60 protein-coding genes, 1 pseudogene and 1 riboswitch (2 of these 62 cut by a window edge) are annotated in these 56870 nt (G+C 52.3%); of the genes and pseudogenes, 26 read left to right on the forward strand and 35 right to left on the reverse strand.

All coding sequences use genetic code 11. From position 1 onward, the window contains the following. Positions 1-226, reverse strand: partial view of an MFS transporter gene (locus ABVM99_RS15900; RefSeq protein ID WP_000416139.1) — the start only. The gene continues 1148 nt to the left of window position 1, outside the view; the window shows 226 of its 1374 coding nt (coding positions 1-226); the start codon lies at positions 224-226; its stop codon lies beyond the left edge, outside the window. A 175-nt stretch (positions 227-401) separates the two neighbouring features. Here ABVM99_RS15900 and kdgR point away from each other — a divergent pair, with 175 nt between their 5' ends. Then, the gene (gene kdgR, locus ABVM99_RS15905) at positions 402-1193 is read left to right on the forward strand and encodes a DNA-binding transcriptional regulator KdgR (protein WP_023194740.1); all 792 of its coding nucleotides are present in this window, start codon (positions 402-404) and stop codon (positions 1191-1193) included. A gap of 211 nt (positions 1194-1404) precedes the next feature. Here the strand turns inward: kdgR and yobH are convergent, their stop codons facing one another. Then, a complete protein-coding gene (yobH, locus tag ABVM99_RS15910; protein ID WP_052938256.1) occupies positions 1405-1644 on the reverse strand; it encodes an invasion protein YobH in 240 nt (79 codons plus the stop codon). Positions 1645-1801: 157 nt separating this feature from the next. Here yobH and mgrB point away from each other — a divergent pair, with 157 nt between their 5' ends. The 6 genes from mgrB (at position 1802) to rlmA (ending at position 6157) form a co-directional block, all read left to right on the forward strand. Beyond that, the gene (gene mgrB, locus ABVM99_RS15915) at positions 1802-1945 is read left to right on the forward strand and encodes a PhoP/PhoQ regulator MgrB (RefSeq protein WP_000714547.1); all 144 of its coding nucleotides are present in this window, start codon (positions 1802-1804) and stop codon (positions 1943-1945) included. Positions 1946-2015: 70 nt separating this feature from the next. Further along, the gene (locus ABVM99_RS15920) at positions 2016-2303 is read left to right on the forward strand and encodes a YebO family protein (RefSeq protein ID WP_001667129.1); all 288 of its coding nucleotides are present in this window, start codon (positions 2016-2018) and stop codon (positions 2301-2303) included. Between the two features lie 648 nt (positions 2304-2951). Beyond that, entirely contained in the window at positions 2952-3095 is a 144-nt protein-coding gene (locus tag ABVM99_RS15925; RefSeq protein WP_001537930.1) for a DUF2627 domain-containing protein, read from the forward strand. 12 nt (positions 3096-3107) lie between these two features. Further along, complete coding sequence (gene cspE / locus ABVM99_RS15930; RefSeq protein WP_001062678.1) at positions 3108-3317, forward strand: transcription antiterminator/RNA stability regulator CspE; 210 nt, start codon at positions 3108-3110, stop codon at positions 3315-3317. Positions 3318-3536: 219 nt separating this feature from the next. Continuing rightward, positions 3537-5282 (forward strand): peptidoglycan glycosyltransferase FtsI, encoded by a 1746-nt coding sequence (gene ftsI / locus ABVM99_RS15935; RefSeq protein ID WP_052938257.1) that lies wholly within the window; start codon positions 3537-3539, stop codon positions 5280-5282. Between the two features lie 65 nt (positions 5283-5347). Next, positions 5348-6157: a 23S rRNA (guanine(745)-N(1))-methyltransferase gene (gene rlmA / locus ABVM99_RS15940; protein ID WP_000010924.1), complete on the forward strand. Its 810-nt coding sequence runs from the start codon at positions 5348-5350 to the stop codon at positions 6155-6157. On the opposite strand, the gene mntP is transcribed toward rlmA, so the two are convergent. The 5 genes from mntP to manX all read right to left on the reverse strand — a co-directional run bounded on the left by mntP (position 6154) and on the right by manX (position 10333). Further along, a complete protein-coding gene (mntP, locus tag ABVM99_RS15945) occupies positions 6154-6720 on the reverse strand; it encodes a manganese efflux pump MntP (RefSeq protein ID WP_001518359.1) in 567 nt (188 codons plus the stop codon). The two genes, rlmA and mntP, sit on opposite strands and share 4 nt — an antisense overlap. A gap of 111 nt (positions 6721-6831) precedes the next feature. Further along, a riboswitch (yybP-ykoY riboswitch) is annotated at positions 6832-6933 on the reverse strand. Positions 6934-7130: 197 nt separating this feature from the next. After that, on the reverse strand, positions 7131-7589 hold the full coding sequence (locus ABVM99_RS15950) for a DUF986 family protein (protein WP_000156280.1): 459 nt from the start codon (positions 7587-7589) through the stop codon (positions 7131-7133). Positions 7590-7647: 58 nt separating this feature from the next. After that, positions 7648-8499, reverse strand: a complete 852-nt coding sequence (locus tag ABVM99_RS15955) for a PTS mannose transporter subunit IID (RefSeq protein WP_001518647.1) — start codon at positions 8497-8499, stop codon at positions 7648-7650. Positions 8500-8511: 12 nt separating this feature from the next. Next, positions 8512-9312 carry a PTS mannose transporter subunit IIC gene (manY, locus tag ABVM99_RS15960; RefSeq protein ID WP_000406920.1) on the reverse strand — a complete coding sequence of 267 codons (801 nt, stop codon included), beginning with the start codon at positions 9310-9312 and terminating at the stop codon, positions 8512-8514. Positions 9313-9364: 52 nt separating this feature from the next. Next, on the reverse strand, positions 9365-10333 hold the full coding sequence (gene manX / locus ABVM99_RS15965) for a PTS mannose transporter subunit IIAB (protein WP_000150523.1): 969 nt from the start codon (positions 10331-10333) through the stop codon (positions 9365-9367). Positions 10334-10650: 317 nt separating this feature from the next. Between manX and ABVM99_RS15970 the strand changes: the two genes are divergently transcribed. Both ABVM99_RS15970 and yoaE read left to right on the forward strand, forming a co-directional pair. Next, positions 10651-10818: a protein YoaL gene (locus ABVM99_RS15970; RefSeq protein WP_370739650.1), complete on the forward strand. Its 168-nt coding sequence runs from the start codon at positions 10651-10653 to the stop codon at positions 10816-10818. Beyond that, positions 10806-12365: a CNNM family cation transport protein YoaE gene (yoaE, locus tag ABVM99_RS15975; RefSeq protein ID WP_000421815.1), complete on the forward strand. Its 1560-nt coding sequence runs from the start codon at positions 10806-10808 to the stop codon at positions 12363-12365. The genes ABVM99_RS15970 and yoaE overlap by 13 nt, the downstream gene beginning before the upstream one ends. Before the next feature lie 21 nt (positions 12366-12386). On the opposite strand, the gene ABVM99_RS15980 is transcribed toward yoaE, so the two are convergent. The 4 genes from ABVM99_RS15980 to pabB form a co-directional block, all read right to left on the reverse strand. Continuing rightward, positions 12387-13988: an EAL domain-containing protein gene (locus tag ABVM99_RS15980; protein WP_001192519.1), complete on the reverse strand. Its 1602-nt coding sequence runs from the start codon at positions 13986-13988 to the stop codon at positions 12387-12389. Positions 13989-14125: 137 nt separating this feature from the next. Then, a complete protein-coding gene (gene sdaA, locus ABVM99_RS15985; RefSeq protein ID WP_000624274.1) occupies positions 14126-15490 on the reverse strand; it encodes an L-serine ammonia-lyase in 1365 nt (454 codons plus the stop codon). A gap of 263 nt (positions 15491-15753) precedes the next feature. Further along, positions 15754-16332 carry a CoA pyrophosphatase gene (locus tag ABVM99_RS15990; RefSeq protein WP_023194739.1) on the reverse strand — a complete coding sequence of 193 codons (579 nt, stop codon included), beginning with the start codon at positions 16330-16332 and terminating at the stop codon, positions 15754-15756. A 3-nt stretch (positions 16333-16335) separates the two neighbouring features. Then, positions 16336-17700 (reverse strand): aminodeoxychorismate synthase component 1, encoded by a 1365-nt coding sequence (gene pabB / locus ABVM99_RS15995; protein WP_072101851.1) that lies wholly within the window; start codon positions 17698-17700, stop codon positions 16336-16338. A gap of 80 nt (positions 17701-17780) precedes the next feature. Between pabB and ABVM99_RS16000 the strand changes: the two genes are divergently transcribed. Next, the gene (locus tag ABVM99_RS16000) at positions 17781-17960 is read left to right on the forward strand and encodes a YoaH family protein (RefSeq protein ID WP_000457328.1); all 180 of its coding nucleotides are present in this window, start codon (positions 17781-17783) and stop codon (positions 17958-17960) included. Positions 17961-17965: 5 nt separating this feature from the next. Here ABVM99_RS16000 and ABVM99_RS16005 read toward each other — a convergent pair whose 3' ends face one another. Then, entirely contained in the window at positions 17966-18310 is a 345-nt protein-coding gene (locus ABVM99_RS16005) for a RidA family protein (RefSeq protein WP_000029550.1), read from the reverse strand. A gap of 131 nt (positions 18311-18441) precedes the next feature. On the opposite strand from ABVM99_RS16005, the gene ABVM99_RS16010 reads away from it, so the two are divergent. The 5 genes from ABVM99_RS16010 (at position 18442) to rnd (ending at position 24848) form a co-directional block, all read left to right on the forward strand. Further along, positions 18442-20352, forward strand: a complete 1911-nt coding sequence (locus ABVM99_RS16010) for an ATP-dependent DNA helicase (RefSeq protein ID WP_000128801.1) — start codon at positions 18442-18444, stop codon at positions 20350-20352. A gap of 57 nt (positions 20353-20409) precedes the next feature. Continuing rightward, a complete protein-coding gene (gene tsaB, locus ABVM99_RS16015; RefSeq protein WP_023195827.1) occupies positions 20410-21105 on the forward strand; it encodes a tRNA (adenosine(37)-N6)-threonylcarbamoyltransferase complex dimerization subunit type 1 TsaB in 696 nt (231 codons plus the stop codon). Positions 21106-21176: 71 nt separating this feature from the next. Then, positions 21177-21758: a Slp family lipoprotein gene (locus ABVM99_RS16020; protein ID WP_000290594.1), complete on the forward strand. Its 582-nt coding sequence runs from the start codon at positions 21177-21179 to the stop codon at positions 21756-21758. 204 nt (positions 21759-21962) lie between these two features. Beyond that, positions 21963-23648: a long-chain-fatty-acid--CoA ligase FadD gene (fadD, locus tag ABVM99_RS16025; protein ID WP_000758418.1), complete on the forward strand. Its 1686-nt coding sequence runs from the start codon at positions 21963-21965 to the stop codon at positions 23646-23648. A gap of 72 nt (positions 23649-23720) precedes the next feature. Continuing rightward, positions 23721-24848: a ribonuclease D gene (gene rnd, locus ABVM99_RS16030; protein ID WP_001109124.1), complete on the forward strand. Its 1128-nt coding sequence runs from the start codon at positions 23721-23723 to the stop codon at positions 24846-24848. Positions 24849-24969: 121 nt separating this feature from the next. On the opposite strand, the gene minE is transcribed toward rnd, so the two are convergent. Genes minE through minC form a run of 3 tightly spaced genes read right to left on the reverse strand, consistent with a single transcriptional unit; the run spans position 24970 to position 26783 of the window. After that, a complete protein-coding gene (gene minE / locus ABVM99_RS16035) occupies positions 24970-25236 on the reverse strand; it encodes a cell division topological specificity factor MinE (protein WP_001185666.1) in 267 nt (88 codons plus the stop codon). A gap of 3 nt (positions 25237-25239) precedes the next feature. After that, positions 25240-26052: a septum site-determining protein MinD gene (gene minD / locus ABVM99_RS16040; RefSeq protein ID WP_000101047.1), complete on the reverse strand. Its 813-nt coding sequence runs from the start codon at positions 26050-26052 to the stop codon at positions 25240-25242. A 23-nt stretch (positions 26053-26075) separates the two neighbouring features. Then, the gene (minC, locus tag ABVM99_RS16045) at positions 26076-26783 is read right to left on the reverse strand and encodes a septum site-determining protein MinC (protein WP_020438154.1); all 708 of its coding nucleotides are present in this window, start codon (positions 26781-26783) and stop codon (positions 26076-26078) included. Positions 26784-26908: 125 nt separating this feature from the next. Between minC and ABVM99_RS16050 the strand changes: the two genes are divergently transcribed. The 5 genes from ABVM99_RS16050 (at position 26909) to ABVM99_RS16070 (ending at position 29305) form a co-directional block, all read left to right on the forward strand. After that, positions 26909-27202 (forward strand): YcgL domain-containing protein, encoded by a 294-nt coding sequence (locus ABVM99_RS16050; protein ID WP_001525604.1) that lies wholly within the window; start codon positions 26909-26911, stop codon positions 27200-27202. Positions 27203-27251: 49 nt separating this feature from the next. After that, on the forward strand, positions 27252-27911 hold the full coding sequence (locus ABVM99_RS16055) for a fumarylacetoacetate hydrolase family protein (RefSeq protein ID WP_001519895.1): 660 nt from the start codon (positions 27252-27254) through the stop codon (positions 27909-27911). A 92-nt stretch (positions 27912-28003) separates the two neighbouring features. Continuing rightward, on the forward strand, positions 28004-28450 hold the full coding sequence (locus ABVM99_RS16060) for a YcgN family cysteine cluster protein (protein WP_001285703.1): 447 nt from the start codon (positions 28004-28006) through the stop codon (positions 28448-28450). Between the two features lie 351 nt (positions 28451-28801). Beyond that, positions 28802-28939, forward strand: coding sequence for a hypothetical protein (locus ABVM99_RS16065; protein WP_001519337.1), 138 nt, complete (start codon positions 28802-28804; stop codon positions 28937-28939). Between the two features lie 192 nt (positions 28940-29131). Next, positions 29132-29305 carry a GnsA/GnsB family addiction module toxin gene (locus ABVM99_RS16070; protein ID WP_001083583.1) on the forward strand — a complete coding sequence of 58 codons (174 nt, stop codon included), beginning with the start codon at positions 29132-29134 and terminating at the stop codon, positions 29303-29305. A gap of 70 nt (positions 29306-29375) precedes the next feature. Here the strand turns inward: ABVM99_RS16070 and ABVM99_RS16075 are convergent, their stop codons facing one another. The 3 genes from ABVM99_RS16075 to nhaB all read right to left on the reverse strand — a co-directional run bounded on the left by ABVM99_RS16075 (position 29376) and on the right by nhaB (position 32042). Continuing rightward, the gene (locus ABVM99_RS16075) at positions 29376-29717 is read right to left on the reverse strand and encodes a DUF1971 domain-containing protein (protein ID WP_000018967.1); all 342 of its coding nucleotides are present in this window, start codon (positions 29715-29717) and stop codon (positions 29376-29378) included. A gap of 108 nt (positions 29718-29825) precedes the next feature. After that, positions 29826-30356: a disulfide bond formation protein DsbB gene (gene dsbB / locus ABVM99_RS16080; protein WP_000943475.1), complete on the reverse strand. Its 531-nt coding sequence runs from the start codon at positions 30354-30356 to the stop codon at positions 29826-29828. Positions 30357-30497: 141 nt separating this feature from the next. Then, positions 30498-32042, reverse strand: coding sequence for a Na(+)/H(+) antiporter NhaB (nhaB, locus tag ABVM99_RS16085; RefSeq protein ID WP_000406438.1), 1545 nt, complete (start codon positions 32040-32042; stop codon positions 30498-30500). Between the two features lie 219 nt (positions 32043-32261). Here nhaB and fadR point away from each other — a divergent pair, with 219 nt between their 5' ends. Beyond that, positions 32262-32981: a fatty acid metabolism transcriptional regulator FadR gene (gene fadR, locus ABVM99_RS16090; protein WP_000234826.1), complete on the forward strand. Its 720-nt coding sequence runs from the start codon at positions 32262-32264 to the stop codon at positions 32979-32981. Between the two features lie 46 nt (positions 32982-33027). Here fadR and ABVM99_RS16095 read toward each other — a convergent pair whose 3' ends face one another. Then, on the reverse strand, positions 33028-34560 hold the full coding sequence (locus ABVM99_RS16095) for a SpoVR family protein (RefSeq protein ID WP_000190832.1): 1533 nt from the start codon (positions 34558-34560) through the stop codon (positions 33028-33030). A 322-nt stretch (positions 34561-34882) separates the two neighbouring features. Here ABVM99_RS16095 and ABVM99_RS16100 point away from each other — a divergent pair, with 322 nt between their 5' ends. Together ABVM99_RS16100 and dadX are read left to right on the forward strand one after the other, a co-directional pair. Then, on the forward strand, positions 34883-36181 hold the full coding sequence (locus tag ABVM99_RS16100) for a D-amino acid dehydrogenase (RefSeq protein WP_001266938.1): 1299 nt from the start codon (positions 34883-34885) through the stop codon (positions 36179-36181). A gap of 13 nt (positions 36182-36194) precedes the next feature. Next, a complete protein-coding gene (dadX, locus tag ABVM99_RS16105) occupies positions 36195-37265 on the forward strand; it encodes a catabolic alanine racemase DadX (protein ID WP_023194583.1) in 1071 nt (356 codons plus the stop codon). A 61-nt stretch (positions 37266-37326) separates the two neighbouring features. On the opposite strand, the gene ABVM99_RS16110 is transcribed toward dadX, so the two are convergent. Beyond that, on the reverse strand, positions 37327-39060 hold the full coding sequence (locus ABVM99_RS16110) for a potassium/proton antiporter (protein ID WP_000338376.1): 1734 nt from the start codon (positions 39058-39060) through the stop codon (positions 37327-37329). Positions 39061-39156: 96 nt separating this feature from the next. Next, positions 39157-40071, reverse strand: coding sequence for a muramoyltetrapeptide carboxypeptidase (gene ldcA, locus ABVM99_RS16115; RefSeq protein WP_023194584.1), 915 nt, complete (start codon positions 40069-40071; stop codon positions 39157-39159). A 170-nt stretch (positions 40072-40241) separates the two neighbouring features. On the opposite strand from ldcA, the gene emtA reads away from it, so the two are divergent. After that, complete coding sequence (gene emtA, locus ABVM99_RS16120; RefSeq protein ID WP_000776974.1) at positions 40242-40853, forward strand: membrane-bound lytic murein transglycosylase EmtA; 612 nt, start codon at positions 40242-40244, stop codon at positions 40851-40853. A 13-nt stretch (positions 40854-40866) separates the two neighbouring features. Here emtA and ycgR read toward each other — a convergent pair whose 3' ends face one another. After that, on the reverse strand, positions 40867-41601 hold the full coding sequence (gene ycgR, locus ABVM99_RS16125; RefSeq protein ID WP_000017420.1) for a flagellar brake protein YcgR: 735 nt from the start codon (positions 41599-41601) through the stop codon (positions 40867-40869). 168 nt (positions 41602-41769) lie between these two features. Here ycgR and ABVM99_RS16130 point away from each other — a divergent pair, with 168 nt between their 5' ends. Next, positions 41770-42024: a GlsB/YeaQ/YmgE family stress response membrane protein gene (locus ABVM99_RS16130; RefSeq protein ID WP_000511323.1), complete on the forward strand. Its 255-nt coding sequence runs from the start codon at positions 41770-41772 to the stop codon at positions 42022-42024. 62 nt (positions 42025-42086) lie between these two features. On the opposite strand, the gene ABVM99_RS16135 is transcribed toward ABVM99_RS16130, so the two are convergent. From ABVM99_RS16135 to hyaA, 11 genes are all read right to left on the reverse strand, one after another. Further along, complete coding sequence (locus tag ABVM99_RS16135; RefSeq protein ID WP_052938258.1) at positions 42087-43799, reverse strand: alpha,alpha-trehalase; 1713 nt, start codon at positions 43797-43799, stop codon at positions 42087-42089. A 213-nt stretch (positions 43800-44012) separates the two neighbouring features. Beyond that, a complete protein-coding gene (locus ABVM99_RS16140) occupies positions 44013-45287 on the reverse strand; it encodes a Glu/Leu/Phe/Val dehydrogenase (RefSeq protein WP_001526439.1) in 1275 nt (424 codons plus the stop codon). Positions 45288-45681: 394 nt separating this feature from the next. Next, positions 45682-45771, reverse strand: coding sequence for a cytochrome bd-II oxidase subunit CbdX (gene cbdX, locus ABVM99_RS16145; RefSeq protein ID WP_000270301.1), 90 nt, complete (start codon positions 45769-45771; stop codon positions 45682-45684). Positions 45772-45783: 12 nt separating this feature from the next. Next, entirely contained in the window at positions 45784-46920 is a 1137-nt protein-coding gene (gene appB, locus ABVM99_RS16150) for a cytochrome d ubiquinol oxidase subunit II (RefSeq protein WP_023195195.1), read from the reverse strand. A gap of 11 nt (positions 46921-46931) precedes the next feature. Next, on the reverse strand, positions 46932-48476 hold the full coding sequence (appC, locus tag ABVM99_RS16155; protein WP_000263601.1) for a cytochrome bd-II oxidase subunit 1: 1545 nt from the start codon (positions 48474-48476) through the stop codon (positions 46932-46934). Positions 48477-48550: 74 nt separating this feature from the next. After that, positions 48551-49399 (reverse strand): hydrogenase expression/formation protein, encoded by an 849-nt coding sequence (locus tag ABVM99_RS16160; RefSeq protein WP_023195196.1) that lies wholly within the window; start codon positions 49397-49399, stop codon positions 48551-48553. Next, positions 49396-49800 carry a hydrogenase-1 operon protein HyaE gene (gene hyaE, locus ABVM99_RS16165; protein WP_023195197.1) on the reverse strand — a complete coding sequence of 135 codons (405 nt, stop codon included), beginning with the start codon at positions 49798-49800 and terminating at the stop codon, positions 49396-49398. Before hyaE ends, ABVM99_RS16160 begins: the two co-directional genes overlap by 4 nt. Continuing rightward, positions 49790-50386 carry a hydrogenase 1 maturation protease gene (hyaD, locus tag ABVM99_RS16170; RefSeq protein ID WP_000993806.1) on the reverse strand — a complete coding sequence of 199 codons (597 nt, stop codon included), beginning with the start codon at positions 50384-50386 and terminating at the stop codon, positions 49790-49792. The genes hyaE and hyaD overlap by 11 nt, the downstream gene beginning before the upstream one ends. Beyond that, positions 50383-51114, reverse strand: a complete 732-nt coding sequence (hyaC, locus tag ABVM99_RS16175) for a Ni/Fe-hydrogenase b-type cytochrome subunit (protein ID WP_000147031.1) — start codon at positions 51112-51114, stop codon at positions 50383-50385. Before hyaC ends, hyaD begins: the two co-directional genes overlap by 4 nt. A gap of 18 nt (positions 51115-51132) precedes the next feature. After that, a complete protein-coding gene (gene hyaB / locus ABVM99_RS16180) occupies positions 51133-52926 on the reverse strand; it encodes a Ni/Fe-hydrogenase large subunit (RefSeq protein ID WP_000070982.1) in 1794 nt (597 codons plus the stop codon). Then, a complete protein-coding gene (gene hyaA, locus ABVM99_RS16185) occupies positions 52923-54041 on the reverse strand; it encodes a hydrogenase 1 small subunit (RefSeq protein ID WP_001058312.1) in 1119 nt (372 codons plus the stop codon). The genes hyaB and hyaA overlap by 4 nt, the downstream gene beginning before the upstream one ends. Before the next feature lie 494 nt (positions 54042-54535). Here hyaA and ABVM99_RS16190 point away from each other — a divergent pair. Further along, positions 54536-55801: pseudogene (locus tag ABVM99_RS16190) on the forward strand (DUF4427 domain-containing protein). A gap of 475 nt (positions 55802-56276) precedes the next feature. On the opposite strand, the gene ABVM99_RS16195 reads toward ABVM99_RS16190, so the two are convergent. After that, positions 56277-56732 (reverse strand): hypothetical protein, encoded by a 456-nt coding sequence (locus tag ABVM99_RS16195; protein ID WP_023194867.1) that lies wholly within the window; start codon positions 56730-56732, stop codon positions 56277-56279. A gap of 38 nt (positions 56733-56770) precedes the next feature. Further along, a protein-coding gene (locus ABVM99_RS16200; RefSeq protein ID WP_024145449.1) for a hypothetical protein crosses the window boundary here: on the reverse strand, positions 56771-56870 show its 3' end. The gene runs 521 nt beyond the window's last position; only the last 100 of its 621 coding nucleotides appear in the window; its start codon lies beyond the right edge, outside the window — the gene reads right to left on this strand; the stop codon is at positions 56771-56773.

The raw sequence follows: 56870 nt of genomic DNA on the forward strand, positions 1-56870 counted from the left end.
CGCCTAAAAAAGACAGGGAAAGCAGTGAGACGACAATGGCAATTTGGTACGCATTGACAATCCAGATAGAGCTGGCAGGGGAGGCATGTAAATCAGTCGCAATGGTTGGCAGCGCGACATTAGCGATTGCGCCATCCAGAACCGCCATCGAAATACCGATAATAATCGTCAGGATAGCGCCATATCTCTGCGGGAGGGGCAGGCCATCGGCCCGTGTTTTTTCCATAAGTATTTTGTAATAAGGGGAATTATGAGCTGAATAATAATGTTAGCATTAATACTGAGTTGTTATGTCGCAGATTTGTAACGAAGTAAGCAAAGATGGATTGCGGGCGACCTGGCGTGAAATTATAATAAAAACTCGTTCTGAATTTTATAAAACGCTCGTAATGAGGTGATAAATGGCAAACGCAGATCTGGATAAGCAGCCTGATTCTGTATCTTCTGTGCTGAAAGTTTTCGGCATTCTGCAGGCGCTGGGTGAAGAGCGTGAAATAGGGATTACCGAGCTATCGCAGCGCGTCATGATGTCGAAAAGCACCGTTTATCGCTTTTTGCAAACCATGAAAACGCTGGGCTACGTGGCTCAGGAGGGGGAGTCTGAAAAATACTCTCTGACGCTAAAGCTGTTTGAGCTGGGCGCGCGAGCTTTGCAAAATGTTGATCTCATCCGCAGTGCGGACATTCAGATGCGCGAACTGTCTCGTCTGACAAAAGAAACTATCCATCTTGGCGCGCTGGATGAAGACAGCATTGTCTATATCCATAAAATTGACTCTATGTACAATCTGCGGATGTACTCACGTATTGGGCGTCGTAATCCGCTGTACAGTACGGCCATCGGTAAAGTGCTTCTGGCCTGGCGCGACCGTGATGAGGTTAAGCAGGTTCTCGACGGCGTAGAGTATAAGCAAAGCACTGGGCGCACGATTACCAGCACTGAAGCGTTGCTGCCGCTGTTGGATGAAGTGCGTGCGCAAGGCTACGGTGAAGATAACGAAGAACAGGAAGAAGGGTTACGTTGTATCGGCGTACCGGTATTTGACCGTTTTGGCGTAGTCATCGCAGGGTTAAGCATTTCGTTCCCGACGCTGCGCTTTTCAGAAGAACGCCTACAGGAATATGTGGCTATGTTACACGCCGCCGCGCGTAAAATTTCTGAACAAATGGGTTACAACGATTATCCCTTCTAAGCAACGTTATTAGCATGACGTTAAAAAAAAGCAGCTACGAAAAATGTAGCTGCTTTTTTTATAACATCGGGTGGGATGAAATCGTAAAAGTAGATAATATCTGTCGGCTTATTTAACGGTTATTAAAATATTATTTAACAGTACTTATGAACAACAGCCAATATAGGGGAATTATTGGCGATAGTTTCACTGTGAAATTATTTATTGCCGCTTAGCCATTATCCACCACGGTGGCGATTTTTCTGAAAATGGGACAGTCGGAAAAGCCAATAATGCCGCTGTTGGTATGGAGATATTGCGCCGTGCTGGTGCCGCGTGCGGTCAGGTAATGGCACTGTAAACCCAGCCCCGCAGTGTTCACTTTACTTCCCACCAGGACGCCATAGCCGCTCATCAGCAGGCCTATCCACACCAGGGCAAACAATACAATTGCGCGAATGATCAAACGCATTACTACCTCTTTTCTTTTTTAGTTAGAATAAGAGTAGCGTGTACATTGATTGAAACAAGTGAATCATTCCTAAAAACATATAATGCCGCTACAGTTACTCCTGGTTTAAGTAACTCATGATAATTTAGCGACATAAGATGTAAGATCGGAGAGTGGAGTGAAAAAATTTCGATGGGTCGTTCTCGGCATCGTGGTGGTAGTATGCCTGTTGCTGTGGGCGCAGGTGTTTAATATCATGTGCGATCAGGATGTACAATTTTTCAGCGGTATTTGCGCCATCAATAAATTTATTCCCTGGTAAACGTTTTACACCAGAGATTTCCTTCCCGTGTAGCAGTGGTAGAATGACGTCTCTACATTGAGGTGGTGAAATGAACGACGTTTTAAACTCTGGTGCGTTTTCTCTTGCATCTTTAATAGTATCAATGGTGGTTCTGGTGGTGGGGCTGGTGCTCTGGTTCTTTGTCAACCGGGCAAGTTCCCGTGCCAACGAGCAGATAGAACTGCTCGAAGCGTTATTGGATCAACAGAAGCGGCAAAACGCGTTGTTACGTCGCCTTTGCGAAGCAAACGAACCAGAAAAAGAAGCGGAACCCGCAACAGCGGCAAGCGAACCAAAAGAGGATGAGGACATCATTCGTCTGGTTGCAGAACGATAATGCTTACCGGGGCGCAAATGGCGCCAGTGCCATACGCCCCATTTCCCCGTCGGATCTCTCCGCGTTGCCGTTTGCAACTGATACTACAGCATCAACACCTTACATAATATATGGCTTTATATGCAACATAGTTTTATATGTATAACAAATGGACATATGGCATTTTTGTGATACCGCTCATTCTCTATTAAAAGCGAAACGTTTCTCTCTCTTTATGGATTGTCATTGTTTGTTCATTATTTTAAGGCATTCTGTAAAGACGCAGAACATCACAAAAAGCGGTGTCGAAAATCGCTTTTCTTTTCTATTATTTTGATTAAAAGGTGTTTTTTATCATTGTGACAATTTATGCATAACTTAGCATAAAAAGTGATATGAAAAATACAGCTTTTAAATGTGATTTGATGCACTGGAAGAAGCGAAGTTATTGAGCTATGGTAGAAAAATGGCTTTTCAGCAGTGACGTTGTCAGGAGTCCGTCAGCGCGTGAGGATATATCTTTCGCAATTTTGTTGCATAAACGTGCTGTCAATTTGTGAAGGTTCTCGTAATTTGTGCGACGGATCGAGACACGTTTAAAAATGGCTTGCCATAATTAACGTTGTATGTGATAACAGGCTTTGGGTTAAACGAGGTACAGTTCTGTTTATGTGTGGCATTTTCAGTAAAGAAGTCCTGAGTAAACACGTTGACGTTGAATACCGCTTCTCTGCCGAACCTTATATTAGTGCCTCAAGCAGTAATGTCTCAGTTTTATCTATGTTATGCCTACGGGCAAAGAAAACACTCTAAGGAATTTTGCAAATGGCAAAGATTAAAGGTCAAGTTAAGTGGTTCAACGAATCCAAAGGTTTTGGCTTCATTACTCCGGCTGACGGCAGCAAAGATGTGTTCGTACACTTCTCCGCTATCCAGGGCAATGGTTTCAAAACTCTGGCTGAAGGCCAGAACGTTGAGTTCGAAATTCAGGACGGCCAGAAAGGTCCGGCTGCTGTTAACGTAACAGCTATCTGATCGACACCACTGATTTGATGCGTTTGTCGCGTCAGCCTCAGATATAAAGCCTCGCTAAAAGCGGGGCTTTTTAATTCAATATCCTTCAAAATGTGTCTGGATGCGCTCTCGTTAGCGATTTGTTGCAAAGGCGCGAGGTTATTAGCATTGTTTTTTCTGGTTTTTCCGGCCGTTTCCCGTTAAATCAATCACCTGAAAAATGATTCGGCTGGAGATCAGGTGAAAAAGAAAAGCGACGGCGATACCCGTAATTTTACGCCCATACGTTTTGCACTACTTTGCACTGCCATTCTGCTCAGTATGGCATTGTTGTTAGGGCGGGTGGCATGGCTGCAAATTGTTACGCCGTCGAAACTGGTGAAACAAGAAGATATGCGCTCGCTTCGTGAAGTGACCACGGCCTCTCCACGCGGCATGATCACCGACAGAGAAGGGCGGCCCTTAGCGGTGAGCGTTCCGGTTAATGCTGTCTGGGCCGATCCGAAGACTATCATAAGCAAAGGCGGCGTTGGCTACAATGAGCGCTGGCAGGCGCTGGCCAGCGCCTTACATCTGTCGCTCAGTACGCTTGCGGAACGGGTAAACAGTAACCCGGCTGGCCGTTTTATCTACCTCGCGCGCCAGGTTTCACCCCAGCAAGCCGAATGGATAGATAAACTGAATCTACCGGGTATTAACCTGCGGGAAGAGTCGCGCCGTTTTTACCCTGCCGGACACGTAGCGGCCAATTTGATCGGCTTTACCAATATCGACGGGCAGGGAATAGAAGGTATTGAAAAGAGCTTTAACGCGCAACTGACGGGAAAACCGGGCTCCCGACTGGTGCGTAAAGATAAATTTGGTCACGTTATTGAGAACATTACGGAAGTGAATCCGGTTCCTGCTCATGAACTTCAGCTTAGCATTGATGAACGTCTGCAAACGGTTACCGAAGATGCGCTGGATAACGCCGTCATCTGGAACAAAGCGGAATCCGGCGCTGCCGTATTGATTAACATCCCAACGGGTGAAATTCTCTCGATGGCGAGCTACCCGGATTTCAACCCGAACAACCGTGAAGGCGCGCAGTTGGACGATTTTCGTAACCGCGCGATTAGCGACACTTTCGAACCCGGTTCTACTGTGAAGCCATTGGTCATTATGACTGCGTTACAGCAGGGTATCGTGCAGCCGGACAGCGTTATCGATACCCATCCTTTTACTCTCGATGGACACCGTATCCGCGACGTCGGTTACTATCCGGAACTGACATTAACCGGCATTTTGCAAAAATCCAGCGATACCGGCGTTTCTCACCTTTCTCTGGCGATGCCGGTGCAGAAATTAATGGATACTTATAAAAGCTTTGGTTTCGGCGTGCCTACCGGACTGGGTCTCACCGGAGAGAGCAGCGGGTTATTACCGAAACGCCGTTACTGGAGTGATTTAGATCGCGCTACCTTCGCTTTTGGCTATGGATTAATGGTGACGCCGCTGCAACTGGCGCATGTTTATGCCACGATTGGCAGCTTTGGTATCTACCGTCCGTTATCGATCACCAAAGTTGATCCGCCCGTGATCGGCACGCGGGTAATGCCGGAAGAACTGGTGCACGAGGTGGAACATATGATGGAGAGCGTCGCGTTGCCTGGCGGCGGCGGAACAAAAGCCGCAGTAAGAGACTACCGTATTGCGGTCAAAACCGGGACGGCGAAAAAAATTGGCGATGATGGTAAATACGTCGATAAGTATGTGGCATATACCGCAGGCGTCGCGCCGGCAAGTAACCCCAGGTTTGCGCTGGTGGTGGTGATTAATAATCCGCAAAACGGGGCTTATTATGGCGGCGCGGTATCTGCGCCCGTATTCAGCCAGCTCATGGGCGATGTGCTGCGGCTGGAAAATGTTGAGCCAGACGGTATGCCAGCCGATTCAGATCACCTTCTGGTGATGCATGGCAGCCACGTTGCGGTTCCGGGCTCGTAAAGGATTTTCCCGGGGCGCAATTCGCGTTACACTTGCGCCCTTTAGCGCCCCAGTCCGGAGTTGTCATGTCGTTTACCTGTCCGCTTTGCCATCAGCCGCTTACGCAGATTAATAACAGCGTTATATGTCCACAGCGCCATCAGTTTGATGTGGCGAAAGAGGGCTACATCAATCTGCTGCCGGTACAGCATAAACGTTCGCGCGATCCGGGCGACAGCGCCGAAATGATGCAGGCGAGGAGAGCGTTTCTTGATGCGGGCCATTATCAGCCGCTGCGCGATGCGGTGATTAACCTGTTGCGCGAGCGGCTGGATCAGTCGGCCACGGCGATTCTGGATATTGGCTGCGGCGAGGGGTATTACACTCATGCTTTTGCCGAGGCGTTGCCGGGAGTCACCACGTTTGGACTGGACGTTGCTAAAACGGCGATCAAAGCGGCGGCGAAGCGCTATTCGCAGGTGAAGTTTTGTGTGGCGTCAAGCCATCGACTGCCCTTTGCCGATGCGTCAATGGATGCGGTGATCAGAATCTACGCCCCGTGTAAGGCGCAGGAATTGGCGCGCGTGGTGAAACCTGGTGGTTGGGTCGTTACCGCCACGCCTGGACCGCATCATCTGATGGAACTAAAAGGGCTCATTTATGATGAGGTGCGTTTACATGCGCCGTATACCGAGCAGCTCGACGGATTCACATTGCAGCAGAGTACCCGCCTTGCTTATCACATGCAGCTCACCGCCGAAGCGGCTGTAGCACTGTTGCAAATGACGCCATTTGCCTGGCGCGCCAGACCAGAAGTGTGGGAACAACTGGCCGCCAGCGCCGGACTTAGCTGCCAGACGGATTTCAACCTTCATCTCTGGCAGCGTAACCGTTAACCGTGAAAATGCGTCCAGAGGATCTGGACGCCAATTCCTATCAGTACGACCCCGCCGAGAATTTCAGCACGCTTACCCAGCATTGGGCCGATAAAGCGACCGATCATCATTCCGAGGGTGGACATGATAAGCGTGGCGCAACCGATAGCTAATGCGGTAGCGATGATGTTTACCTGCAAAAACGCCAGACCGACGCCAACCGCCATCGCATCGAGGCTGGTCGCGATAGCCGTCGTGACTAATAGCCAAAAGCTGTGGCGGCGTAACGGTGTTTCATCTTCATCGCTACCGCCGCGGATACCTTCGATGATCATGCGTCCGCCCAGAAAGATCAGCAGAACAAAGGCTATCCAGTGGTTCCATTCCAGAACGAATTTACTCGCCAATATCCCCAGCCCCCAGCCGATTAACGGGGTCAGCGTTTCAACCGCGCCAAAGATAAGACCGGTACGCAACGCTTCTGAGAATTTGGGTTTATGTAGGGTGGCGCCTTTGCCAATTGATGCCGCGAAAGCATCCATCGACATGCCGAAAGCGAGAAGAACAGTAGCAGTAAAGTGCATGACAGCGTCCTGACCGGGGTATCCATTAAACACATCACTGCCCCCAGCAAACATGCATGTCGCCATTCTGTGACGAAATACACAGCAGTTGATGCGCCTATGGTCTCGCCTGACCAGCGGCGGCTGGTCCGTACGCGCCACGTTTTGCAACGAGTATGTTGACGCGTACATTTCCGGAGTCTGGAAATCGGCTACTCCCCAATTGACGGCGCAACATTAACATATTTTTAGAATATAAAACAACAGCGATAAAATATTATTTGTCTTCTAATTGAAAACGATTTTCATTTAGATTTGTTCATCAATAAAACGTTAAATTAAATAACAATTGGTCAATAGGAAATATAGCCTTAGCTATATTATGATTCGAAATAAAATTCGAAAAAACATAGTTGAGGCTATATCTTAGCTTATTGATTTTCAATAAGAAGTTTATATATTTTTTCCAGATCGTCGATATTGCGTACACGGATAAGCAAGCGTCGTTGTTCTAATTGCATCACCAGTACGCCGTCTTCCGATAAATTCATCTCTTTAATACGGTTATATTCTATCCAGACATTGGCGAAGAAAAAGCCACGTTGTTTAAAGATGATCCGTGGCGTGCGGATCCAGAATATATAAAACCCCATTAACGCCAGCGCACTTAATAACCATGTGGTCATCTGCGCTCCGTGGCTGGTTACGTTGTTATAAATAAGGATGGCGACCAGCCCAACGAAGATAACGCTGTCTACGCGACCACGGCGAAGCAGGGCTATAGAAAGCAGAGTGGGGCCATTGCGACGGGGCATGATGAACTGATCGTAGAGAGCGTAAGCCAATAATGCGGCAATAAAGAGAATCAGCACCAGGTCCGTGATAGTCATTTATCCTCCAGAGAAATAAAAAAACGGGGCCGTTTGGCCCCGGTAGTGTACAACAGCCTTACTGGCCCAGCAGTCCTACGGAGTAGCCGGCGATACCAATGACGAAGAAGCCCACGATAATCCACAGCGGGTTAACTTTCTTACGCAGCAGCCACATACAGGCAAAGGTCAACAGTAGCGGAACCAGACCCGGCATCAGCTGGTCGAGAATGGTTTGCACGGTGGTAACGCGTGTCTGACCATCCTGACCGGTGATGGTGGAGACCACCAGCGGGATATTCACATGCGTCCACTTGTTAACCAATGCCCCCATGACAAACAGGCCGAGGATTGACGCCCCCTCAGTCAGTTTTTGCAGGAAGCCGCCGCCCATATCTTTAACGATATCGACGCCTTTGCGGTAGCCATAAGCCACGCCATAATAACGGGTCGCCAGACGCACCAGGTTAAACAGGATGAAAAACAGCAGCGGACCAAGCAGGCTGCCGCTCATTGCAATACCTGCGCCCAGCGCCGCGAATACCGGACGGACGGTACCCCAGAAGATAGGGTCGCCGACGCCTGCCAGCGGTCCCATCAGACCGACTTTGATACCGTTGATAGCGCCATCGTCAATCTCTGCGCCGTTCGCACGCTTTTCTTCCATTGCCAGGGTCACGCCCAGTACCGGCGCCGCAACGTAAGGATGAGTGTTAAAGAACTCCAGGTGACGTTTAATCGCCTGTTTACGCGCGTCATTATTCTCCGGATACAGGCGACGAATCGCCGGCACCATAGAGAAGCAGAAGCCCAGCGCTTGCATACGTTCGAAGTTCCATGACCCCTGGAACAGGTTAGAACGAAGAAATACGCCGCGAATATCGCTCGGAGTGAGTTTTTTCTCGGTGGTAGTTTTAGTCATATCAACCATTTCGCTCACCTGTTAGTCCAGTTCGTTGTCGAGATCGTTATTGCCAGCAGCCGTTGCAGGCGCGCCCGCTACACGGTTGTATTTCGGGCTCAGCTGGATGTAAAGAATAGCCATCACTGCGCCGATGACACCCAGTGCGACCAGGTTGAAGTTTGTGAAAGCCGCGGTGACGAAACCGAGGTAGAAGAACGGCATCAGGTAGCCTGCGCGCATCATGTTGATAACCATCGCATAACCAACCACGACGATCATGCCGCCGGCGATGTTCAGACCGCCTGTGACGACTTCAGGAATCGCATTCAGCATTCCCTGTACTTCGCTGGTGCCTACGGAGATGGCAACGATAACCGCCGGGATGGCGATACGCATTGCCTGCAGGAACAGAGAAGAAACGTGCAGCCAGGAGAGCGCCGTCAGGTTGCCGTTTTCAGCCGCCTTGTCCGCCGCGTGCTGGAATGCCACGGTGATGGTACGAACGATAATGGTCAGTACCTGGCCTGCCGCCGCCAGCGGAATCGCCAGCGCGATACCGGCGCCAATGCTTTGATGCCCGGCGATGACCAGAACGGTAGAGATGATGGACGCCAGTGCGGCATCAGGCGCAACGGCAGCACCGATGTTCATCCAGCCCAGAGCGATCATTTCCAGAGTACCGCCGATGATAATACCGGTTTTCATGTCCCCCAGAACGGCGCCGATTAAGGTACAGGCGATCAGCGGACGGTGGAACTGAAATTCATCAAGTACCGACTCCATACCTGCGATACATGCGACGATGAACACCAGCACAATCTGAAGAGTGGTAATCTCCATTGTACTTCTCCTATTGCTATCTTAAGTGTGAAAGCTAATTAAATGCCGGCGGTTATTTCGCCACTTTGGCAATTAAATCCATCATTTTCAGTTTCGGATCGGTGGAAACTTTACGCACCTCAAGCTCGATGCCGCGCTCGTTGAGCTTTTTAAAGGCTTCGATATCCTTTTCATCAACGGAAACGGCGTTGTTCACCTGCGTTTTACCTTGACGATAGGCCATACCGCCAATGTTCACGGAGGTGACTTTCACGCCGCCCTCAACGATGCGCTCGACGTCGGTAGGATTGGTAAACAGAAGCATCACGCGTTCGCCAGCGTATTTCGGGTTATTGTAGACGCGAATCATCTTCGCGACGTCAACCACATGCGCCGTAACGCCCGGCGGCGCAACTTGCGTCAGCAGCGTTTTACGTACGGTATCAGCCGCCACTTCATCGCTCACAACAATAATACGGCTGACATTGGTCTCTTTGGTCCAGCGGGTAGCGACCTGACCGTGAATGAGACGGTCATCAATACGGGCAAGCCCGATAACCATATAATCATTCGGGCCCATCGGTTTTGCCGGCGTGGCCGCTTTTGGCGCGGCGGCGACTGGCGCTGGCGCGGCTTTTTCTACCGGTTTCGCTTTCAGCGCTTTTACGCCTTCACGACCGGTTTCTACCGCCAGTGCGACCAGCTCGTCAAAGCTCGGATCGTCGTCACGAGCCATAAACGTTTCGACCAGCATCGGGATGTTGACGCCGGCAATAACTTCATAGCGCTCTTTATCGACGACAATGCGGCTGGCAGCATTAAACGGACTGCCTCCCCATGTATCAACGAGAAATAGCACGCCTTTACTGGTATCGAGTTTAGCCAACTGAGCGTTGTACTTTTCGATCAGCGTTTCGGCATTTTCGCCTGGAACGAAATCGATCCAGCCGACGTTTTCCTGCTCGCCTAACAGCATTTCGGCTGTTTTAAGTAACTGCTCTGCAGCCCAACCATGTGTGCCTATAACAATAGCAATGGTCACTTGCTACCTCCTTTATTATTGTCAACACATCAACTTGACAGATGTATTTTTTGAATCGCCGTCCGCAAGCGAATCGATTCAGATGAGGGTTACAACGAAAAACGCATGATTTTCGTGAATTATTTTAGATATCGAAAAAAATATTTTGTGTGATGGAGATCCGTAATTTTGTTTTCGATAATGAGAAATTTCGAAGTGTAAAATATCCCGGTTACATCTCTTTGCAAAGGAAGGTAAATCTTTGCCAAAAACCAGTTGTCTCTGTTATGTTTAGCTTCCGTTTAATTAGAATGGGGTATAGGGCAGCAGCCCGTTGTATGGATCGTCACCGACGTCATTTCACTCTTTGGCCGTTTTGCGCCTGTCAATCTGGCATATCTTGCCATAGCCTTACTTTGTTTATTGCGTTACCGCCTGCATCCTTTGAGATGTTGTGGGCGCCGTTTAGTCATTCCTTAAGCAGGAGCTTGTCATGGAATTATTAATGGATCCCTCAATTTGGGTGGGTTTACTCACGCTCGTCGTCCTGGAAATTGTCCTGGGTATCGATAACCTGGTCTTTATCGCGATCCTCGCCGATAAATTGCCGCCAAAGCAGCGTGACAAAGCGCGTCTTATCGGGCTCTCGCTGGCGCTGATTATGCGTCTGGCGCTGCTGTCCATTATTTCGTGGCTGGTGACCTTAACAAAGCCGCTCTTTACCGTCTGGGATTTTACCTTCTCCGGCCGCGATTTAATTATGCTGCTGGGCGGTATATTCCTGCTGTTTAAAGCGACCACCGAGCTGCATGAACGTCTGGAAAACCGCGAGCATGACACCGGACACGGTAAAGGCTATGCGAGCTTCTGGGTGGTAGTCACGCAGATTGTCATCCTGGATGCGGTCTTCTCGCTGGACGCCGTGATTACGGCGGTAGGTATGGTAAACCATCTGCCGGTTATGATGGCGGCGGTGGTGATTGCGATGGCGGTGATGCTACTGGCGTCAAAACCGCTGACCCGTTTTGTCAACCAGCATCCGACGGTGGTGGTGCTCTGTCTGAGTTTCCTGCTGATGATCGGCTTGAGCCTGGTGGCGGAAGGGTTCGGTTTCCATATTCCGAAAGGCTACCTGTACGCGGCAATTGGTTTCTCGATCGTTATCGAGGTGTTTAACCAGATTGCGCGCCGTAACTTTATTCGTCATCAGTCCACGTTGCCGCTGCGCGCGCGTACTGCGGACGCTATCCTGCGTCTGATGGGCGGTAAACGTCAGGCGAGTACGCAACATGAGACGGATAGCCCGGCCGCGATATCGGTGTCGGAAGGCGCCTTCGCCGAAGAAGAACGCTACATGATTAACGGCGTACTGACTCTGGCGTCGCGCTCCCTGCGCGGCATTATGACGCCGCGAGGCGAAATTAGTTGGGTGGATGCGAATCTCAGCGTAGCTGAAATCCGTCAGCAGTTACTCTCTTCTCCGCATAGCCTGTTCCCGGTATGTCGGGGCGAGCTGGATGAAATTATCGGTATCGTTCGGGCGAAAGAGTTGCTGGTGGCGCTGGAAGAGGGCGCGGACGTTGCGGCTATCGCCGCCTCTTCCCCGGCGATAGTAGTGCCGGAAACGCTTGATCCTATCAATCTGTTAGGCGTTTTGCGTCGCGCGCGCGGCAGTTTCGTTATCGTCACGAACGAGTTCGGCGTAGTGCAGGGGCTGGTTACGCCGCTGGATGTGCTGGAAGCGATTGCCGGTGAGTTCCCGGATGCCGATGAAACGCCGGAAATCGTTGCCGATGCCGAGGGCTGGATAGTGAAGGGCGGCACCGATCTCCATGCGCTACAGCAGGCGCTGGAAGTTGACCATCTGGTGAACGAAGAGGGCGATATTGCGACGGTCGCGGGGTTAGTGATCGCCGCTAATGGCCATATTCCTCGTGTAGGCGATGTCATTGATGTTCCGCCACTGCGGATCACCATTGTCGAGGCCAACGACTACCGTGTCGATCTGGTTCGGATTGTTAAAGAACAGCCTGCCCACGACGAAGAGGAATAACGTCACACGCAGGAATCAAGTCTATAGATGCGGCATCGCGGACATAATCTGTCCGTTATGTCGGGCGGGCGGCGGCGCGCTGCCCGCCAGCCACTGTGGAAATTCGCTAATGGGCATCGGCTTCGCATAGAGATAGCCCTGTAACATTTGCACGCCATGCTGGCGCAAATGCTGTGCCTGCGTCTGGTTTTCGACCCCTTCCGCCACCAGTTCAATATTCAGTCTTTGCCCCAGCGCGATAATAATATCGGTCACCGTTGAATTGACCGCATCGGTACCGATGGCGGCGGTGAAGGATTTATCGATTTTCAAAATATCCGGCCGCAGTTTTTCCAGCCAGGAGAGCGAGCTGTTTCCTGTGCCAAAATCATCGATGGCTAACTTCACGCCTTTACGATGCAGCTCGCGCATCAGGCGGTAATCAACGTCAAGCAACGCGTCGCGTTCCGTGAGCTCCAGCACCAGTTGCTGAACAGGTTCCGCACTAAACCAGTACTGATTAAGATCTTTGAGAAGCACGCCGTGTCGGAAATGGCTTGCCGCCACATTGATGCCGATATGAAACTGATGGTTGATGGGGAAGTAGTGCCGCTGCCGAATGGTTTCCGCAATCACATAGCGGGTCAGCGGCGCTATCAGGTTATGCTCCTCGGCGATAGGAATAAAAACATCCGGTGAGATCCAGCCCTGGCGAGGGTTGTTCCAGCGTAACAGGATCTCAACGCCGGTACACTGTTGCGTGCGGGCATTAAGCAACGGCTGACAAAATAGCTCAAACTCCCGTTCGGCAAGGGCCAGATTAATCTCCCAGGAAAAGCTCATTCTGCTGGCCGTCGCCAGCCAGGCGATATAACCGATCAACAGGCTAAGCAATACGGCCAGCGGTAACTGTGTCGGGAGATGTTTGAACGCCAGTACGCCTGCCGACGGCCCGCTGACGCTGATAGTAAAAGGGAAATGCCGCGATGAAAGCTGGTAACGCTCTTCATCTTTTTTTAATTCCGGAAGAGTATCGACCACGCCCCGACCATATAACAGGTGCCGTTTGCCGACCGTCAGGCTGGCGCTGGTAATTTGCGGCTGCTGCGGCTCAAGTAGCATAGTCGCCAGCAAGTCAATATTCACAATTTCCATCACGCCATCCTGGCCATCGGCAGAGGCGGGATACCACTGAATGAGGATCGGGCTTCCCTTGAGTAACGATTGGTCCGTGGAAAGTAGCAGCAGATCGCCAGCTGCGGGAAGATCGGGCTGAAGCTGGCGTATGGGAGTGTTACGGGCGCCAAAAATGCTTGAGCAGTAGAGAATTCCCTCTTTTACCAGCCCGATAGAACGAATGGTTTGCAGGCGGGCGGCTTGCTTACGCAACGGCAAATGCGCGGTCGCGCACGGAAGCTCAAGCAAGGGTAGCAGTATGTTTCGTCCGACCAGGAGAGGATGCAGCACATTATCCAGCGCATCAACGGCATGATTCGCGAATGCAACCGTGCGATGGTGATTTAAGTTCCGCTCCGAAATAAATCGGATGCTCAGCGTAAGAATGAGCGTGACCAGTGCACAAATCGTGCAAACAATGAAACGATTACGGCGATAATGATTGATGATCCGTTGTGCTGTTTGCATGCGGGCCGCCCAATAAGCGTTGGCGACAAAAGCCAACCGCGACACAGCAAGTGTAGTGGGGAAACGTGGAGTCGACGAGGAAGAGATAAAAATTTCGCCCATCCGTAGCAGATGGGCGAAGGGAGGGGAAACGGCGTTTAATCACACTGGACTTTAATAGCCAACCCGCCGCGCGACGTTTCGCGGTATTTGGCGTTCATGTCTTTTCCGGTCTCGTACATCGTTTCGATGACTTTATCCAGCGAGACGCGCGGCGCGCTGGTTCGACGCATGGCCATACGCGCAGCGTTGATCGCTTTAACCGAAGCAATGGCGTTACGCTCGATACACGGCACCTGCACCTGACCGGCAACCGGGTCGCAGGTCAGCCCCAGGTTATGCTCCATGCCGATTTCAGCGGCAACGCAAACCTGTTCCGGGCTGGCGCCCAACAGTTCAGCAAGGCCTGCCGCCGCCATCGAACAGGCGACCCCGACTTCGCCCTGACAGCCGACTTCCGCGCCGGAAATAGACGCGTTCATCTTATACAGCGCGCCAATAGCGCCTGCCGCCAGGAAGTAGCGGGTGTAAATATCCGGGCTGACAGACTCAATAAAATGGTCGTAGTAAGCCAGTACCGCAGGCACGATGCCGCACGCGCCATTGGTTGGCGCCGTCACGACGCGGCCGCCTGCGGCGTTCTCTTCGTTCACCGCCAGAGCAAACATATTCACCCAGTCAATGACGTTCATCGGATCGCTGGAAAGCTTATCGCTGGAAACCAGCATACGACGCAGCGCGGAGGCGCGACGCGGTACGCGCAGCGGCCCCGGCAGCACGCCTTCGGTATTCATACCGCGATCAATACAGGCCTGCATGGTCTGCCAGACGTGACCGAAATACTCTTCAATCTCTTTCTTGCTATGCAGCGCCAGTTCGTTTTGCATCACCATGCCGGAGAGTGAAAGGCCGGTACTGTTGCAATACTCCAGCATTTCTTTCGCCGATTTAAACGGATAAGGTACAGTAACCTCATTCGTCGCTTCCTGGCCGAAATGCGCTTCATCAACGATAAAGCCGCCGCCGATGGAATAGTACGTCTTGCTATAAATGACCGTGTCGTCATGCCAGGCGTGGATCTGCATCCCGTTTTCATGCAGCGGCAAATTGCCGTTGTGAAAACGCATTCCGTCATCTTTCGGGAAGTCGACTTCGTGACGTCCCTGGGCCAGTAACAGACGCTCGCGCGTTTCGACGTCGCGAATAAAACCGGGGATACTATCAATATCCACGGTAGCGGGTTCATTACCCGCCAGACCCATAATAATGGCGATATCGGTATGGTGACCTTTCCCCGTCAGCGACAGCGAGCCGTAGACATCGACAGCGACGCGGGTAACGTTATCCAGTAATCCTTTTTCGACCAGGTCATCGACGAACTGTTTACCGGCCTTCATCGGGCCAACAGTGTGGGAAGAGGAGGGACCAATCCCTACCTTAAACATGTCGAATAGGCTAATCACGATAATACTCCTGACAGGGCAACCGGGGCTTCCGGTTACGATGTTATAACTGCGCATAGTGTAAGAGGGAACGCTGGCATCAGCTTAACTATTCACATGAATTAAACTAATGAATAACCGCGTTTTTACTAATATTGCGACAGTAATCTCAAGTCGTGTCTTGCGCGCGTAAAGTTAAGTATATACACGTTGCCCTTCAGGCTGCCTCTTTGGGGGAGGCGATTGTTACCGCCTTGAGGCAACGTGAATGGCGTTGTGTACAGTCAGGGCTTTACGCCGATTTGCAGCGCCAGCTCACGAAGAATGTTTGCGGTCATGCCCCAAACGAAATAATGCTCATACCAGGAGAGCCATACGCGGTGCGAATTGCCGCGACGGTAAACATCAAGCGGATGATATCGACCCAGTTGCAACGCTTGCGCCAGCGGCATTTCAAACACCGCAGACACTTCGTCTTCACTGGCGCGCCAGGGGAGATTTGGCGGAATAATGCCGACCACCGGGGTGACCTGAAAACCGGTCACGCTGTCTACTGGCGGTAAAACGCCAATCACTTCCACGGCTTGCGGCGGGATGGCGACTTCCTCCTGCGCTTCGCGAAGCGCTGCGGCGATAAGCGAAGCATCGGTATTGTCCACGGCCCCGCCGGGAAAGGCGACCTGTCCGGCGTGTTTGCGCAAATGAATAGCCCGCTGGGTCAACAGCAGCCCCGGTTGGGGGCGGCGAACCACAGGGATCAGTACGGCGGCCTGACGTTGATTCAACGTTTCATGGGGCATCTGCGGGCGCAAAAGCTGAAAGCGCGATAAGAAATGATCGAGCGTCAGACGGCTGGTATCCACGTATTAGTTCTCCAGTGGGTGCAGGATACGATTAACTTTATCAAAAGTTTCCTGATATTCCGCTTCTTCGTTGCTATCGGCCACGATACCGCCGCCGGCTGAGCAATAGAGTTGGCCCTGCGTTGCCGTGACGGTGCGGATAGTAATACTGGTATCCATCTTGCCGCAGAAACTCAGATAACCGATGCTACCGCACCAGGCGTTGCGTCGCTGCGGCTCCAGTTCGTCGATAATTTCCATTGCCCGCACTTTAGGCGCGCCGGTAATGGAGCCGCCGGGGAAAGCCGCGCGCAGCAGGTCGGTAGCATGAAGCGAGTCCGGTAAACGGGCGGTAATGGTGCTAACCAGATGGTGAACGGCAGGAAATGGTTCGACGACGAACAGTTCCGGCACTTTCACCGAACCTGGTACGGCGACCCGGCCAATATCGTTACGCATCAAATCGACGATCATCAAATTTTCAGCGCGATCTTTCATTGAGTTGGCCAGTTTCTGCGCCTGCTGACGATCCGCCTGCGGATCGTTAAGCCGTGGAAGCGTACCTTTGATCGGGCGCGTCTGAATATGACCGTTCTCCAGTTGGATAAAACGCTCGGGAGAAAGGCTCAATATGGCGCCGTCATGTAAACGAAGAAAGGCGCTGAACGGGGCGCGATTGGCGCGGTTAAGGTGTTCGAAAGCCTGCCATTCATCACCCTCGTAGCTCGCCTGAAAACGCTGGGAAAGATTGACCTGATAGCAGTCCCCGCTGTGCAGCCAGGCCTGCACCTGACGAAACTTCTCGCCATACTCGCAACGCGTCATATTGGATTGCCAGGCCGAGGTAAGCCTGAAGGACGTTCGGGTCGGCGCGCGCTGGCCGGTGAGCCAGCGATATCGGGCGTCTGCATCGTGATAGCTTATCAGCGACACTACCTGTTTATGGTGATCGACAATCAGCGCCCAGTCGTAAAGGCCAATCGCCATATCGGGTAAAGCGATATCGCGCGCGGCAGTATCGGGCAGAATTTCGAAACGCCGCCCTAAATCATAACCAAACAGACCCAGCGCGCCGCCCTGAAAGGGTAAGTCAGGGTCAGACTGAGGATGAAAAGGCAGCGCCTCCAGTTGAGTCTGCAAAACGTGTAACGGATCGTCGAGAGTGACGGTAGTCGTGCGCGCAGTACATACCGTGGTTTCCTGCGCGCGCGTGGTCAGTGTGGTGACAGGATCGGCGACCAGAATATCAAAACGGTTATAGGGATGAATAGCATCACCTGAATGCAGCAGCATCGCCCAGGGCAAATGGTTTACGGGCGCAAAATAGTGTTCAGCGGCGTCCGGACGCCAGGGTAAGGTGATAACAGTGGGAGATAACGTCTTCATCATTCCTGACTCGTTACAACACTACTGGCTTACCGCCGGGTAGCGTGAAATAATTAGCGCTAACAATTTAGCAGGAGTTAATCATGTTTGCAGGTTTACCTTCACTCAGTCATGAACAACAGCAAAAAGCCGTAGAACGTATCCAGGAATTGATGTCGCAAGGTATGAGCAGCGGAGAAGCGATTGCCCAGGTGGCGGGCGAACTTCGCGCCAACCATACCGGCGAACGGATAGTGGCGCGTTTTGAGGATGAAGACGAATAACCGGCTTATACCGCCGCGACAATCTTAATCTCAACTTTATATTTCGGATTCATTAACCCGGCCTGTACGGTACAGCGTACCGGCGCATGGCCTGCGACGACCCACGCATCCCACGCCTTATTCATGGCGGCAAAATCCGCTTTATCGCTCAGGAAAATAGTGGCATCCAGAATACGTGACTTACTGGAGCCCTGTTTTTCCAGCACCGCATCAATTTGCGCCAGAGTATTCGCCGTTTGCTCAAAAGCGTCGGCGTCGAGGTTTTCCGGCACGCCGGTATACCACAGCGTATTATTGTAGATCACCACGTCTGACCAACGATCTTCGGCATCAATACGCACGATAGACATCACTTATTCCTCATTTGCTTTCCATTTGAATGGTTCAAGACTGCCACAATGTGGCGCCGCCGTCACCTCTGTAACTGGCGTAAGCCTTTCTACCCTGACATAATCCCCTGTGCAAATTAACAGGGGGCAGTGTGACGGACGATTTTGCAGCAGATGGCCAACTGGCCAAAGCGATAACCGGTTTTAAACCGCGCGAACCACAGCGACAAATGGCGGTTGCCGTAACACAAGCGATTGAAAATGCGCAGCCTCTGGTTGTTGAAGCCGGCACCGGAACCGGGAAGACCTATGCTTACCTCGCTCCGGCGTTGCGCGCCGGGAAAAAAGTTATTATTTCGACCGGGTCGAAAGCGTTGCAGGATCAACTCTACAGCCGCGATCTGCCGACGGTAGCAAAAGCGTTGGCGTTTACCGGTAAGACGGCCCTGTTGAAAGGACGTTCAAACTACCTCTGCCTGGAGCGTCTGGAACAACAAGCGCTGGCGGGCGGCGATTTACCGGTACAAACGTTAAGCGACGTGATATTGCTGCGCTCCTGGTCAAATCAGACGCGGGATGGCGATATCAGCACCTGCGTCAGCGTGGCGGAAGATTCCCAGGCCTGGCCGCTGGTCACCAGTACCAACGACAACTGCCTTGGCAGCGATTGCCCGCTCTACAAAGAGTGCTTTGTGGTGAAAGCGCGTAAAAAGGCGATGGACGCGGATGTGGTGATTGTAAACCACCACCTTTTTCTTGCGGATATGGTAGTTAAAGAGAGCGGATTTGGCGAACTTATCCCTCAGGCTGAAGTAATGATCTTCGATGAAGCCCACCAACTGCCTGACATCGCCAGCCAGTATTTCGGCCAATCGCTCTCCAGCCGTCAGTTGCTGGATTTAGCAAAAGACATCACCATCGCCTACCGGACGGAACTGAAAGACACTCAACAGTTGCAAAAATGCGCCGATCGCCTTGCCCAGAGCGCCCAGGATTTTCGTCTGCAACTGGGGGAGCCCGGCTACCGGGGAAATTTGCGTGAACTGTTAGCCGACCCACGTATCCAACGGGCATTTTTACTGCTGGATGATACGCTGGAGCTTTGTTATGACGTGGCGAAACTGTCGCTGGGCCGTTCGGCGCTGCTGGATGCGGCTTTTGAACGCGCCACGCTATACCGTTCACGGCTGAAACGCTTAAAAGAGATCAATCAGCCGGGATACAGCTACTGGTATGAGTGCACCTCGCGCCATTTCACCCTGGCGCTGACGCCGCTCACCGTGGCGGACAAATTCAAAGAGGTGATGGAACAGAAGCCCGGTAGCTGGATTTTTACCTCGGCCACGTTGTCGGTAAATGATGATCTTCACCACTTTACCGCCCGTCTGGGAATTGAACAGGCAGAATCCATGCTACTGCCCAGCCCATTCGACTATACGCGCCAGGCGTTACTCTGCGTACCACGTAACCTACCGCAAACCAACCAGCCCGGCGCGGCGCGACAGTTGGCGGCTATGCTCAGGCCGATTATCGAAGCCAATAACGGGCGATGTTTTATGCTGTGCACCTCGCACGCCATGATGCGCGATTTGGCAGAGCAGTTTCGCGCCACCATGACGCTGCCGGTATTGTTGCAAGGGGAAACCAGTAAAGGCCAACTGTTACAGCAATTTGTTAGCGCCGGCAACGCGCTGCTCGTCGCCACCAGCAGCTTCTGGGAAGGGGTGGACGTGCGCGGCGATACGTTATCGTTGGTGATTATCGACAAATTGCCGTTTACTTCCCCGGACGACCCGTTGTTAAAAGCGCGAATGGAAGACTGTCGTTTGCGCGGTGGCGATCCGTTTGATGAGGTTCAACTGCCCGACGCGGTGATTACGCTGAAGCAGGGGGTGGGGCGGCTGATTCGCGATGCGGACGATCGCGGGGTGTTAGTGATTTGTGATAACCGGCTGGTGATGCGGCCCTATGGCGCCACGTTTCTCGCCAGCCTGCCTCCTGCGCCGCGCACGCGTGATATCGCCCGTGCCGTTCGCTTTCTTGCGATTCCATCCGCCGAGTAATTTGTTACGGAGTATGGTAAGATGCGCGCTATTTTATTGATCTAAGCACGAAACCTCATGCGAATTCTGGCTATCGATACCGCCACAGAGGCCTGTTCTGTCGCCCTGTGGAACAACGGTACTATCAATGCTCACTTTGAGCTTTGTCCACGAGAACACACTCAACGTATCCTGCCCATGGTGCAGGAGATTCTGGCCGCCAGCGGCGTCTCGCTCAATGAGATAGATGCGCTGGCGTTTGGGCGCGGTCCGGGCAGCTTTACCGGCGTGCGTATCGGCATTGGTATTGCGCAAGGGCTGGCGTTAGGGGCAAATCTGCCGATGATCGGTGTTTCGACGCTTGCCACGATGGCGCAGGGCGCGTGGCGTAAAACCGGCGCGACCCGCGTACTCGCCGCGATTGACGCGCGGATGGGCGAAGTGTACTGGGCGGAATACCAGCGTGATGCGCAGGGCGTCTGGCAGGGCGAAGAGACGGAAGCGGTGCTGAAACCGGAACGGGTCGGTGAGCGGTTGAAACAGCTTTCCGGCGAGTGGGCGACCGTAGGAACGGGTTGGTCCGCATGGCCCGATCTGGCGAAGGAGTGCGGCCTGAAGCTTCATGATGGGGAGGTGTCGCTCCCGGCAGCGGAAGATATGTTGCCCATCGCCAGTCAAAAGCTGGCGGCAGGAGAGACCGTTGCCGTGGAACATGCCGAGCCGGTTTATTTGCGTAACGAAGTGGCGTGGAAGAAACTTCCCGGCAAAGAATGACTCTCACTACTATTACCCCCCATACTTTATGCTGTGGGGTGGAATAGAGGTCGAGAAAAAGGAGTCGCATCATGGCGGTTCAAAAACGGTTAATAAAAGGGGCGCTGGCGTGCGCTTTTGCGCTTATGCTGAGCGGTTGCGTGACTATCCCGGATGCCATTAAAGGTTCGAGTCCGACGCCGCAGCAGGATTTGGTGCGGGTGATGAATGCGCCACAGCTCTATATCGGGCAAGAGGCGCGTTTCGGCGGTAAAGTTGTGGCGGTACAAAATCAGCAGGGAAAAACCCGGCTTGAAATCGCGACCGTACCGCTCGACAGCGGCGCGCGTCCTGTTCTGGGCGAAGCCTCGCGCGGCAGAATTTTTGCCGATGTGAACGGTTTTCTGGACCCGGTGGACTTCCGTGGCCAGTTAGTTACCGTTGTCGGCCCGATAACCGGCACGGTTGACGGTAAAATCGGCAATACGCCGTATAAATTTATGCTGATGCAGGCTACCGGCTATAAACGCTGGCATCTTGTTCAGCAGGTCGTCATGCCTCCACAGCCGATCGATCCGTGGTTTTACGGCGGACGCGCCTGGCCTTATGGCTATGGCGGTTGGGGATGGTATAACCCTGGACCCGCAGAGGTTCAGACGATAGTAACAGAGTAACTCTTTGTTTTATCAATAAAAGAAACAGCGGCTGGTCCGCTGTTTCTGCATTCATAGAGACATAATAAAAATAAATAGTGACGCGCTTCGCAACCTTTCAGTTGCGTAATTAATAAACTGGTACGCTGAGTTAATATAATGTTAACGACTTGTTTATTAACTGGGGTTGTGATGACGACGAACACTCATTTTAGAGGTGATGCATTGAAGAAGGTTTGGCTTAACCGTTATCCTGCTGATGTTCCGGCGGAGATCAACCCTGACCGTTATCAATCCCTGGTTGAACTGTTTGAACATGCGGCGACGCGCTATGCCGATCAGCCTGCGTTCGTCAATATGGGGGAGGTAATGACCTTCCGCAAATTAGAAGAACGTAGTCGGGCATTTGCGGCTTATTTACAACAAGGGCTGGGACTCAAAAAAGGCGACCGTGTGGCGCTGATGATGCCAAACCTGTTGCAGTATCCCGTCGCGCTATTTGGTATTTTACGCGCCGGCATGATTGTGGTGAACGTTAACCCGCTGTACACGCCGCGCGAACTTGAGCATCAGCTTAACGATAGCGGCGCGGCGGCAATCATTATTGTTTCTAACTTTGCCCATACGCTGGAAAAAGTGGTCGAGAAAACGTCGGTACAGCACGTTATTCTGACGCGGATGGGCGACCAGCTTTCTACCGCCAAAGGTACGGTTGTTAACTTTGTCGTGAAATACATCAAGCGTCTGGTGCCAAAATACCACTTGCCAGATGCGATCTCGTTTCGCAGCGCGCTACAGCATGGCTACCGTATGCAGTATGTAAAACCCGAGGTTGTCGCTGAAGATCTGGCTTTCCTGCAATATACCGGCGGTACGACGGGCGTGGCGAAAGGCGCGATGTTGACCCACCGCAATATGCTGGCGAACCTGGAGCAGGTGAAAGCGACCTATGGGCCGCTGCTGCACCCGGGGAAAGAGCTGGTAGTGACCGCGCTGCCGCTGTATCACATTTTTGCCTTAACCATGAACTGTCTGCTTTTTATCGAGCTGGGTGGGCAAAACCTGCTGATTACCAATCCGCGTGATATCCCCGGCCTGGTCAAGGAGCTGGCGAAATATCCATTTACGGCGATGACTGGCGTTAATACGCTATTCAACGCTCTGCTCAATAATAAAGAGTTTCAACAGCTGGATTTTTCTTCGCTGCATCTGTCAGCCGGCGGCGGGATGCCGGTGCAAAACGTCGTTGCGGAACGTTGGGTAAAGCTGACCGGGCAATACCTGCTGGAAGGCTACGGGCTGACCGAGTGCGCCCCGCTGGTGAGCGTCAACCCGCATGATATTGATTATCACAGCGGCAGTATCGGCCTGCCAGTACCGTCAACAGAAGCCAAACTGGTGGATGACGATGACAACGAAGTCGCGCCGGGTGAGGCCGGAGAGCTTTGCGTGAAAGGCCCGCAGGTTATGCTGGGATACTGGCAGCGTCCTGACGCGACGGATGAAATCATTAAAGATGGCTGGCTGCATACGGGCGATATTGCGGTTATGGATGAAGACGGCTTTCTGCGGATTGTCGATCGTAAGAAAGATATGATTCTGGTTTCTGGTTTTAACGTTTATCCAAACGAAATTGAAGATGTGGTGATGCAGCATTCTGGCGTGCAGGAAGTCGCGGCGGTTGGCGTGCCTTCCGGTAGTAGCGGCGAAGCGGTGAAGCTTTTTGTGGTTAAGAAAGATCCGGCATTGACTGACGATGCGTTGATCACCTTCTGCCGTCGCCATCTGACCGGATATAAGGTGCCCAAACAGGTAGAGTTTCGCGAGGAATTACCAAAATCTAACGTTGGGAAAATTTTACGACGAGAACTGCGTGACGAAGCCCGTGGCAAAGTAGACAATAAAGCCTGAGCGTTAAGTCAGCTAACGAGAGACGCCGGTTAAGCCGGCGTTTTTTTTGGCGCGAACCAAAGAGAACACGATTTGAATTACCAAATGATTGAAACGGACGATGCGCTGGCGAGCCTGTGTGAGGCTGTCCGCGCATGTCCGGCTATTGCTTTAGATACGGAATTTGTCCGTACCCGCACCTATTACCCGCAGTTAGGATTGATACAGTTATTTGACGGGGCAAATGTCGCCCTGATCGATCCGCTCGGCATCAGCGACTGGTCGCCGTTAAAAGCGGTGCTGCGCGATACGGGAATCACCAAATTTCTGCACGCGGGTAGCGAAGATCTGGAAGTATTTCTGAATGCGTTTGGCGAACTGCCGGAACCCCTGATTGATACGCAAATCCTGGCGGCGTTTTGCGGGCGCCCGCTGTCGTGGGGGTTTGCGGCGATGGTAGAAGAGTATACGGGCGTGGCGCTGGATAAAAGCGAGTCTCGTACCGACTGGTTAGCCCGGCCTTTAAGCGAACGTCAGTGTGAATACGCGGCGGCGGATGTCTGGTATCTGTTACCGATCGCCAAAAAGCTGATGATTGAAACTGAAGCCGCAGGATGGCTGCCTGCCGCGCTTGATGAATGCCGATTGATGCAGCAGCGTCGTCAGGAGATTCAGGCGCCGGAAGAAGCATGGCGGGATATCACCAATGCCTGGCAACTGCGTACCCGCCAGTTAGCCTGTCTGCAACTTTTAGCTGACTGGCGGCTGCGTAAGGCGCGTGAGCGCGATATGGCGGTGAACTTTGTTGTGCGTGAAGAAAACCTGTGGGCGGTCGCGCGTTATATGCCGGGCAGTCTCGGTGAGCTGGATAGCCTGGGGCTTTCCGGCAGCGAGATTCGTTTTCACGGCAAGACGTTGATATCGCTGGTGGCGAAAGCACAGGCGCTACCGGAAGAGGCATTGCCGGAACCCCTGTTGAATCTGATGGACATGCCGGGCTATCGCAAAGCGTTTAAGGCCATCAAAGCGCTGGTGGCGGAGGTGAGCGCGTCGCATCACGTCAGCGGCGAGCTACTGGCATCGCGTCGGCAGATTAATCAGTTGCTTAACTGGCACTGGAAATTAAAACCGCAAAATGGGCAACCGGAATTGATTTCCGGCTGGCGCGCCGAACTGATGGCGGAGAAGTTAACTCTTCTGTTGCAGGAGTATCCGCGTTAACGACGGTAATTGCCGGGAAAACGGCCAGTGAAATAAATGTCCGTATTCGGAATAATGTAAAAAAATAAAAAAGGCAGATTCTTCTGCCTTTTTTAATCCAGGAATTTTCCCATAAAAGAGCTTATTTTGACTCTTCGGCTTCCGGCAACGTTACGTTAAGTTCAAGGATGGAGATATCACCATCTTTTTGCTCAAGCTGGACGGTAACCATTTCCGGATCGATTTGTACGTATTTACAAATGACCTCAAGAATATCTTTACGTAACTGCGGTAAATAATGCGGTTCGGCATCGCTACGGCGACGTTCCGCGACAATGATTTGCAACCGCTCTTTTGCAATATTAGCGGTACTCTTTTTCCGCGAGAGAAAAAAATCCAGTAATGCCATAATTTATCCTCCGAACAGGCGTTTGAGGAAACCTTTCTTCTCTTCTTCAATGAAGCGGAAAGGACGTTCTTCTCCCAACAGACGATCTACGGTATCTGCATAGGCTTTACCCGCATCCGCAGTGGCGTCAAGAATCACCGGTTCGCCCTGGTTAGATGCGCGCAGTACGGATTGATCTTCCGGGATCACCCCGACGAGTTTAATACGCAGAATCTCCAGTACATCTTCCATGCTGAGCATGTCGCCTTTATTGACGCGGCCTGGATTGTAGCGCGTCAACAGGAGATGTTCTTTAATCGGTTCTTCGCCATTTTCTGCGCGACGAGATTTCGATGCCAGAATACCCAGAATACGGTCCGAGTCACGGACAGAAGAGACTTCCGGGTTGGTCGTAATGATCGCTTCATCGGCAAAATAGAGCGCCATCAGCGCCCCGGTTTCGATACCCGCCGGCGAGTCGCAAACGATGAACTCAAAGTCCATTGCTTTCAGTGAGTCCAGTACCTTAGCGACGCCTTCGCGCGTCAGCGCGTCTTTATCCCGGGTCTGCGACGCCGGAAGAATGAAGAGATTTTCAGTACGCTTATCTTTGATCAGCGCCTGATTCAGTGTCGCATCGCCCTGAATGACGTTTACAAAATCGTAAACGACACGACGTTCGCACCCCATAATCAGATCGAGGTTACGCAGTCCGATATCAAAATCAATGACGACAGTTTTCTTTCCCTTCTGGGCCAAACCTGTAGCGATGGCCGCGCTGGAGGTGGTCTTGCCAACGCCCCCTTTACCCGAAGTAACAACAATAATGCGTGCCATAAAAATTCCTTGTTAAAAAGGGATCAATTCAACGGTTGAACTGTCAAAGCGTTGTCTGCTAAACGCAGGCGCGCCGCTTTGCCATAAAATTCTGCCGGGATTTTATCACTCAGCCAGTAAACACCTGCGATAGAGACCAGTTCTGCCGTCAGATGGGTACAAAAAATTTGCGCTTCCCGATCGCCGCTCGCCCCTGCCAGCGCGCGACCTCTCATCATGCCATAGACATGGATATTGCCGTCAGCGATAAGTTCTGCGCCAGCGCTGACGTGACTTGTAACAATCAGATCACATTGTGGAGCATAAATGCGCTGACCGGAACGAACCGGAACATCAATTAATCGCGTTTTTGTGATGGGATTAGCGTTTTGCGGCGGTTCGCTGGGCGTTGCCGGCTCAGCGGGCGCAGGCCGAACCGCTTTCTCTTTACCTTCAGTCAGTAAAGGAAGACCCATCCGATCGATTTCTACTTTCAGGCTGGCGTCTTTACAGCCGCTCACGCCGATAATGCGTAAGCCGGTTGAGGTCACGATCTTATGCAGTTCCGGCCAGTTTACCGGGCTTTCAAGACCGCTAACGTTAATAACGACAGGGGCGTGTTTTAAAAACGCAGGAGCCTGCGCTATTTTGTCTTCTAACGCCTGACGAATAACCTCTGGTTCCGCTTCATGCAAATGAACCACTGATAAGGTGAAGCTACTGCCTTTAAGCTCGATTGGCGTGTTTGACATCCTGGCCTTACTCAATTTGCTATTTATCATCTCCGATACGGAGTGATATTCCGAAGTCCAGAAGGCATGTTATAGTCAGTATTATATTGAGGCAAGTCACCATCCCGTTAATTCAGAGTAAAAGTATGTTTTGTGTGATCTATCGAAGTAGCAAGCGCGATCAAACCTATTTGTATGTCGAAAAAAAAGACGATTTTTCGCGAGTGCCTGAAGCGTTGATGAAAGGATTCGGTCAGCCGCAGTTAGCGATGATGCTGCCGCTTGATGGACGTAAAAAATTAGTCAATGCCGAGCTCGAAAAAGTAAAACAGGCGTTAAGCGAGCAGGGCTATTATTTACAATTGCCGCCGCCGCCGGAAGATTTGCTGAAACAACATCTTTCTTCGGTAGGACAAAATACGTCGCCCGCTGACCGTTAAACGGTATTCGGCGCCGCGCCTGAATTCCATCATGATCTTAGGGGAAAATATGTATCAACATCGTAACTGGCAAGGCGCCTTGCTTGATTACCCGGTAAGTAAAGTGGTCTGCGTGGGCAGTAATTACGCAAATCACATCAAGGAGATGGGCAGCGCGACGCCGGAAGAACCCGTGCTTTTTATCAAGCCGGAAACCGCATTGTGTGATATTCGCCAGCCGCTGGCGATTCCGGCGGATATGGGCGCTGTTCATCATGAAGTTGAGCTTGCCGTGCTGATTGGCGCAACGCTCCGCCAGGCGACCGAAGATCATGTACGTAAAGCGATAGCCGGTTATGGCGTGGCGCTTGATTTAACCCTGCGCGATATTCAAGGGAAAATGAAAAAGGCCGGACAGCCCTGGGAAAAAGCCAAAGGTTTTGATAACGCATGTCCGATTTCAGGCTTCATCCCTGTCGCGGCCTTCTGCGGCGATCCGCAAAATACGGTTATCGGACTTAACGTTAATGGCGAGGTTCGCCAGCAAGGGTCGACCGCGGATATGATTCATCCTATTGTGCCTCTTATCGCCTATATGAGCCGCTATTTTACGCTCAAAGCCGGGGACGTGGTGCTAACCGGCACGCCGGCAGGCGTGGGGCCATTATTAAGCGGCGATGAGCTGGACATTCGTTTTAATGGCGAAACGTTGTCTACCCGCGTTCTGTAAAATCTGCTTGCCGCCTTCAGCGGCGGTAAAACTTGCATCTGCAGGCCAGACTGGTTATAAGGTGCAGCTTTAGTGCAATGGCGGATACTTTAATGAGCGATACACCTTTCTGGCAACGTAAAACCCTGGATGAAATGACCGATGCCGAGTGGGAGTCGCTGTGCGATGGCTGCGGTCAATGCTGCCTGCATAAGCTGATGGATGAAGATACAGATGAAATCTACTTCACCAACGTGGCGTGCAGGCAATTAAATATTAAAACGTGCCAGTGCCGTCATTATGAGCGCCGTTTTGAATTTGAACCCGACTGTATCAAACTCACTCGCGAAAACTTGCCAGACTTTGAATGGTTGCCGATGACCTGCGCCTACCGTTTGTTAGCGGAAGGTAAGCCCTTGCCGACGTGGCATCCGCTGCTGACTGGATCGAAAGCCGCTATGCATGGCGAGCGAATTTCTGTCCGTCATATCGCGGTTAAAGAATCTGAAGTACGGGACTGGCAGGATCATATTTTAAATAAACCGTCGTGGGCAGAATAAGTCTTCGGCAAAACGGCTGATTGTTTACAATTCTTTAATTTACGCCGGGCGACCCCTGAAATCAGGAATTGCGTGCAAATTCCGTCACCTGGCGTTATCACCGCCTTCTATTCTTCCCTGACGCGCCTTGTCGCTGCGCTCGCGCACGTATGGCGGCGACTCTATACTTTCAAAGCAGTATATCGCTGCCTATCCTGAGGAGTTACCCCATGAATAACCAACCGTTGCGCGTTTCAAAGGATCAGCCCAGGAAGCCTGATAAGACACCCGAAGACGAAGGAAAAAATCCAAAGAAAAACCAAAAGTAGTGCTGTAGGGTATCTTTAATAACTATGGTTCGTTGGAGGCTTTATGTCTGAACGTCCTGATTTAGTCGATCCATTACCAGAGGATGAGCCGCTTCCTGGTGAAAATATTCCGGATACGCCAGAGGGAGACGATCCTCTCGACCCGGATACCCAGAATGAGGTTGAAGATCCTCGTAGATAGCGACTTGTGCTATTAACCAACCGCCTGATGCAGCTCCTGTGCCAGGCGGTTTTTTTGCATCTTTCAAAGTGAAACATCCTGATAACTCTCAGAAAGATAGCCTATAATTTTTTGTACCTTAAAATAGTAGCGCGTCCATGACGACACTGTCTTATTGCGCTTAGCCGTTTGCGAGTTCAAAGGAGGAAATCAATGAACAGCGAAGAGTTGACACATAAAGCAGAAGAGGAAATCGCGGCACTCATTAGCAAAAAGGTCGCCGAACTACGGAAGAAAACCGGGCAAGAGGTTTCCGAAATAGAGTTCGTGCCGCGAGAAACGATGAAAGGGCTTGAGGGATACCACGTTAAAATTAAACTACTCTAGCGTTTAATTAGCGCCATTAATCACCTGGCTACTGGGCGGGACCCGCCCAGTGGTGACTGGTTTACCGATGTCAGGCTTTTTTCTGTTGATACATTTCCTCGCCCTGATGGTCTTCCTCTACCCAAAAATGAATGTTGAACCGCGCATCATCGCTCAGCTCTACCCGATGCCAGTATTGCGGCGGACTGGTGGCGAATTGCCCGGCATTAATCACCACTTTCACTTCTGGTTCTGTCGCGGTTTCATTCGCAAAGCCATAGTAGGTCACGGTGCCTTCCATCACGCAGAGTTGTCCGAAAACGCCTGCCGCTGTGTTGTGATGAGAGAGCAGTGCCGCCGGAACATTCTCTTTGGTGAAAAAGGGGGTAGAGCGTTTAACTTTCCAGTTTGCCGGGATGCGTAAGTGGGACATAAGACATCTCCCTGATGTGGTGATTAAAAGATGTATTTAATATACACTTTTTAATCACTGGCAAACAACGCTTCGGGCAAAAAAAACGCTCCCGAAGGAGCGTGTGTATCAACGACCGAACAGGTCGCGTTTTTTAGGCTTAAATGCCTGGGCTATGACGACGGCTATCGCCACCACAAGGTAAGCGGCAAAGATCCCCAACAGCCATTGCGGCATCTCCAGCGTTAAAAACGACCACTGGCGCTCGGCGCAATCACCGGATGCCACAAACACCTGCGGCAGCCATTTACCCAACGGCAACCAGTCTGGAAAGCGCGCCATAAAGTCACAGGTCATGAACGGCGAGGGATGCAACTGAATCATCGTATGTTCATACGCCAGTTGTAGACCCCGCCAGGCGCTGTAAATCCAGATAACCATTGCCACGTATCGCAGCGGCGTTTTCGGCGCTATAGCGCCGACCAGACCCGCGCCCATCACGCCAAACAGGGCGCAACGTTCGTAAATACATAGCACGCAAGGTTTAAGTAACATGACGTGCTGGAACCACAGCGCCACCATTTCCAGCGCCAGGGCGGTAAACGCCATCAGTAACCATGCGCCCCGACCCCGTGAGCACTGGTTTAAAAATCGCAACATAATAATTTCCCTGCAACATGCGTAGAGACCGCAGTGTAAACCAATTCAATTCGTGCGCCACTAGCGGGAAATGAAATAATGTGTAATTGGATAATTATCAGGCAAAAATCGGAGCCGGGCGGTGTATTGCCCGGCCAAACGTTACGAAAGCGTTGCTAACCATCCTGCCTGAGTCATCCATTCGGTGGCCGGCGCAAGAGTGAATTCGACGCACAGTAGCCCTATCAGGGTCAGTACGATAGTGTACGGTAACGCCATCCAGACCATACGGCCATAGGAGAGACGGATTAACGGCGCCAGCGCGGAGGTCAGCAGGAATAAGAATGCCGCCTGACCATTTGGCGTCGCTACCGATGGCAGGTTAGTACCGGTATTGATGGCCACGGCTAAAAGCTCAAACTGTTTTAAGCTGATAGCGCCGTTTTCCATTGCCGCCTTCGCTTCGTTGATATAAATGGTGCCGACAAAGACGTTATCTGAGATGGAGGACAACAGGCCGTTAAAGAGATAGAACAGCGTTAGTTGCGCGTGTTCAGAGGCTTGCAAGACGAACTGAATAATCGGCGCGAAAAGATGTTGATCGATAATAACCGCCACAATAGAGAAGAAAACGGTTAACAGCGCAGTAAACGGCAGCGACTCGGTAAACGCTTTGCCGATGGCGTGTTCATCGGTTACACCCGTTAACGCGGTGGCCAGAATAATGACCGACAGACCAATCAGTCCCACCTCCGCGAGATGGAGGGCGAGGGCGGTAACCAGCCAGACGCCAATAACCGCCTGGACTATTAGTTTAATTTTATCCTGGCGGGTGCGCTTCTTACGGCTTTGATCGTCGAATTGCTGTAAAACGTCGCGGACTTTTTCGGGCAACGTTTCGCCATAGCCAAACCAGCGCATTTTCTCGACCAGCATACAGGTTAACAGTCCACATACCAGTACCGGGACGGTGACAGGCGACATCCGCAAAAAGAAGTCGCCGAAATGCCAGCCAGCCGCTTTAGCGATGATCAGGTTTTGCGGCTCCCCGACCATGGTCATGACGCCGCCCAGCGCCGTCCCCACGCCTGCATGCATCATCAGACTACGCAAGAATCCGCGGAATTGCTCCAGCACCGTTTTGTAATGCGGATCGATATGGCTGTCGTCCAGCATATCGTTCTCTTCGCCGCGCGATGAGGCCACACGATGGTAAATCCCGTAAAAACCGACGGCGACGCTGATCACCACCGCAACGACGGTAAGCGCGTCAAGGAAAGCCGACAAGAATGCGGCGGCGACGCAAAAGGCCAGCGACAGAACCATCTTCGAGCGGATACTGAGTAACAGACGGGTAAAAATAAACAGCAATAACTGCTTCATAAAGTAGATGCCTGCCACCATAAACATCAGCAGCAACAAGACTTCCAGGTTGGCGGCAACCTCTTCACGTACATGGGCGGCGCTGGTCATACCGATGATAACGGCTTCAATGGCCAGTAACCCGCCGGGCAGCAGGGGGTAACACTTTAACGCCATCGCCAGAGTGAAGATAAACTCTGCCACCAGCAGCCAACCGGCAATAAAGGGATTAGCCAAGAAAATGAATGGATTAACAATTAAAAAGACAAGTAGTGCCAGTTTGTACCAGTCGGGCGACTGGCCTAAAAAGTTGCGCCACATGGCGCGACCCCATGAGATCTCCATGAAATTTTTCCTTACCTAGAAAAATGAAATAGCGTTTTTATGTTTAAACACAGAGAGTAGCGAGCGCGACGAATGCAAGCAAGTCCTTAACGATATTGGCAGGCGATATCAGAAATGGTGCCTTGATCCCCTTTTTCTTCATTGCGTCCGCTATCAGGTGTTACGCCCGTCTGGTATGATGAGTACAACTATGTTTTGCTGTGTAATGGAAATCTCACTATGGTCATTAAGGCGCAGAGCCCGGCGGGTTTCGCGGAAGAGTATATTATTGAAAGTATCTGGAATAACCGCTTTCCTCCGGGCACGATCTTACCGGCAGAACGAGAACTCTCCGAACTGATCGGCGTGACGCGCACGACATTACGCGAGGTGTTACAGCGGCTGGCGCGAGATGGCTGGCTGACCATTCAGCATGGCAAACCGACAAAGGTTAATAATTTTTGGGAAACGTCAGGGCTGAATATCCTTGAAACGCTGGCCCGCCTTGATCATGAAAGCGTTCCGCAACTGATCGACAATTTGTTGTCGGTGCGTACCAATATTTCTACTATCTTTATTCGTACCGCGTTGCGTCAACACCCGGATAAGGCGCAGGAAGTGCTGGCCACTGCCCACGAAGTGGCCGACCATGCCGATGCATTCGCCGATCTGGACTATAACATCTTTCGTGGTCTGGCATTTGCCTCCGGCAATCCTATTTACGGCTTGATCCTGAACGGCATGAAAGGGTTATACACCCGCATTGGTCGCCACTATTTCGCCAATCCGGAAGCGCGCAGTCTGGCACTGGGTTTCTATCATAAATTATCGTCGTTATGCGAGCAGGGCGCGCACGACCAGGTGTATGAAACGGTGCGGCGTTACGGGCATGACAGCGGCGAGATTTGGCATCGGATGCAGAAAAATCTTCCCGGCGATTTAGCGATTCAGGGACGATAATCCCGCGATGCCCGGTAAGCGAAAACACTACCGGGCAGCATCTCGATTACAGCGTGTTCATGCGCGGCGGACAACGCTCCAGCAGTTCTACGCTGCCATCCTCATTTTGTTGCTCCAGCATCACATCAAAGCCCCATAACCGATGCACATGTTTCAGTACCTCTTTGCGGCCTTTATCCAGCGGCGCGCGGTTATGCGGGATATAACGCAACGTCAGCGATCTGTCGCCGCGTAAATCCACATTCCAGACCTGAATATTCGGCTCCAGGTTGCTCAGGTTATACTGTGACGACAGTTTTGATCGAATCTCCCGATAACCTTCTTCGTTATGAATGGCGGAGATCTCCAGATAATTATGCCTGTCATCATCAAGTACCGTGAAGAAACGGAAATCACGCATCACTTTTGGCGACAGGAACTGACTGATAAAGCTTTCATCTTTAAAATCGCGCATGGCGAAGTGCAGCGTTTCCAGCCAGTCGGAACCGGCAATATCCGGAAACCAGTATTTATCTTCATCCGTGGGCGACTGACAAATACGTTTGATATCCTGGAACATGGCAAAGCCGAGCGCATAGGGGTTAATTCCGCTATACCAGGGGCTATTATAGGGCGGCTGAAATACGACATTGGTATGGCTGTGTAAAAACTCCAGCATAAAGCGTTCCGTCACTTTGCCTTCATCATACAGATGGTTCAGGATGGTGTAGTGCCAGAAGGTCGCCCAGCCCTCGTTCATGACCTGCGTCTGTTTCTGCGGATAAAAATACTGGCTGACTTTACGCACGATGCGCAGAATTTCGCGCTGCCACGGCTCGAGCAACGGGGCGTTTTTCTCCATAAAATAGAGCAGGTTTTCCTGCGGTTCAGCGGGAAAGCGGCGTGCTTCGGCGACCGTTTTTTCTTCCTCGCGTTTTGGCAGCGTGCGCCACAGCATATTCACCTGGCTTTGTAGATACTCTTCCCGGCTTTTTTGTCGCGCTTTCTCTTCCTGCAACGAGATTTTCTGCGGGCGCTTATAGCGATCGACGCCGTAATTCATCAGCGCGTGGCAGGAGTCGAGCAGTTTTTCTACTTCATCCACTCCGTAGCGTTCTTCACAGCGGGTAATGTAATTCCGGGCGAAAATCAGGTAATCGACGATAGAGCTGGCATCCGTCCAGCTCCGGAAGAGATAATTATTTTTAAAAAAGGAGTTGTGTCCGTAACAGGCGTGCGCCATGACCAGCGCCTGCATGGTGATGGTGTTTTCTTCCATCAGGTAGGCAATGCAGGGATTAGAGTTGATCACAATTTCATAAGCCAGTCCTTGTTGACCATGCTTATACAGACGTTCCGTCTCAATGAACTTTTTGCCAAACGACCAGTGCGGATAGTTGATCGGCATCCCGACGCTGGAGTAGGCGTCCATCATCTGTTCGGAAGTGATGACTTCAATTTGGTGCGGGTAAGTATCCAGTTGGTAGAGTTTCGCCACGCGGTCTATCTCTGCCAGATAGACATCCAGCAGATCAAATGTCCAGTCGGGTCCATCGCTCAAACGTGTGGTGTCCTTGTTCATGGAATCAATCGTTGCCATTCGCGCACCCTCATTGTTGGCGACGCTCTCTGTATGGAGCGCCTCCTTTCAAGCATAGAACACCATGTTAAAAAACGACTTGATCGTGAAAACTTTTCTTTGCGATTTCCTCCACATTGAACGGCAAAAAAACGGGTATTGGCATCATTTTATGCTGTATAGCCATGCCGCGTAGCAGGAGATCCCAAACCAGTGGGATCGCTTGTCTTTAGGGTATATGTGAAGCACGTCACCATAAAAAAGTCATATGTTGAATAATATTTTCATCTGGGTTATCAAGATGTAATCAGAAGATTGTTCTTTTACTATTAACGGAGTGGCTATGCGAGTTGTCATCCTGGGGAGTGGCGTAGTTGGCGTGACCAGCGCCTGGTATTTGAGTCAGGCGGGGCATGATGTCACCGTTATCGATCGCGAATCCGGCCCGGCGCAAGAAACCAGCGCGGCGAATGCCGGACAAATTTCACCGGGATATGCGGCGCCCTGGGCGGCCCCTGGCGTACCGCTGAAGGCGATAAAATGGATGTTCCAGCGCCATGCGCCGCTGGCGGTGCGTCTGGATGGCACCCCGTTTCAACTGAAGTGGATGTGGCAAATGCTGCGTAACTGCGATACCCGGCATTATATGGAAAATAAAGGCCGCATGGTGCGTCTGGCGGAATATAGTCGCGACTGTCTGAAAACGCTACGCGCCGCGACCGGTATCGAATATGAAGGCCGCCAGGGGGGAACGCTACAACTCTTCCGCACCGCGCAACAGTATGAGAACGCCACCCGTGATATCGCCGTGCTGGAAGATGCCGGGGTGCCGTATCAGCTCCTGGAATCCAGCCGACTGGCGGAAGTTGAACCCGCTCTGGCTGAGGTTGCGCATAAATTAACCGGCGGACTGCGCTTACCGAATGATGAAACCGGGGACTGTCAGCTCTTTACCCAGCGTCTGGCGCGCATGGCGGAGCAGGCGGGCGTAACCTTTCGCTTTAATACTCCCGTGGAAAAATTACTGTACGAAAATGATCAGATTTACGGCGTGAAATGCGCCGATGAGATCATTAAAGCAGATGCGTATGTCATGGCGTTTGGATCGTATTCGACGGCGATGCTTAAAGGCATTGTTGATATCCCGGTGTATCCGCTGAAAGGCTATTCATTAACCATCCCAATCGTCGAGCCAGACGGCGCGCCGGTATCGACGATTCTTGATGAAACCTACAAAATCGCTATTACGCGTTTTGATAAGCGTATTCGCGTGGGGGGAATGGCGGAAATCGTGGGCTTTAATACCGACTTACTGCAACCACGCCGCGAGACGCTGGAGATGGTTGTGCGCGATCTTTTTCCGCGCGGCGGTCATATTGAGCAGGCTACATTCTGGACCGGCCTGCGCCCCATGACGCCGGACGGCACGCCGGTAGTAGGACGCACCCGTTATAAAAATCTGTGGCTTAATACTGGACACGGTACCTTAGGCTGGACGATGGCCTGCGGTTCAGGCCAGTTGTTAAGCGATATCTTGTCGGGTCGTACGCCAGCGATACCCTACGACGATCTGAGCGTGGCGCGATACCGTTCCGATTTTACGCCCACCCGCCCGCAACGTTTGCATAGCGCGCATAACTGATAAAGGAAGTGAAATGACCCGCCCTATACAGGCCAGCCTTGATTTACAGGTAATGAAACAAAATTTGGCTATTGTGCGCCGGGCGGCCCCAGAGGCGCGCGTCTGGTCGGTAGTGAAAGCCAACGCCTACGGCCACGGTATTGAACGCGTGTGGAGCGTGCTGGGCGCCACAGATGGTTTCGCTATGCTCAACCTTGAAGAGGCGATTACCCTGCGTGAGCGCGGGTGGAAAGGGCCGATATTGATGCTGGAGGGGTTTTTCCATGCGCAAGACCTGGAGGCGTATGACACTTATCGGCTGACCACCTGCATCCACAGTAACTGGCAGTTGAAAGCGCTGCAAAATGCGCGGCTTAACGCGCCGCTGGATATCTATGTCAAAGTCAACAGCGGCATGAACCGACTCGGTTTTCAGCCTGAGCGGGCGCAGACCGTCTGGCAGCAATTGCGGGCAATGCGCAATGTCGGTGAAATGACCCTGATGTCACATTTTGCTCAGGCCGATCATCCGGAAGGTATCGGGGAGGCGATGAGGCGTATTGCGTTGGCGACAGAAGGCCTGCAGTGTTCATACTCGTTATCAAATTCGGCAGCGACGCTGTGGCATCCCCAGGCGCATTATGACTGGGTCAGGCCGGGCATTATTTTGTACGGCGCGTCGCCGTCAGGACAGTGGCGGGATATTGCCGATACCGGACTAAAACCCGTGATGACGCTGAGTAGCGAAATTATTGGCGTGCAGACGCTGAGCGCGGGTGAAAAGGTAGGCTATGGCGGAAGGTATTCTGTGACTCAGGAACAACGCATTGGCATCGTCGCGGCGGGTTATGCCGATGGCTATCCACGCCATGCGCCGACCGGGACGCCTGTGCTGGTGGACGGTATCCGTACCAGAACAGTAGGCACCGTTTCAATGGATATGCTGGCGGTGGATTTGACGCCGTGTCCGCAGGCGGGAATCGGCACGCCGGTTGAATTATGGGGCAAAGAAATTAAGGTCGATGATGTCGCCTCTGCGGCAGGCACGCTGGGCTATGAGCTACTGTGCGCCGTAGCGCCGCGCGTGCCGTTTGTGACAACGTAACCTAACTCAGGCTAAGGCGTCGACCGGTCCACCGGGGGCGGGTCGACGTTGTCCGGCGACCTTATTCTGCTTCATCTTCGGCGACGCGTACCCCAATCTTGCGTACCACGTTATCTTCTTTTTCAGCTACCGTCCAAATCATGCCGCCAAACTCCACCTGATCGCCGACGACCGGCGCAGCGCCCAGCAGTTGCTGTATGATTTCACCCAGGGTTTGTTGTTTATCCCGGTATTCCGTTCCTTCTTCCAGCCCGTAGATAAGCGCCACGTCGGCGAATTTCGCGTTCGCTTCGAGGATAAAATCGCCAAAGAAACGCTGATCTAACGAAACCGGCGGCGACTGGCTAAACAATTTGCCCAGCGCTGGCAGATCGCGCTCCCGGCCAATCACGCAGAGTACGTCGCCTTCCTGCAGGCGAGTGCTACCGGTGGGGTGAAACAGTTCATTATTGCGAAATAGCGCGGCAATGCGGGTTTCGTTCGGCATATGCAGGTCGCGCAACGCCGCGCCGACGCACCATTTGTCGGCGCTCAACTGATAGATGAATTGCTCCCACGGATTATCAGGATGGATGTCAAGCCCCACGCGCGATACTGGCCAGCCAACCGGAGGCACGACCACTTTGGCTCTTTTCGCCGCCCATGACAGCGATGTTCCCTGCAGGAGCAGTGACACCAGTACCACAAAGAAAGCGACATTAAAGAACAGGCGAGCGTTTTCAAGCCCGGCCATCATCGGGAAAACGGCGAGAATAATCGGCACCGCGCCGCGCAGTCCGACCCAACTGATGAAAATGCGCTCCCGAAGATTGAAGCCGCGAAATGGCAGCAGGCCGGTAAACACCGACAGTGGGCGGGCGAAGAAAATCATCCAGATAGAGAGAATAAGCGCAGGGACGGCAATCGGCCACAGATCGGAAGGCGTCACCAGCAGTCCCAGGACCAGGAACATCGCGATCTGCGCCAGCCAGGCCAGTCCGTCAAAGTTTTGCAGGATGCCGTAACGGTTGCGAATCGGACGGTTTCCTAACAGGAATCCGCACAGATAGACCGCGAGAATGCCGCTGCCTTCAAGCGCGGTCGTCAAAGCAAAAATCAGAATACCGCCGCTGAGCGCCAGCATCGGATACAGGCCGCTGGGCAGAGAAATACGGTTGATCATCTGCTGTAGCAGGTAACCGCCGCCCAGGCCAAAAACAATACCGAGACCGAACTGCTGGATAATATGGACGGCAAACATCCAGTCCAGGCCGGTTTCATGTTTCTGGATCATCTCAATTAATGTAATGGTCAGAAAAACGGCCATCGGGTCGTTACTTCCCGATTCGATCTCCAGCGTGGAGCCTACACGTTCGTTTAGCCCTTTGCCGCCAAGCAGAGAAAAGACCGCTGCGGCGTCAGTGGAACCGACTATCGCGCCGATAAGCAGACCTTCGATAAGATCCAGATGAAACAGCCAGGCGGCCATCATACCTGTTAACCCCGACGTGATCAGCACGCCGAGCGTCGCCAGCGACAGCGCGGGGCCCAGCGCTACCCGGAAAGAGCTGGCCTGGGTGCGCATGCCGCCATCGAGTAAAATAATCGCCAGCGCCAGGTTACTGACCATATAAGCGAAAGGATAATTATCGAAAGGAATACCGCCAATGCCATCCACACCCGCTAACATCCCAATGGCGAGGAAAATGACCAGAATCGGGATACCCAGTCGCGATGAGAATGAACTTAACAGGATACTGCTGGTTACAAGGATGGAACCTAAAATAAATAGACTAATAATTGTTGCAGCATCCAACGTTTTATATCTCCTGACTCACACGACTTCGTATTATTTAACATTAACATAATAACGGCCAGGGCAGCGTTTTACTTAGCCTGTCGGGGACTTTTTTTACAATTGCAGCGTAGGATGTCCAGATAAAGTGAGTTGAGTCCCCTGGCGCGTATTTTTAAGCGTCGCGTTTGCCCCGATAGGGAGCGTTACCGTACGCTGTTCATGCCCGAAGTCGAGACCGGTAATCAGCGGAACGGACAGACGGGAACGTAAAAACGCGTAGACGCTCTCCAGAGAATAGCCGGCGTCATACTCGTTGGGCGCCGCGCCGCTAAAGCTGCCGAGAACGATGGCGCTCTGACGGTTTAGAATTCCGGCGTACTCCAGTTGCAAAAGCATACGCTCCACCCGGAAAGGATGCTCATTGACATCTTCCAGCACTAAAATTCCTTTATCGATAGTCGGCATCCAGGGCGTACCGATAAGGGAAATCAACATCGCCAGATTTCCGCCCCATAAGGTGCCCTGTGCGTCGCACTGAGGGCCGTCGCCTTGCCACTCTACGGTAAATTGCGCCTTGCGTAGCGCCAGCCAGAAATGTTGCTCGGTGAACGTATTCAGCGTTTCGGCGCCAAAATTTGCCGCCAGCATAGGACCGCTAAAGGTGATGACATTGGCCTGCGCCAGGAGTCCAGCCTGAATCGCCGTAAAATCGCTATGACCGCAAATCAGTAAGGGATTGCGCTGTTGCCTGGAGGCGAGCGCCTGCCAGTCGATACGATCCAGCAAGCGGCTGGCGCCATAGCCGCCGCGAACCGGCATGACAATCGTATCCGGCGAAGTTAGCGAGGCCAGCGAATTAACATCGGCCAGCCGTTCCGCGTCCGTACCGGCAAAACGCTGATAGCGGCGACGAATCACCTCGTCATTCTCCACCTGATGGCCCGCGTCAGTCAGGCGCTGAACGCCGCGTAACGCGACCTGTTGGTTAATACAGTAGCCCGAGGGGGCGATTAAATGAAACAGAGACATGGTAATTCCTTGCTGACAATAGAATGCAAATGTATATCATGCCGCATATATTAGGCGATGTCCCTCGTTGTGCGACGTTTCTGGATGCGCACCAGGGAGGCAACCTAAGTACCTGGCCGGGGCGGTATGACCTCTTCGGCAGATAAGTTACGGCTATAAGGATAGATGACGTGAAATTAAGATGGTTTGCTTTTTTGGTAGTAATACTCGCTGGCTGTAGCTCAAAACAGGATTACAGGAATCCGCCGTGGAATGCCGAAGTGCCTGTAAAGCGTGCGATGCAGTGGATGCCCATCAGTGAAAAAGCCGGGGCGGCATGGGGGGTTGATCCGCATTTAATCACCGCGATTATCGCCATTGAATCCGGCGGCAACCCTAACGCGGTCAGTAAATCCAATGCGATTGGCCTGATGCAGTTAAAGGCGTCGACCTCCGGGCGCGACGTTTACCGTCGCATGGGCTGGCGTGGCGAACCGACCACCAGCGAGCTGAAAAACCCTGAGCGTAACATCTCAATGGGCGCGGCGTATCTGAGCATTCTGGAAAATGGGCCGCTGGCCGGCATCAAAGATCCGCAGGTGATGCAATATGCGCTGGTCGTCTCTTATGCTAACGGCGCAGGCGCGTTATTGCGTACTTTTTCATCCGACAGGAAGAAGGCGATAGAAAAAATTAACGATCTGGATGCGGACGAGTTTTTTGAGCATGTTGTTGATAATCATCCCGCGCCGCAGGCGCCGCGCTATATCTGGAAGCTTCAGCAGGCGCTGGACGCCATGTAGTTTAGTGTGAAGATTATTCTCGCACTTTATTCGCTCTTTCTCGGGCCTCGCGCTCAAGCGAAAAAATAATCCGCTGCAACTCCCGCTCCACCGCCGGGCTAACGTTAAGGAAACGAAAGCTCAGGCGGGGAGTGGTGATCGTTTCATTTTTCCCATCAATCACCTTACGCTCGCTGATGGCGATAAGCTGGGCGTCAACGTGAAAAATCCCCCATTGCCCCATGTTCAGTTCAACCTGCGAAAAGCGTGCGCCTTCGATTAGTCCGTCGGGGATGGCGGATTCCAGTAGCGCGCCCATGCCGCCCAGGGAGAGATCAAACAGGCGAAAACGTAACGTACGGGTGTCCGGTAGCGTGGTGACGCCGTAATAAGGCGGATACAGCGGCGCGCCAATGCGAAAATACTCCCGGCGCTGGACAAACCACAGTGACGACGGCAGGGGCGTGATAAAGGCCGGCAGCCGCTGATATTCGCCTGTAACGAGTTGCGGCAACGTGAACTCGACTTTTGCGCCCTGCGTTTCTGCGATAATGGCTACCTGCCCGGCACGTAATACGGCGCTATTTTCGTATTCCTGGCTGCCGTAATCCACGATGAGTTTTTCCGGGTCTACCGCCAAAATTTTACTAATGAATTGACCATGCGCCCATGAAATACGCAGTGGAACCTGATTTTTATTTAAATCCCGTAGCACGCCTAATATCGCTAATGGATTTTTTTTCAGGAACTGCTCATTGTAACCACTCACACGAAATAACCCCTGATACGCAGACTATCGTTGGGTTATCGGCATCGGTAGAAAGAACTTAATAGCGATAAATAAATTTTTATGTCCGCGAGATAAATCAGTGTTCAGAAATGCGACGCTCGACTTTGCCTATACTTAAAACGTTTTTACTGGAAAGAGGGTTCGCAAATGGGAATTATCGCCTGGATTGTTTTTGGTTTGATTGCCGGCGTTATCGCCAAATTGCTTATGCCGGGGCGCGATGGCGGGGGATTTATCCTGACCTGTATTCTCGGTATCGTCGGGGCGGTCGTTGGCGGATGGCTGGCGACGATGTTTGGTATTGGCGGCAGTATCAGCGGCTTTAATCTGCACAGTTTCCTGGTCGCCGTGGTGGGCGCGATCGTGGTGCTGGTGATTTTCCGCCTTCTGCGACGCGGTTAACCGCTGCAAAACGTTTAAGCGTTGACCCGGTCAGCGCCGGGTCAACCTACTATAAACACGCGTTACTGCGTCGCTGCAGACGGCGTTTTTGTCGGCGTTGCGCTTAACGATGCCGGACGAGTAGACGGTACGCTATCGCACGGTTTTTCCTGCGAACAAATCAGATCGAGCATTTTCAGCGTCACGCCGTTGGTCCAGCCAAAGCCGTCCTGAAGGGGATATTCGCCGCCGCCACCGCCGGTTCCGGTACTGCTGACGTCATATTTTTCGACCAGTTTTTTCTCGCGATCGTAGGTGTGCTGCACATTGGTTAAAAAGCGCCAGGTGACTTCCATTGCCACGTCATCCTGCCCATAATTTTGCAATCCTTCGGCAGCGACCCATTGTAACGGCGCCCAGCCATTTGGCGCATCCCACTGCTGTCCGCTTTTAACCGAGGTGGTAGCCAGCCCGCCAGGCTGTAGCAGATGCGCCTGGGCCGCCGCCGCCACTTTCGCGGCGCGATCTTTCGCGGCGGCGTTTACATAGAGCGGGAACAGCGCGGCAGCGGTGAGTTGGTCACGGATTTTATTGTTCTGCAGATCGTAGTCGGCATACCAACCCTCTTTGTTATTCCACAGATGCATTTCAATGGCTTTTTGCCGCGCGTTGGCCAGCGCGTCATATTGCGAGGCTTTGGCCCGATCGCCCGCCGCAGCGCTGGCGCGGGCGAGGGTTTTCTCCAGCTGATACAGCAGAGCGTTAAGATCGACAGGGACAATCGTGGTGGTACGAATGGTACTGAGCTGCTGCGGATTATCCATCCAGCGGGAGCTGAAATCCCAGCCGGAGGCGGCGGCAGAGCGGAGGTCTCGATAGATCTCCGTTGCCGGGCGGTTGGGGTTGCTTTTGGCGGTAGCGATATCTTCAACCCAGGATTCAGGGCGGGGCGTATCCCGATCGTCCCAGTAGCGGTTGAGAACGCTGCCGTCCTCCAGTTTGACGACGCGTTGGTTTTGTTGCCCTGGCTGCAATGTCTCAACGCCCTCCATCCAGTAGGCGTACTCTTTTTGCAGTTGCGGCAGGTATTCTTTCAGCGCATCGTCACCTTCATGTTCCGCCAGTAACTCAACCATAAACGCAAAGAAAGGCGGCTGCGAACGACTCAGGTAGTAGGTACGGTTGCCGTTGGGAATATGCCCCCAGGCGTCAATTTCGTAACCAAAGTTCGCCACCATATCCGCCACCTTATCCCAGTGCCCGCTTTCCGCCAGCCCCAGCATCGTAAAGTAGCTGTCCCAGTAGTAAATCTCTCTGAATCGCCCACCCGGCACGACATAGGATTCAGGCAACGGCAAGAGCGAGTCCCACTTTTCGACGTTTTTAGTTGAACGGGTCAGCACCGGCCACAGGCCATCAATATGTTCACGCAATGACTGCCCGGCAGGCGGGACATATTTTTCACCCGCTTTCGGCAGGGTGAAGTTAACATCAACAAAATGACGCAAATCGAAGCCGGACTGGTTCCGCTGCATACGATAATCCGCAAGAATCATGAGCGGATCGCTATTAGGTATGGCGTCAGCAAAGGTTTTCTGATCGGGGAAGAGTTTTGCATTCTGGACATCATTAAAGAGCGGGCCAAGCAAAATATCCGGCGGCTGCGGAGTTTCAGTGTCGGAAGACGGGTCTGCGGCAGTCGCCGAAAACGATGCAAACGTCAGCAGCGTCCCTGCCAGCGCCAGTTTTATGGCTTTCTGCAGTAGAACAGAACGGCGAATCTCTGGGGGTATCATCAAGTTATCTCCTTAGCGGTGAGCCAAAGCCAACGGCATTTACCATGACAAAACCTTAGTCTACGATGACCAGATACGCGTGATTGAACCGCTATTTTGCGAACAAACAGACATTTTATTGAGACAGAATTTATCGGCGCGCGCGTGGAAAACGGGGTATACAGACAAAAAATCCACGCCGGGACGTGGATTTTAGCGCAATAACTTGTAGCCTTAACCCGGATAGATACCGCGATCTTTACGGGCCAACAGAATGCGCTCACAGGCGACAATATAGGCTGCGGTGCGCAGAGAACAGGATTTCTCAGCCGCTTTCTCCCAGACATGGACAATCGCGTCGGTCATGATTTTGTCCATGCGCGCGTTGATCTCTTCTTCGCTCCAGAAGAAGCTGGCCATATCTTGTACCCATTCGAAGTAGCTGACGGTTACGCCGCCTGCGTTACAGACCACGTCAGGCACCACAAGGATACCACGGCTGGCCAGAACATCATCAGCATCCGGATAGGTCGGGCCGTTAGCCCCTTCCAGCACCAGCTTACACGTCAGGGCTTCCGCGCGCTGACGAGTTATCTGACCTTCAAGCGCCGCCGGGATCAGAATATCCATCTCCAGACGCCAGAACGCATCGCTGGCGATAGTTTCCGCGCCCGGGAAACCGGCTATCTGTTTGTGTTCTGTCTGCCATGCCGTGAGCGCCTTCATGTCAATACCGGTGGCGTTAAACAGGGTCGCGGTATGATCCTGAATCGCCACGACACGGGCGCCAGCGCCTGCAAACAGACGCGCGGCTTCGCTGCCGACGTTACCAAAACCCTGAACCGCAACGCGAGCGCCTTCAACAGCAATATTCGCCCGACGTGCGGCTTCCAGCCCGCTGACGAAAACGCCGCGCCCCGTCGCTTTTTCACGGCCCAGCGAACCGCCAAGATGGATAGGCTTACCGGTGACGACGCCAGTGACCGTCGTGCCATGATTCATGGAATACGTATCCATCATCCAGGCCATCACTTTACCGTTGGTGCCGACATCCGGCGCAGGAATATCTTTCTGCGGCCCGATGATAATGCCGATCTCGCTGGTATAGCGGCGGGTCAAACGCTCCAGTTCACCTTCCGACAGCGAGAACGGATCGACGCGGATGCCGCCTTTGGCGCCGCCGTATGGCAGATTCAGCGCGGCACATTTGATGGTCATCCATGCTGACAGGGCCATCACTTCATTGAGATCAACGTCAGGATGGTAGCGAACACCGCCTTTACCCGGACCTCGGGAGAGGTTGTGCTGCACGCGATATCCTTCGAAATGACGAATAGTGCCATCATCCATTTGTACCGGAATATCGACGATCAGAGCGCGTTTTGGGTGGCGCAGAGTATCCACCCAGGGGGATAACTCGCCCAGATAAGGGGCCACACGCTCGATTTGTTGCAGGTAGGTATTCCAGGCAGATGTGCTGCTATCTGAAGCGTAAGATAACTTATCCATGATAAACCTTAGTGATAAAAGTAATATGTTCTTTAATTGACCGTGGTACATAGTAGATCACACCATGTAGCGATAAATTTAACACTTTTTTAAACAATTAACTCAGATCAAAAATGGCAGGCAGTTGGATTTTCGTTATGATTTTGGATGGGAAGTGGTTAACTATCCGCTATAAGAGGTGATATGTCGCTAATTATGCAATTAATTGCTTAAATATGCGTGATATGTGCAAGGCGGCTATTTGTCATAATTATGACGCACCTCTAAAAGTAAAAATTATGATAACGACATGTATCAATGTTATGTCGTCCTGTCGGTGGGGAAACGTCTTCGCCAGGCGCGTAAAAAGATAAAAATAACCGGAGTCAGACGGCGCTGACCCCGGTTTACCTCTTTATTGTTGACGCGACTCAAGCCACACCAGCGCCAGCGTCGACAGTGAGCACATCAGCAGAATGCCGACAAACCACAGTAAATACCACATCGCTCTCGCTCCCTAATAAAGTTCATGATCGTTGCGGCGGAGGGTCTCCAGGTTGATACGCCCCAACATTTTGTAATAGCTCCACAGCGTATAGAGCAGTACGATCGGCAGAAAAATCAGCACAATCACCAGCATGATTTCGAGCGTCATCTGGCTGGAGGTGCTGTCCCACACCGTCAGGCTGGAGAGAGGACTAACACTCGACGGCATCACAAAAGGAAATAGCGTTATGCCGGCGGTAAAGATGACGCAGGCCTGGGTCAGGGAAGCGAACAGAGATCCACGAATAGTCTGACCGCGAAGGCAGGCATAGAAAGCCAGAATCGGCAGGATCATACCGAGCAACGGGATGATGAGCAGTAGCGGCGAGCGTATAAAGTGGTTCATCCATGCGCCAGGGAGTATCGCCACGCCTTTTAAGAGCGGATTGGAAGGGCCGTTGGCATCTTGCGTGAGTAAGACAAAGCCATCAACGCCGGCCCACAGCCAGTAACCGGCCAGCAGGAAGCAGATCACGATCAGCAGCGCGCTGTGGCGGGTGGCCGACAGAGCCCGTTGACGAATAACGCCCTCCGTTTTCAACTGTAACCAGACGCCTCCTTGCATAATCACCAACGACAGACTCAATAATCCACACAGTAGGGCAAAGGGCGAGAGTAACTGCCAGAAGGTGCCAAAATAGTCAACATGAAGCTGCGGCGTGAAGGCAAACGGCACGCCTAAAAACAGGTTGCCGAACGCGATGCCGAATACGACTGGGGGCACCAGGCTGCCGATAACCAGACCGGTATCCCACAGCGCGCGCCAGCGGGCATTGGCGATTTTACCCCGATAATCAAAGGCCAGCGGGCGAAAGAAGAGGGCACACAGCACCAGGATCATCGCCACATAAAAACCGGAAAACGCGGCGGCATAGACCCGTGGCCAGGCGGCGAATAATGCCCCGCCCGCGAGAATCAACCATACCTGGTTTCCTTCCCAGTGGGCGCCGACGCTATTGATCAATACCCGGCGTTCGTCATCGTTGCGCGCTATCAGCGGGAGCAGGCAACCGACACCCATATCAAACCCGTCAGTTACCATAAATGCCACCAGGATAACGCCGATCAGCAGCCACCAAATGAACCGCAACGTTTCATAATCCAACATGATTGTCTCCTTTATCCCTGTTGTTGCGCTTGTTGTTGATGTTGCATGGCGCTTGGCCCAAGACGCGCGTACTTCTGCATCAGATAGACTTCCGCGATTAAAAACAGGGTGTAAAGTCCGAGGATAAGTCCCATTGAGAAGGCCAACTGGCCCGGCGTCAGCGCGGAGTGAGCGTACCAGGTCGGCAGAATGTCCTGAATCGCCCAGGGCTGACGGCCAAACTCCGTCATAAACCAACCGGCTTCAATGGCAATCCACGGTAACGGCAGGCTCCAGAGCGTCATACGCAATACCCAGCGGTGCTGGTCGATACGCATTCGCAGCGTCTGTATCAACGCAATCAACATCACCACTAACAGCAGCGAACCGCAGCCGACCATAATACGGAAACTCCAGAACACCGGCGCCACCTGAGGAATAGCGCCACGCTGGGCCGCACGATACTGCTCCGGCGTCACATGGTTCATATCCGGGGCATATTTCGCCAGCAGAATGCCGTACCCCAGATCGCCCTCAACGGCGTGAAACGCATTCAGTACCTGCGGCGAGCGATTGCCTTGCGCTATCTCCTGCATGAGTAGCCAGGCCTCCCGGCCACGCTTCAGGCGCGGCAGAGTGTCGTCCATCAGGTTTTTTAACCCCGGAACCGGCGTATCCAGCGAATGGGTGGCCAGAATACCCAGCAGAGCGGGGATCTTCACGGCAAACGCATTACGCTCCTGTTCCTGCTGCGGCCAGGCAATCAGATGAAACGGCGCGGGCGCGGGTTCGGTTTGCCATTCGCCTTCCATCGCCGCCAGTTTCACCGGCTGAATTTGGGCGACCTCGTAGGCCGAACTGTCCCCCAGTTGCAGGGTTCCCAGAATGGCCAGGGTGCCGAATACTGAGCCGATAGCAAACGAGCGCAAGGCCACTTCACGCTCGCGGCCACGTAGCAGATACCAGGCGCTAATGGACATAATAAACATGGCGCCGGTGACATAACCGGACATGACGGTATGGACGAATTTCACCTGGCTCACCGGGTTAAAGACCAGATCGCTGAAGCTGCTCATTTCCATCCGTAATGTATCGATGTTGAAATGAGCGCCGGTAGGATGCTGCATCCAGCCATTGGCATTCAGAATCCATAATGCTGAAATATTGGAGCCGAAGGCCACCAGCCAGGTGACCAGCAGGTGTTGGTATTTATTCAGCCGCTGCCAGCCGAAAAAGAACAGGCCGACAAAAGTGGATTCGAGAAAGAAGGCCAGTAACGCTTCCATCGCCAGCGGCGCGCCGAAAATATCGCCCACATAGTTGGAATAGAGCGACCAGTTAGTCCCGAACTGAAACTCCATGGTCAGGCCGGTAGCCACACCGAGAGCAAAATTGATCCCGAAGAGCTTGCCCCAGAAACGCGTCATATCGCGGTAGACGGTTTTCCCCGTCACCACATAGATCGTCTCCATGACGGCCAGCAAAAAAATCAGCCCAAGCGTAAGAGGAACAAATAAAAAGTGATACAGCGCGGTCAGCGCAAACTGCCAGCGCGATAAGTCAATGACATCCCACATGCTAACTCCTGTAGGCAGAAAGAGAGTAAAAAGCTAATCAGTACCGGACTCCGGTGACGTTCCTGTTGAGAGCGCTAGCGCGTCTCCAGCCATCGGCAGACTTCATCCAGGCGCTGGCGCGAATCGGCCAGATCTTCCGGGGCCGCCAGTACCAGCTCCGGCAAAGGACAAATCTCATAGCTATCGAGCAACGGCCCTTTAAGGGCGTCCAGACAGCGCACATGCCAGAGATGGCGCAATGCTGTGGCGTTGATTTGGCTTTCGCCATACCCGGAGATGCGAATCTGAATATTCCCGTGTCCACATAAACGCGCCAGAAAAAGACGATCGGCCTCGCTGAGCGGCAGTTGGGTCAAATTGATGCTGTGAGGTTGCAACGCCGGATCGCGTACGTGCGCCAATAACTCATGGGCCAGCGGCAGTCCATTCATCAGGCCAGCGACAGGCGGAGGCAGCAGAGAGTCGTCAGGCAGCGTATCGGCAGTCGCCGCTTGCCATAATGCCAGGGGCGCGCTACCCGCTTCCAGACGATCCGTCAGCAGACGTCGGTTATGCAGATGGCGTACCCGCCACAGGCCGCAGAAGATGGTCTCCTGGATCTCGCTTTCACTCCCGTCCGGATGCTGAATGCGTACCGAGACTTCGCCTTCGCCCAATAACGTATTGAGGAATGAGAGATCATCGGCATTCAGGGGAGATAACTCCCATCCCAGCACGTCGCCGACTTCCGGAATGCGCCGGGCAAGCTGACCTCGCAGATCGGTCAACAATGCCATCACCGCCGGGCTGTGAGCGCAGCGCTCCAGCGTCGCCATACTTGGGTCGCCATTGACCTGACAGGTGAGCGGTAAGGGATTCATCGAGAAACTGGCGTCATCAGGCTGCGTACCTGGCCCCAGCAGATGAAAAAAGGCGTTGCTCATTGTGCTGTCTCCTGCGCTGCGGGAGTGTCAACCATCGAACGCATCAGCGTGAGCAGTTCAGCCCAGGGATGAATGCCGCTGAGCGCGCCGCGTAGCTCGCCGTCTGTAAAAACCAACGTCGCCGGAAACCGACGCACATTAAAACGATCGCCGATAGCTTCGCTTTGTTCAAGGTCGGCCACCGCCACCTGCCAGTCAAACTGCGGGAACTCACGCAGGAGTTCGGCGATCATCACCGGGTTATCGCTGACTTCCGGCGTACGCCGCGGATCGCTACTTAACAGGATGACGCCATCTCCAACCCGTTTGATCCAGTCGTCTACCATGGAAGCCTCTACCGGTTGCCATCCACGGGTTAACAGGCGTTGCCATAGCGCAGAGAACGGGGTGTCATTCGCCACTTCTTTTGCCCTCCAGACGTGTCTGATACTGACGTATGCGCACTCCCTCATAATTTTCCATCGACAGGCATTTATAGTTCAGGCAGCGTGCGACCTCGTTTGCCTGCGGTACGATCCCCCAGGCGGCCAGTTGCGCCAGGGCGGCCTGTTCCGCCGCCGGTAGCTGGTCGCGAGCTATTTCGCTCAGGCTACCGCCATAGTCGTCCAGTTGCGCCGGTTGCAGACCGACCAGCGCTATGTGACAGGGCAGATGCCCGCGGATGTCGGCCAGCGCCAGAACTTCGGAAAAACTGTTTTGATGCAGACTCATTTTTTTGGCGCTGAGATACGCGGGGATTTTCTCGCCGGCATAGGTTCGCAGGCTGCCCGGCGCCAGGCCGTAATCGATCGCGTCAAGGAGCAGGAGATGGCTGGCTTGCTCTACATAACCTAACAGGTTTAGCCCTTGCGTACCGCCGTCCACAATTTCCACCTCTTCAGGCCAGTGATATCGGGCATACAAACGCTCCGCGACCCGGATACCGAATCCTTCATCGGCCCACAGCAGGTTTCCTAACCCCATCACCACTACGCGTTGCGCATTCATGAGGGCTCCTTGTCGTGCGGTTTGGGGAATTTGTGGCTGCGATAGCCATTGATCATGGTGGAGATCACCGTATCGTCGGACATAATGTCTTCCCGGATAGCGAGGTAAACGTGCCCGACGATGAAGGCGGCGATCAGCCACATGCCCAGTCGGTGCCAACTGTGAATATCGATGGAGTTGCCGCCGGTCCAGTAGAAAAATTCAACTACATAGCGGAACGGCGCAAAGATGGCGTACTGGCTATGCTCGCCAAACAGAGCGAAACCGGTGAGGATCATAAATACCGATAACAGGAAATAGCCGAACATCGCGGCCTGCGCGACAGGGTTATGTCCGATGTCGCTCCCCGGTTTTTTCTCCAGAAACAGATACCAGCGGACCACGGAGAAAGCGCCTTGCCACCAACTGCGACGCCAGACCGGGACGATAAACAGCTCTCGCGAATAGCGGTTGCCGACACAGGCCCAATAAATTCGCCCCAGCAGTAACACGGTAAAGATCATCGCGGCGGCAAAGTGGATCAGCCGGATATAGCCCATGTAAAACAGATAGGTCGCCTCGCCACTCACCGACGGCAGCGGTCGGCCAATGAAGTAGCCTGTTACCATCAGTACCAACATGCAGGCCACCGTTAGCCAGTGCCACAGGCGTACCGGCGCTTCAAACACATAGTGGCTGACGGCAGTATCACGCGCCTCCCCGACGCGTGGAGATAGCTTTCCAGTCATCGTTCTTTTCCTTAACGCTTAGCGTACCTGGACGGCAATCAGTTCGCTGCCGTCGTCGCCGAGCACGTGGGTTGAACAGGCGAGGCAGGGGTCGAAGCTGTGCAGCGTCCTCAGGATTTCTAACGGTTGGTCGGGAATCGCCATTTGCGTTCCCATCAATGCCGCTTCATAGGCGCCGATCTGTTTTTTAGGATCGCGCGGGCTGGCGTTCCAGGTGGTGGGAACCACGCACTGATAGAGTTCAATCTTCTGATCGCGTATTGACGCCCAGTGTCCCAACGCTCCGCGAGGCGCTTCGGTAAAACCGATGCCGCGGCAGTGCTGCGGCCAACTGGCCGGTTCCCATTTCTCGGTATTGGCGGTGGCCAGGTCGCCGTTTTTCAGGTTGGTCATAAGCCTGTCGAAAAAATACTGCAGCTTACCGACGGCCCATTGCGCTTCGTGCGCGCGGCATAAAATACGGCCAAGCGTAGACTGGATACCGGAGAGCGGCAGTTTAAGGGCGGACATCATGCGATCTACCGACTCTATAGTGGCGGCATCCCCTTTGTGGTACGCGATAAGCGTTCGGGCAAGCGGGCCGACTTCCATGGCATGACCCCGCCAGCGCGGCGCTTTAATCCAGGAGTAACGTTCCTGCTCGTTGAGCTGCTGGATATGCGTATCGCTGCCTTTGACATCACCCGGGTTGTACCAGGGATCGGTAATGCCGTCAAAAGGATGACGCCCCAGCCGATCGTCCGGATAGCGGTACCAGGCGTGATCCACAAACTCCTGTATCTGCTGCGGATCGGCCAAATCTACCGGCATGACATTTTTAAAATCGCCATTGACCACCGCGCCACCCGGCATTAACAGGCTTTGCTGGCTGAAGTCGTTGGCAATGTCCGGAAATGCGCCGTAGCTCAGCACGCATTTATCCGACAGACCGGTGCCAATTTGACTCCATGCTTTATTGAACTGGCCGATAGCCAGCGCGTCCGGAACCATCACGTTGTTAATGAAGTCGGCGGTGCGGGTGATGATCGACTGCACCAGGTTGAGGCGCTCCATATTGATAGCCCCAACCGCGCCGCTTTGATCGAGATTGATCGCGCACGGCATCCCGCCGACGATCCAGTTAGGATGGGGGTTCTTACCGCCAAATATGGTATGGATTTTGACGATCTCTCGCTGGAAGTCGAGGGCTTCAAGATAGTGGGCAAAACCCATCAGATTAGCCTCTGGCGACAGTTTGTACTGTGGATGTCCCCAATAGCCGTTACGGAATATCCCAAGCTGGCCGCCATCGACAAATTTCTTCAATCGATTTTGTACGTCAAAGAAGTAGCCCGGCGATGACATCGGCCAGGCGGAAAGGCTTTGCGCCAACTGCGAGGTGGCGCGCGGATCGGCTTTCAGCGCATTCAGAACATCAATCCAGTCCATACCGGCTAACTGATAAAAATGGACCAGATGATCGTGACACCACAACGTAGCCAGCATGATGTTACGTATAATATTGGCGTTATCCGGCACCTGGATACCAATCGCATCTTCGATAGCGTACACCGATGCCAGAGCATGTACCCCGGTACATACACCACAAATACGTTCAACAAACGCCCAGGCGTCACGCGGGTCACGGCCTTGCAGAATGATCTCCAGCCCGCGGAACATCGTGCCGCAGGAAACGGCATTGGTAATGACGTTTTGCTCATCAATGTTCACTTCGCAGCGCATATGCCCTTCGATGCGGGTAATCGGGTCCACGATCAGACGACGGCCGGCGTCGTTAACGGTATAACCCTGGGTTTGATACTGGTTACTCATGCCTGTTTATCCTCATTGTCCGGCTGTTGTTCGGCTTGCGCTAACTGTTGTTTGTGGCGTTTACGTTGGTTGAGCGCGCTGGCGACAGCGTGACCGCCAACGCCCGCCGCGACCACGCCCAGCGCGGTCAGCCCCACCGTATCGGCGGTTGAATGGGTACCCATCTGGGGAATATCCACCACGCGGCTATAAAACGAGCCGCGATCCCAGAAACCATTTTCTGAACATCCCAGACATCCGTGACCGGACTGGATAGGAAAGGAGACGCCGTCATTCCAGCGAGTGGAGGAGCAGGCGTTATAGGTGGTTGGCCCTTTACAGCCCATCTTGTACAGACAGTATCCCTTGCGGGCGGCGTCATCATCCCAGCTCTCGACAAATTCACCGGCGTCAAAATGGGCGCGACGGTAGCATTTATCGTGGATACGCTGACCGTAGAACATCAGTGGACGGCCCATGCGATCGAGTTCCGGCAGACGATCAAACGTCACCATATAGGTGATAATGGCGCTCATGACATCCGGGATTGGCGGACATCCAGGGACTTTCACGATCGGCTTGTCGGTGATCACTTTATCGATAGGCGTTGCCTGGGTTGGATTGGGGCGGGCGGCCTGGACGCAACCCCAGGAGGCGCAGTTTCCCCAGGCGATAATAGCGCTGGCGCCCGCGGCGGCTTTCTTCAGTTTTTCAATAAACGGGCGGCCGCCGCTGATACAGAACATCCCTTGTTCTCCTAACGGCGGATTGCCTTCCACCGCCAGAATGTATTTCCCGGCGTAGCGAGTGGTAATATCGTCAAAGACTTCTTCGGCCTGTGCGCCGGCGGCGGCCATCAGGGTGTCGTCATAATCGAGGGAAATCAGCGAGAGGATCACATCTTTGGCTAGCGGGTGCGAGGAACGGATAAAGGATTCGGTACAGCAGGTGCATTCCAGTCCATGAATCCAGACCACCGGAATCCGCGGTTTATTCTCCAGCGCCCAGGCGATCTTTGGCGTCATTCCGGCGCCCAGTCCCAGCGATGTGGCGGCAAGGCTACAGAATTTGAGAAAGCTGCGTCGGGTCACTCCCTTACGACGCATGGCTTGATAAAAGGTCTCCTCGTTATTCATAACGCGTATTTTTTCTCCTTTTTGCACCACGCTCCGCCAGGGGCATAAGGCGCTTTTGCGGGTCCGTTGACGTTCCGCCAGCAAGGCAAATCATTGGGTTACGCGCGAGCGCGGAAACGAGCCCGATTCACTTTGCACCGGCGTATATCGCCAGAAATAATGTAAAAAAAGCGTATCGGATTAACGATAAGAAACAATGTGAAGTGTGTGGGTATAGCTTATAGCGGTATATTTATACCCATTATCGGTTTTTCGGCGAAAGGGCCGTGGCGGGGAAGGACGGTTGAGCTTGTTCCAGGATGAGGTTTTCAGTGAGCAACCTCGGGTAGATTTAGCCTGGTCTCGCCATTTCAGGGATACGTAAGTTGACGCAAAAGGAGGGAGGGTTTGATGTCATCGTTAAAAGAAGCATACTTCGTGATGATTTTTATATAAAATGATGGTGCTGGTTTTAAAGGAATGCAAAAAAGAGACCATTTGAAAGAGGGCGCCCCATGAAAAATAACATCAGATTTGACTTATCCGATTATTTGATTCATTTTTTTCGGGACGTTGATTTAGAGACCGGTAGCCATATTTATTTGCCTGAACACTGTGGTTTTAATAATCAGCACCACGCATGTTTCATTGATGCTAAATATTTACTTCGATTATCTTTACGCAGTCATAAAATTTTCTCGTCCTGGTCATACCGAAATGGGCAACGAACCGTATATGGTGACTCCCCGGTGGTATGCTTTACAGATATGCCGATTGCAGCTTATTTAGAAACTGGTGTTCGCCGATTAGAACGAAATGAAAAAATCGGTTTATATGCAATCGTTTTACCTAAAGAGCAAATGTTTAATTATGGGGCAAGGCCAGTCATATATGGGTTGGATGAGCATAACAATGCTCGATGCTCGCAAGGCAGAAACGGGGAACGTATTCTTGATGAAACGGCTCTTCCTTTGATTGAACAATATAGATATGTTACTTATGTTCCAGGTAAGATTGACTGGACACATGAACGCGAATGGCGATAGCCATATCGTGGCGATATTAAAAATTTCCTTAATCATATTAAAGAGTATGGTATTCCGGAAAACATTGAAAGCACCCCAGGGTTTGATTTTAAATCAAGCGAAATAAGTGGTGCGGGAATAATTGTCCCATTTGTAGAAGATATTCCTACCGTAGCTCACGATATTTTAACTTTAATTGATCGGGGTATCATTGGAAGAAATACTTTCAAATTCATTATAGCTGTAGAGAGTTTACAATCATGGACCCAGCTCTCGGAACCGGGCGCGTTACTGACTTGTATTAATGATAATACTTTCGGATTTGAATCTTTTTTTGATTTATCTGCATCTAAAGTAAAAAATTATGCTGATTCTATCAATGATTATGTAAATGAATTATACTCAAAAAAAGATTTTCTAAATGATAGCTATGCAATGGAATTTGGAAATGCCTGGGTCTGGATTCATGATAACCAATCCCAGGTGGTACGGGCGTTACTGCAGGCTGGAATGATCAACGTTAATAAAGAAGGGCGGTACTTATTAGATGTTAATTTGGCTTCTGTTGATTGGCCATTAAGAAGAAAAGAAGCTTTCGCAAGTCATGTTGCGGGATGGCTGAAACATCGTTTTAATATCGAGGCGGGAGGGTACTCCGTTCAGGGAAAAGATCATTATGATGCGATCCCAAGTTATGAGACGCCGCTAAAGGACCAGCATCCTTTTTATAATCATACAGTGAATGTCGACTGGTAATTAAGAAAAGAACTTACTGTAAATAGACTCGTTTTAGTTCTATGCATTTTTGAGATCCCGGCCAGATTGACCCTGGCCCGATCTCTGACGAAAACTCCGAATCTTCGATGTTTCCAATTATGAATTTTTACACCAGTCTTTAAGTATCAATGCATTGTACCTGGTGCGCTGCTATAACTGTGTAAGAGGGATTGACGCTTAGAGCCTATCCCATTAGGGCTATTTTACTTGCCATTTTGGACCTGGGCAGTGCTCGCCAAAACGCGTTAGCGTTTTGAACGCCGCTAGCGGCGGCCCGAAGGGCGAGCGTAGCGAGTCAAACCTCACGTACTACGTGTACGCTCCGGTTTTTGCGCGCTGTCCGTGTCCAAACTGGCTGCGCCAATAACGCCTGGTGGGATAGGCTCTTAGTGTTAATGTACACCAAAGGTCGATGTGTTTACCGCACTTGTGGCTTGGTATGCAGTATGTATAATTATTGTGTGAATGTTTTCATAAATTGATTTGTCTCTTCTTTGGCCTTTTCTATTGATTTATGTTTATATATTTTTGATTGGTATGTGTATTTTTCTAACGCAGGTAAGTATTTAGAGACATCGTTACCTTTTTTGAAATCTATAGGCATATGAATACTCGCATATAATATATTTATCCTCTGCGATGGCGTTAGCTCAGAATAATTTATACCTTGTTCATAATAAGAAAGCATCACATCATTGCAGATCCTGTCTTTATACGACTGCCCTATGTATGCGATGATAAGTCCATATATAAGTAGCAATCCAAAAGAGACACCTGCTTTGTGGCTATGAAGGAAATTATATGGTAGCCCCACAAAAAAAAGCACTTTTCTAATTAAAACAAGAACAAATGGTAAGGAAAATAAAAAACAACCGAAGTACATAATCACTTCGCCTGAATTCTGAAACATTTTATACCTTCCTGATAAATAATGGGTTAATTATCTGGTTAATATTCGTTGCCTATTATTTCTTTTATAAAAATAGACGATTCATTGAAATTTTTTTTGAAGTTGGAGTAATTGCTAAGTGTTTTCGGTATGCAAAAG

Origin of the sequence: Salmonella sp. SJTUF15591 (genome assembly GCF_043356435.1) — a bacterium.
In the GTDB taxonomy this organism is placed as follows: Bacteria; Pseudomonadota; Gammaproteobacteria; order Enterobacterales; family Enterobacteriaceae; genus Salmonella; species Salmonella enterica.

Bases quoted from the DNA above. Each gene is read 5' to 3' on its own strand.
- ABVM99_RS16060 (WP_001285703.1), top strand. From the start codon at position 28,004: ATGAGCGATACACCTTTCTGGCAACGTAAAACCCTGGATGAAATGACC.
- hyaD (WP_000993806.1), bottom strand. From the start codon at position 50,386: ATGAATGCGCAACGCGTAGTGGTGATGGGGTTAGGAAACCTGCTGTGG.
- hyaB (WP_000070982.1), bottom strand. From the start codon at position 52,926: ATGAGTAACCAGTATCAAACCCAGGGTTATACCGTTAACGACGCCGGC.
- minD (WP_000101047.1), bottom strand. From the start codon at position 26,052: ATGGCACGCATTATTGTTGTTACTTCGGGTAAAGGGGGCGTTGGCAAG.
- dadX (WP_023194583.1), top strand. From the start codon at position 36,195: ATGACCCGCCCTATACAGGCCAGCCTTGATTTACAGGTAATGAAACAA.
- ABVM99_RS16095 (WP_000190832.1), bottom strand. From the start codon at position 34,560: ATGGCAACGATTGATTCCATGAACAAGGACACCACACGTTTGAGCGAT.
- ABVM99_RS16065 (WP_001519337.1), top strand. From the start codon at position 28,802: ATGTCTGAACGTCCTGATTTAGTCGATCCATTACCAGAGGATGAGCCG.
- hyaA (WP_001058312.1), bottom strand. From the start codon at position 54,041: ATGAATAACGAGGAGACCTTTTATCAAGCCATGCGTCGTAAGGGAGTG.
- minE (WP_001185666.1), bottom strand. From the start codon at position 25,236: ATGGCATTACTGGATTTTTTTCTCTCGCGGAAAAAGAGTACCGCTAAT.
- ABVM99_RS16135 (WP_052938258.1), bottom strand. From the start codon at position 43,799: ATGATACCCCCAGAGATTCGCCGTTCTGTTCTACTGCAGAAAGCCATA.
- minC (WP_020438154.1), bottom strand. From the start codon at position 26,783: ATGTCAAACACGCCAATCGAGCTTAAAGGCAGTAGCTTCACCTTATCA.
- ABVM99_RS16050 (WP_001525604.1), top strand. From the start codon at position 26,909: ATGTTTTGTGTGATCTATCGAAGTAGCAAGCGCGATCAAACCTATTTG.
- ABVM99_RS16160 (WP_023195196.1), bottom strand. From the start codon at position 49,399: ATGAGCAACGCCTTTTTTCATCTGCTGGGGCCAGGTACGCAGCCTGAT.
- cbdX (WP_000270301.1), bottom strand. From the start codon at position 45,771: ATGTGGTATTTACTGTGGTTTGTCGGCATTCTGCTGATGTGCTCACTG.
- manY (WP_000406920.1), bottom strand. From the start codon at position 9,312: ATGGAGATTACCACTCTTCAGATTGTGCTGGTGTTCATCGTCGCATGT.
- cspE (WP_001062678.1), top strand. From the start codon at position 3,108: ATGGCAAAGATTAAAGGTCAAGTTAAGTGGTTCAACGAATCCAAAGGT.
- appB (WP_023195195.1), bottom strand. From the start codon at position 46,920: ATGTTGGATTATGAAACGTTGCGGTTCATTTGGTGGCTGCTGATCGGC.
- rlmA (WP_000010924.1), top strand. From the start codon at position 5,348: ATGTCGTTTACCTGTCCGCTTTGCCATCAGCCGCTTACGCAGATTAAT.
- ABVM99_RS15920 (WP_001667129.1), top strand. From the start codon at position 2,016: ATGAACGACGTTTTAAACTCTGGTGCGTTTTCTCTTGCATCTTTAATA.
- mntP (WP_001518359.1), bottom strand. From the start codon at position 6,720: ATGCACTTTACTGCTACTGTTCTTCTCGCTTTCGGCATGTCGATGGAT.
- nhaB (WP_000406438.1), bottom strand. From the start codon at position 32,042: ATGGAGATCTCATGGGGTCGCGCCATGTGGCGCAACTTTTTAGGCCAG.
- ABVM99_RS16100 (WP_001266938.1), top strand. From the start codon at position 34,883: ATGCGAGTTGTCATCCTGGGGAGTGGCGTAGTTGGCGTGACCAGCGCC.
- ABVM99_RS15925 (WP_001537930.1), top strand. From the start codon at position 2,952: ATGTGTGGCATTTTCAGTAAAGAAGTCCTGAGTAAACACGTTGACGTT.
- ABVM99_RS15950 (WP_000156280.1), bottom strand. From the start codon at position 7,589: ATGACTATCACGGACCTGGTGCTGATTCTCTTTATTGCCGCATTATTG.
- ABVM99_RS16020 (WP_000290594.1), top strand. From the start codon at position 21,177: ATGGCGGTTCAAAAACGGTTAATAAAAGGGGCGCTGGCGTGCGCTTTT.
- ABVM99_RS16070 (WP_001083583.1), top strand. From the start codon at position 29,132: ATGAACAGCGAAGAGTTGACACATAAAGCAGAAGAGGAAATCGCGGCA.
- ABVM99_RS16055 (WP_001519895.1), top strand. From the start codon at position 27,252: ATGTATCAACATCGTAACTGGCAAGGCGCCTTGCTTGATTACCCGGTA.
- ABVM99_RS15980 (WP_001192519.1), bottom strand. From the start codon at position 13,988: ATGCAAACAGCACAACGGATCATCAATCATTATCGCCGTAATCGTTTC.
- fadR (WP_000234826.1), top strand. From the start codon at position 32,262: ATGGTCATTAAGGCGCAGAGCCCGGCGGGTTTCGCGGAAGAGTATATT.
- kdgR (WP_023194740.1), top strand. From the start codon at position 402: ATGGCAAACGCAGATCTGGATAAGCAGCCTGATTCTGTATCTTCTGTG.
- ABVM99_RS16140 (WP_001526439.1), bottom strand. From the start codon at position 45,287: ATGGATAAGTTATCTTACGCTTCAGATAGCAGCACATCTGCCTGGAAT.
- ABVM99_RS16075 (WP_000018967.1), bottom strand. From the start codon at position 29,717: ATGTCCCACTTACGCATCCCGGCAAACTGGAAAGTTAAACGCTCTACC.
- appC (WP_000263601.1), bottom strand. From the start codon at position 48,476: ATGTGGGATGTCATTGACTTATCGCGCTGGCAGTTTGCGCTGACCGCG.
- yobH (WP_052938256.1), bottom strand. From the start codon at position 1,644: ATGCGTTTGATCATTCGCGCAATTGTATTGTTTGCCCTGGTGTGGATA.
- yoaE (WP_000421815.1), top strand. From the start codon at position 10,806: ATGGAATTATTAATGGATCCCTCAATTTGGGTGGGTTTACTCACGCTC.
- ABVM99_RS16000 (WP_000457328.1), top strand. From the start codon at position 17,781: ATGTTTGCAGGTTTACCTTCACTCAGTCATGAACAACAGCAAAAAGCC.
- ABVM99_RS15970 (WP_370739650.1), top strand. From the start codon at position 10,651: ATGGATCGTCACCGACGTCATTTCACTCTTTGGCCGTTTTGCGCCTGT.
- ABVM99_RS16130 (WP_000511323.1), top strand. From the start codon at position 41,770: ATGGGAATTATCGCCTGGATTGTTTTTGGTTTGATTGCCGGCGTTATC.
- dsbB (WP_000943475.1), bottom strand. From the start codon at position 30,356: ATGTTGCGATTTTTAAACCAGTGCTCACGGGGTCGGGGCGCATGGTTA.
- ABVM99_RS16005 (WP_000029550.1), bottom strand. From the start codon at position 18,310: ATGTCTATCGTGCGTATTGATGCCGAAGATCGTTGGTCAGACGTGGTG.
- ABVM99_RS15955 (WP_001518647.1), bottom strand. From the start codon at position 8,499: ATGGTTGATATGACTAAAACTACCACCGAGAAAAAACTCACTCCGAGC.
- ABVM99_RS16195 (WP_023194867.1), bottom strand. From the start codon at position 56,732: ATGTTTCAGAATTCAGGCGAAGTGATTATGTACTTCGGTTGTTTTTTA.
- ldcA (WP_023194584.1), bottom strand. From the start codon at position 40,071: ATGTCTCTGTTTCATTTAATCGCCCCCTCGGGCTACTGTATTAACCAA.
- hyaC (WP_000147031.1), bottom strand. From the start codon at position 51,114: ATGACTGGAAAGCTATCTCCACGCGTCGGGGAGGCGCGTGATACTGCC.
- tsaB (WP_023195827.1), top strand. From the start codon at position 20,410: ATGCGAATTCTGGCTATCGATACCGCCACAGAGGCCTGTTCTGTCGCC.
- pabB (WP_072101851.1), bottom strand. From the start codon at position 17,700: ATGATGAAGACGTTATCTCCCACTGTTATCACCTTACCCTGGCGTCCG.